Origin of the sequence: Cohnella sp. WQ 127256, assembly GCF_024519285.1 — a bacterium.
Lineage (GTDB): Bacteria > Bacillota > Bacilli > Paenibacillales > Paenibacillaceae > Cohnella.
Genome location: NZ_JAMZCY010000004.1, coordinates 576,715 through 634,385 on the forward strand (window position 1 = coordinate 576,715; position 57,671 = coordinate 634,385).

Consider the following 57,671-nt stretch of genomic DNA (forward strand, 5'->3'; position numbering starts at 1 on the left):
CTTATACCGATTTGACGTCACCTTTGCGAGCGGGTCATACACGTTTAGCAATATGATCAAATGGGACGGCAATAGCACCGCTCCTTCGGTAGGCAGACTTAGTTACCCTCAGGGAGTCGCCTTGTACGTCAACGATCTGTACGTCACAGATACGAATGCCAACCGCGTGCTTAAATTCGATGCGTCCACCTTCAGTCCCGCGAGCATTCCGGTAGTATGGTCGGGCGATCTGGACCCAGATCCGGCCGTAGACGCGACAATCAACCGGCCTTTCGGTATAGCCGCAGATAGCTCTGGCGTCTACATCGGCAACAATGCGAACACACCATCTGGAAAAATTATTAAGCTGAAGACGGATGGGAGTGCGTTGGTCAAGGTGATCAATGCTCCTAGAGGGTTCCGCTTACATTCCGACGGCTATTTGTATGTGGCGATCAACGGCAGCAACGGTAGCCTTGTGACCCGGTTCGATTCGAGCTTGAACGAAGGTTCGGTATATTTTACAGGCAACGCTCTCGCAATTGCCCCTACAAATATCGGGTTTGATCATACGGGTGCGCTGTATTTAAGCACTTTTGCCCAAATAGCGCCATACAATCCCGTATACGATACCATTTGGAAGTATTCGCTAGGGTCGCCCGACAACCGGCTGTCCGGACTGACGGCAGACGGAATTACACTCAGCCCGTCTGCATTCTCACCGAATTCGCAAGACTACACGGCAAACGTGGCGAGTAGCATCATCTCAACGACGGTTACGCCGGTGCTGAGCGACAGTACGGCCAGTGTTACCGTCAAAGGTGTGAGTGTAACCAGCGGCAATGCCTCTTCTCCCATCGCATTAAGTAAAGGCGATAATACAATTCCAGTCGTCGTGACGGCCATCAATGGTGCATCGCGGACCTACACGATCAAGGTAACCCGAGCACCCTATACAGATGCGACGTTGAGTGGGCTTACGGTTAGCCCCGGGTCACTCAACGAGACGTTCGCTTCCGGCACGCTTGCGTATACGACTAATGTAGCGAATGGCGTCACATCGATTGACGTCACGCCGACTGTCAATAACAGTCGGGCAAGTCTGAAAGTGAACAACGCGACGGCAACGAGCGGCAGCTCGTCCACCGTTTCTGCGCTTGCCGTCGGACCGAACACGATTACAGTCACCGTCACGGCCGAGGACGGCACCACATCGAACGATTACACCATTATCGTCACGCGGGCTCCTTCGACAGTCGCTACACTTGGCTCGCTCATGGTTAGCCCGGGTACACTCAACGAAACGTTCGCTTCCGGTACACTATCCTATACGGCTAATGTCGCGAACAGCGTCGGTTCGATTAGCATAACGCCAACCGTCTCGGACAGTACCGCTACTTTGACGGTTAACGGCCATTCATCGGTCAGCGGCGCAGTGTACGGTCCGATCCCGCTTACTATAGGTGCGAATACGATTACTATTGACGTTACCGCACAAGACGGCACCACGACTACCCCGTACAGCATTGTCGTCACGCGGACTCCATCTTCCGCCGCGATGCTAAGCGCACTGACGATTAGTCCGGGAGCGTTCAACGAACCGTTCGCTTCCGGCACGACCTCCTATACGGCTAGTGTGGCGAACAATGTCACTACGATCAGCTTGACACCAACTGTCTCGGACAGCACCGCTAATTTGACGGTTAACGGCCATTCATCGGTCAGCGGCGCAGTGTACGGTCCGATCCCGCTTACTATAGGTGCGAATACGATTACTATTGACGTTACCGCACAAGACGGCACCACGACTACCCCGTACAGCATTGTCGTCACGCGGACTCCATCTTCCGCCGCGATGCTAAGCGCACTGACGATTAGCCCCGGAGCGCTGAATGAACCGTTCGCTCCCGAAACGCTTACCTATACGGCTAGAGTGGCGAATAATGTCTCTTCAATCAACGTGACGCCGGTCAACGCCGAGAGCCATGCGACTCTCACAATCAATGGCATCCCTACGGCAAACGGAAGCGCCTTTGGTCCAATAACGCTCAACACGGGTTCAAACACCATTACGGTCACCGTCACCGCACAGGATGGCGTCACGCAAAGTTCTTACCGTCTTGACATTTTTCGAACGGGAACGGCTAGCACCAGCTCGTCCGGACCTCCGGTTAATGCGACAGATCTAAGCGTACTGAGCTTGCTGGTCGATGAGAAGACACTCGCCTTAAGCCCGGCATTCAAAAGCGATATACTCTTTTATACAGCAGAAACAACTGCTAAAAAGATACATCTTACCGCAAAGACACTCTACAAGGATGCCCGTATTAGCCTGCTAGGAGACAAGCTTCAAGACGGGGTTACTCTTGAATTGCTTCCTGGAGACAATATCATTGAGCTGCAGGTGACATATCCAAGCGGACCGTCTCGGACTTATACCTTTACGATTCACCGGACGACTGCGGGGCCGCAGCCTGAACAGCCTACAGATGATAACGGGACTGCAACGCCGACGGTCGCCCTGAACGATATTTCCGGAAATTGGGCGGAAGCAGAAATACGCAATGCCGTAGCAAAAGGATGGGTTGCCGGCTATCCGGACGGCTCGTTCCATCCTGAACGTGAAGTGACAAGAGCCGAGTTCGTGCAGCTGTTGGCCAAGTCCCTCGGCTGGAAGGAACCAGAAGCAACGCGTATGCCTGATTATGCCGACATCGACGACATCGGGTTGTGGGCACGGACGGCAATTTCTATGGCTGTTCAGCAGGGCATTATTAACGGCTACGAGGATGGCACCTTCCGTCCGGCCCGACCACTAACGCGTGTGGAAATGACAGTGCTGATCATCAGAACGCTTGGCTTGCCCGTTGAAGCGGATCCGTCCACCTCATTCGCCGACAATTCCAGCATTCCCCCATGGTCGCTGCCCTATATTGCTGAAGCTGCCAAAAGCGGCCTCGTCAACGGGCGGAACAATAACCGGTTCGAGCCGAACGGTACAGCAACGCGAGCCGAAGCCGTCGTCATCCTAACAAGATTGCTGAATCGAAAGTAGGAGTACTCTTTTGAAGGTTCTCCCTGCATTAGAACACAGAAAAGCCCGCATCCAATTGGATGCGGGCTTTTAGTTTCCAATTTGTTCCGAAGTAAAGGTAGAGAAATATCACTTTATTAATATTAACTAGTATATACACCCGTTATTTACACGAATAAATTTACTAAAAAGTTAAAATCAACCTCATATAATGGAAGTAAATAGTTTTTTGGGAGATGTTTGTAACCGTTCATAATTTCACAAGCTTCCTTATGTATCAAGCTGTGCAGGTTTTACTAAGTTCCTTTTTTCACAATATTGACACAAAGTAATCACCGGGTTATTATTGTGACATCAAACACTTACAAAAATAAAGTTACTACAATTATTCAAGTGTTTGTGGCTATGAGGGTACTAATGATTAAGAGTACTAAAACAATATGAACTACAACAAGGAGACGACAACTATGAACAGACTAGAAGGAAAATCGCAATCATTACAGGTGCAGCAGGTGGGATTGGTAAAGGTATAGCAACAGCTTACGTCTCTCTTTTGACACTGGATTCTACCCAACGTTCTACTTCATGCAAGCAGCACTACCTTATCTAAAAGAAACTATTAGGGTTGATGGCGGGTCTATCAAATTACGTTAATTCTAAATGATTTTCATAAAACGAGAAAATGAGGCGAACATCATGAATCACAACAAGAAAAAAATTCATTTTGCATGGTGGGTATTAGCAGGACTTGCTCTGATGGTTGGGGTTGCAAAAGGTGGCGTTATGACAGCAGGCGGACTATTCCTCACTCCTGTAACAGAAGATTTAGGTATAGGTATGGGAAGCCTATCCTTATACTTTAGTATTTCATCTATCGTAACCATGATATTCCTTCCAATTGCAGGTAAGGTGATGGGTAAGTTCGATATTAGGTTGCTTTTAATCGGAGGCGTTATTCTACAAGCCGGATCATTCGCAATGTTTGGATTAATGAACTCGGTATGGGGTTGGTATTTATTCTCGATTCCTATGGCGATTGGATCCATTTTCGTTACTCAAATGGCAGCTCCCGTTCTCATCAACAACTGGTTTAAGAAGCATAATGGCTTAGCAGTGGGGATTACGGTGGCTTCTGGTGGTATCTTTGGAGCTATCCTTCAACCTATGGCAGGTAACTTAATCGCTAGCGAAGGCTGGAGATATACGTACATCTTCTTAGGCGTATTAGTAATGGCCGTTGTTATTCCAACTGTAATCTTAGCCATCAGAATGGCTCCACAACAAAAAGGCTTACAAGCACTAGGCGCAGATGAAGTAAAAGATGAGAATCCAACACAAACAACTATAGCTAAAGGTGTTACAGCAGCTGTAGCGAGAAAATCAACGGCATTCTATGCACTGCTTCTCTTCTTCTTCTTTATTACTTCAATCGGAAGCTTTGGTCAGTACGTGGCCCCATTTGCAATGGGACTCGGCTATGATGTTACATTTGCTGGTAGTGCGATGGGCGGCTGGTCAATTGGTATAATGATTGGAGCACTAGCCTTCGGTGCCTTAACAGACAAAATAGGTGCTAGAAATACTGCGATCTTTGCAATGACACTAGGTTTAGTTCCAATTGTCTTACTGACAACTGTTCCTGAAAATCCAGTTATCTTTAATATAGCTATTGCAATTTATGGATTCGTAGTCGCTTCAATCGGAACTTTAGGGCCGCTACTCACAACAGCATTGTTTGGTAATAAAGAATACGCTCAAATCTATTCTTCAGCAGTTATCGGACTAGCTGTCGCAGGTATTGTCGCACTACCAGCATATGGTTTCATTGCTGAATTAACAGGCAGTTATTCTTCCATATTGTACGCAGTTGGAATTATGCTACTCGTAAATATTGTATTGCTAGTCATTGCTTTCAACGGTAAAAAGAAGCTTGAAAAAGCAGGACAATGGAATTGATTATGTCAGATGTCTTAATATTAAGTATCTTAATAATAAACTTTAAGCATTCATAACTTAGGAGGCTGCAAATCATGATGAGAATGGAAAACAAGGTAGCGCTTATTACTGGAGGCGCGTCAGGCATAGGCTTATCCACTGCTAACTTAATGGCAAGAGAAGGAGCTAAAGTCGTCATTGCCGACTTTAATGCTGATGGGGCAAGAGAAGCCGCTGAAAATATTTCAAACCAAGGTGGCGAAGCAGTTAGCATATTTCTCGATGCTGGAAATGAAACTTCGATTAAGGAAGCAGTTGAATTTACTGTACAACAGCATGGTAAATTAACGACCCTGTTCAATAATGTTGGCTCGACAAATCTGAAAAAGGATCTGGATGTTGTTAACCGTTGATCTTGATGAGTGGGACCGGCTCATGAATATCAATCTAAAGAGTGTATTATTGGGATCCAGATTTGCTATTCCCCATATGATTAAAGCGGGTGGAGGCTCGATCATCAATACAGCTTCCATGGCAGGCTTTACTGGAGATGCTGTGCGAGTTGCATACGGGGCCTCGAAGGCTGCTGTCGTAAATCTGACTAAGTATATTGCTGCCCAATATGGTAAGCATAACATTCGTAGTAATGCAGTCGCGCCTGGATTGATTTTGACGCCAGCCGCCAAGAATAATATGCCCTCGGAGGTATTGGATATCTTCGCGAAATATAACGCGCTACCTTATCACGGTGAACCGGACGATATCGGACATACCGTTGTGTTCTTAGCTTCAGATGAATCCAAGTTTATTACCGGACAGACCCTACAAGTAGAGGGCGGACATTATATTGCTAACCCAACCGTCCCTGATTTCGAACAATTTATGAAAATGGCACAGCGTTAATAACGGTTGAAGCTAGATTGAAATTTATAACGAAAATAGGATGGGCCAGCGGCTCAATTAATATAAAATTACGTGAGGAGCATATAAAATGGGAAGATTAGATAATAAAGTCGCTATCATTACAGGTGGGGCTTCGGGTATCGGTGAAAGCATGGCTGATCTATTTGCACAAGAGGGCGCTATCGTTATTGCCGCAGACATTAATGAGGCAGCGCTTGAAAAAGTAAGTCAGAAACAGAATATTAACGGAATGAAATTAAATGTTGCCTCTGATGAGGATTGGGCGGCACTGGCCAAGGAAGTAAATGAACGTTTTGGTAAAATAGATATTCTAGTCAATAACGCAGGCATCTCTTCTGAAAAACCCTATGATCAAATCAATATTGAGGATTGGCAGAAAATGCTCTCGATTAATGGCTTCGGCCCATTCGCCGGAATGAAGCATGTCGCTCCCTATATGGCCGCCCAAAAGAAAGGCTCTATCATCAATATTTCTTCGTACACCGCTTTGATCGGTCAAGGCTTAAATCACTACTCGGCATCTAAAGGCGCGGTACGCGCTTTATCTAAAGCGGCTGCTACAACCTTTGGCCGTCAAGGCGTACGGGTAAATGCTCTATTCCCTGGAATTATTGAAACGCCAATGACTCAAGCATTAAGCACATCAAAGGACCTGCTGGACAGGTTAGTCCAGGCAACACCACTGCAGCGTTTAGGCCTACCCATCGATATTGCCCAAGCGGCGCTGTTCCTGGCTTCAGATGAATCTTCGTACATTACAGGCTCAGAAATAGTCATTGACGGTGGATACTCGGCCCAATAAAGTGTGAGATTATGACAGCCCTTATTAATTAAGGGCTGTTTTTCCGTGACTTCATTTCATACATTTTACAATCTGCAGTATGAAGTAAAGCATCCAAGGTTCTGGCATCATTCGGGTAAAGGTATGCCCGCTCTAAAGTGCGAAACATTCTATCTCGACTGTTTAACCTATACTTCGACCGCATATTATAAAAATTTTCGCATTCAAGCGAAACTAAACAGCCAGTCTCCGATTAAATTTCAGCAACTGGCTGCATAGAAGGTGTTTGGTCTTGTCTCAAAAACAGAGGTCAGTTCTTAAATACAATCAGAATTGCTTCGTCACCGCTAATATAATGTTGATAAGTACACCTACATGTATAATATCAAAAATGATCACAATACGACGGATGAGCACACGGGTTGCGTCTTCAACACCTGTACCTTTGTCCTGAGCAGCCTTGACCTGCATGCCAATACGTCCCATTCGCGGTCCGATGATTAGGAAGAAGGTAAGCAGGATAAGTAAGAAGATGTATTGCTTAACCCCCACCCATGACCAATCAAGGATGCCGTAATCGTTCATAATCGTCATGATGAGTCCGGTTACAAATATAATCGCTACTGACGTTAGGAAGAACGCTGCCGTACTTAACATAAGCTTGATCATTGGTATCTCTAATTCCGTACCCTTCGTCCTCTTAACACCACCAACAATGAAGAACCGCTCATACATTGCTCCGCCCAACCAACAACAAACCGCAAGGATATGCAGGATTAATAAGATATCGAACACTAAACAACTCTCCCTTCATATGGATATGATTATTCATAATGTATTCCGTGTGCACACCCTGTCATCCATATATAAAGTTCTCACTGCTTTTAAACATTACCCTCTTGTCTTCGCGCATACTATTATCCGAACGTAGCAAAATAGTCGAATTCAGGTATACTTTCATTCACCTCACAGACAAAAAAGAAGGGGCTGTCTCATAAGTATCGAAATTAACTTTAAAGAGAGCTCATTCTTTTTTCATTAAACTGCTAAAACGGGCAACCAGATAATGATAAAAGGGCGGCGAGGATTGGTGGCATATAACCACCGGTCCTCGCCCACTGTCTTTTCCCAAAACCATTACCGGCAAGCGGTTTTTCAAGCATGTTGCGGGAGATCCGAAAAATTTCGCCCTACTTATGATAAGGTTCAGCGTAACGGGACTATCGGCGAAAAATGCGAAAGGCGCTGTCGCGGTGCGACAGCGCCTTCGTAAGAGGATCAAATTAATTCAGTCCGAGAAATTCTACTTCTCCTGCTCCTTTATCACCTGCTCAATTCCCAGCAGGATCAGCTTCAAGCCGAACTCAAACGCCCGGTCGGTCCCCATCAGCTCGAACAGCCCGTTCGTGAACATCCTCCGGAACAATCCCGCTTCCGACTCGCTCATGGAGTCCAGAAGGCGAATCATCTCCTCACCCGGAAGCTCTTCCTGATCCTTAAGAATAGCGGAGACATTGCGCTCATGTTGATAATCGTCTAGAACGAAGTAGAAGACATAGTTCACAAGCGTAGTAACCACTTGCATTTTTTGCTCTTGCTCAAGCGGCGTCGATTCCACACAGAGTAGCATACGGTTGGTGAACCGGATAATGTCCGGTTCGTGGGGCAGCGTCATCATCATGAGCTGCGTGGAGCAGGGATACCGGCTGAGCACACTCCGTACCGTTACCGCTAGCCCCGTCAGTTGCTCCTTCCAGTCCCCATTGGAGTGGAACTCCTCCAGAATTACTTTCGATACTTGGTTGGCCAGACGCTGGTAGAGATCTTGCTTGCTCTTGAAGTACCAGTACAGAGAGGGAGCCTGAATTCCCAACCGGTCAGCCAATCGTCTCATGCTGAATTTCTCGATCCCTTCCTCCCCCAAAAGCTCCCACGAGGTTTCCAAAATCTTATCCTCCGAAATTTGAGGCTGCTGCTTCTTCATCGTTATCCGCCCTTTTATCTAACAGTGTAAGTTTATTCTTTACAGGTTCATAGGTTCATGATATCATCTAACACTGTAAGGTTCAATCTAACACCGTTAGACAAACATAACGAAGAAAGAAGTGATCCGCATGGAAGCAGAAAACCTTCATTACTTTGAAAAGGCACCGATCGCAAAAGCCGTAGCTCACTTCGCTGTACCGATGATGCTAGGCATGTCAATGAGCGTCATCTATTCCATCTTGAATGCCTATTTTCTTGGTACGCTCAACAATACTGCCATGTTAACCGCACTCTCACTAACCTTGCCGTTATTTGCGATCATTATGGCGCTAGGTAACTTGATTGGTATGGGTAGCGGGACATTTATCTCCCGTTTGCTTGGAGAGAAAAAATACGATGTTGTAAAGCATGTGTCTTCATTCGCCGTATACAGCAGTTTAGCTCTCGGTCTTATCGTAATGGCCGTCGGCCTCCCGTTGATTGATCCAATCGTTCATGGCCTGGGGGCAACGCCCGACTCCTTCGGATTCACGAAGGATTATGTCACGGTTATGCTTATAGGCTCGCCATTCGTCGTATTATTCTTCACACTGGAGAATATCGTGCGCTCTGAGGGTGCGGCAATGACGTCGATGGTCGGTATGATTCTCAGCGTTGTCGTGAATATTATTCTCGATGCGCTTGTCATCTTCGTCTTCCATTGGGGCGTGATCGGCGTTGCGTCCGCTACGGTCATTGCTAACTTGGTTGCGAGTGTATTCTATGCCTTCCATATGGGATATAAAAGCCAATTCTTAACCATCTCTATAAAATGGTTCAAGGCGACCAAGGACATTCTGAGCAATGTATTCAAAATCGGAGTTCCCGTCTTTGTAATGAGTATCTTCTTGGGTGCAATGTCGCTCGTTATGAACCATTTTCTTGTCGAATACGGGGATCAGGCCGTAGCGGCTTACGGAGTTTCATCTCGATTATTACAATTTCCCGAGTTTATTCTGATGGGCTTATGCGAGGGAGTCGTACCGTTGATTGCCTTCTCTTATACAGCGAATAAAATACGCATGAAGCAAACGATTGGATTCACGATCAAAGCGATAGTGGCGTTAGCAGTCTTGTTCGGCGTCATCGTCTTTCTGATCTCCGATCACTTAATTGGTTTATTTACGAATGACCCGCAATTAATTGAAATGGGTAGCTACATTCTGCATGTGACGTTCTTATCCCTGTTCATTTCAGGAACGACCACGTTGTTTACGGGGATCTTCCAAGCAACAGCGCAAGGAACCGCTGCGTTTATTATGTCAGTTATTCAAGGGATTACTCTGATTCCCGTGTTGTATATCGCCAATCGAATGAACGGCTTTCACGGAGTGATCTGGTCCCTCGTCATTGCGGATGCCGTCGCGTTCCTTGTGGGTGCCCTCATGCTGTATGTTCTGCGGACCAAATTGCAGCCGGATTTGGAGCATTTAGTACAGTAAAAAACATATAAGGATTCTTATTCACATATTTTTGTTATGGCGGGATATGAGCACTTTGGTAAGGAGGGCAAAATCATGGTGCTATATAAAAAAACGAATATAGAAGGATTGAATATTTTTTTTCGTGAAGCCGGGTCTCCGAATCATCCAACCATTATCCTTCTTCATGGATTTCCAAGCTCTTCACACATGTTCCGGGACTTGATTCCTCTTCTTGCAGACCGATTTCATGTCATCGCTCCTGATTACCCCGGATTCGGAAATAGCAGCATGCCTACAACGGAAGAATATCAGTACACCTTCGAGAATTTATCTATTGTGATTGAGAAGCTAATCGCTAGACTCTGTATTTCTCACTATATATTGTATGTCCATGATTATGGGGGACCTGTCGGATTTAGGTTGGCTATTCGCAATCCGCAACGTATTGTTGGCTTTGTTATTCAGAATGCAGTGGCAGATGAGAAAGGTCTGGGGAAACCGTTCGATCTCTTTAAAGCGCTTTGGGCGGACCGAAATCAAGCAACTGAAGCGGCATTTGCCAAGCTTATAACGTTTGATTTTACGAAAAGTCAATATTTAGTTGGGGTATGTCATCCTTACCTGATTAGCCCAGATGGATATTCGATGGATCAATTTTTTCTGGACCGCCCTGGAAATAGCCAAATCCAGCTGGAGCTAGGCTACGATTATAGAAAAAATGTAGAGGAATACGTCGTCTGGCAGCAATACTTACGAACCTATCAGCCACCTACACTAGTAGCGTGGGGTAAAAACGATTTTATCTTTACATTGGAAGGGGCCTATGCGTTTAGTAGAGATTTAATCCATATCCAAACTTGTTTTCTATGTGGGGGGCATTTTGTGTTGGAGGAACAAAGTCGACATGTTTCGGAGCTTATCAAGAGCTTCTTTGGTCGCATAGTAGGTTAGAGGTAGCTCTAGTATCAAATATTTAATGACATATAGTTCTTTCCTTCAACAAAACCAAATCCTTCATACATCGGTTTAGCCATATCAGACGAATGGAGCAGGATTTTTCTAATTCCTTGTGTCTTCAAATCGTCCATTGCTTCACTAACAAGTTGGGATACGATACCTTGACGACGGTAGTTTGGGATTGTGAAAACATTAGCCATGTATGCAACCAATCCAGAAGGATTGTCAAATCGTGGTGCAAATCGACATAAGCAAAAACATACTGAGGATACAACTACTCCTTCATCATCAGCGACCCATACAACGAGTGACTTGTCTGATAATGAGGAATCAAAGTAGTTTCTAAATGTTTCATCCATACTATTGTTGTCCTCATGACATAATAAGATCTTACGAAATTTAATTAACTGCGGTATATCGGTTGTAATCGCTTTTCGAAACAGCATGATTGACTTCCCTCCTGTTCAAAATATCATTTTTCAAGTCTGCTTAACGAATGCCTGTCCCTTTATTAATGAAATTTTTGTAGGCTGCAATTTTGTCATTTAACACCTTCTCAGTGGCTGTTAAGTTTCTGATTTGATCCTGAACAGAGTTTCTATGATCTTCGAGAAGGTTCAAGCGGGCTTGGGTCGTATGCACTCCTTCTAAATATAACTGCGCATATTCTCTGATTTGTGAGATAGGCATTTGGGTTTGTTTCAACCTCATCACAAATCGCAGCCAAGCAAGGTTGGAGTCATCATATACTCTTTCTCCATTCGCATTACGTATCGGAGCAATAATCTCTTCCTTCTCATAATATCTCAGTGTATGTGCGGTTATCCCCAATAATTTGGCTACATCGCTGATCGTATACATACAAGCCCCCGAATCTATCTTCATTTTATGAGTCTCCCATCATTATAAAAAACAATTGACTTAGAGTAAACTCTAACCTATATAATCTAATCGTTGCTGGTTCACCATACATTCTCTTAGAAAACGGGAGGAAATCACATGAAATATACTGTAATTACAGGCGCCAGTTCAGGTATAGGTTATGAAACCGCTATAGCTTTTGCAGCTCGCGGCAAAAACTTAATTGTTGCAGCCCGCAGAAAGGAACAGCTGGAGGAATTAAAGTCTGAAATTACTCGTATTTACCCCGATGTAGATGTCGTCATTCGAGCGACTGACTTATCCGTTTCCGAGAATGCTTATAAGCTCTATGAAGGTCTACAAGGGTACCAAATCGAAACTTGGATCAACAATGCGGGATTCGGCAACTTTGCTTCAGTCGGCCAGCAAGATTTAGATAAAATATCGGCAATGTTGCATCTGAACATTGAATCGTTGACGATACTTTCCTCTCTATTCGTTCGTGACTACTCCAATGTTGAAGGAACACAATTAATCAACGTTTCATCCGGTGGGGGCTATACGATTGTGGGAAATGCCATTACGTACTGCGCAACTAAGTTTTATGTGAGTGCCTTTACTGAAGGACTCACCCATGAGTTGAACAGTCAGGGTGCACTTATGCAGGTTAAAGTGTTGGCACCTGCCGCAACGGAAACAGAATTCGCGAAGCGTTCTTTCGATATCTCGGAATTCGAATATCTTGGTACTGTGCCGAAGTTCCATACCGCGAAGGAAATGGCTGGATTCATGCTTGACCTGTATGACAGCGACCGCGTTGTAGGAATTGTGAATGGTTTAACGTACGAGTTTCAATTGAGAGATACCATTTTTAATTATGTGGCGAGCACTCGATAAACTAGTCTCTTATTGCCAAGTATTTAAACATCGAAAAGGCTCGTAACGGTCACTTAAATGCACCGTTCGAGCCTTTTCGATTTAGAGTTTTTTCGATTTATTCGTCCGAGTTAGTTCGATAATGCTAGGGTACGCAACATTCTCATTGCAACAACAGTCGCTTGTGCTTTGGTCGTATTGGACTTCGGATCAAGCTTGGTTGCAGAAACCCCTGTAAGGATTTTAGCATCGAGTATCAGAGCTACGGCAGACTGAGCATAAGTTGCAACACTGCTCCGATCTACGAACGGATTCAATACTACGTTACTCGCTTGTTTCGTATTGCCTTCATATTGCATAGCATTAGCAATAACAACCGCCATATCTTGACGAGTAATGAATGCATTCGGATCAAAAATAGTTGCTGTCTTCCCTTTAATAATCCCAATCTCTTCTGCGGCAATAATGTCTCGTGCAAACTTCGTTTGGCTATTCACATCATTGAACGGTGAGTTCGTCAATGAAGGTGCTACACCTAGAGCTTTGACTATAATCGATACGAATTCACCACGAGTAATTTTGTCCTCTGCTCCGAACAAGTTAGCGTTCACGCCAGATACGATTAGTTTGCTAGCTGCTGCCTCCACATCCGCTTTTGCCCAGGCAGCCGTCACATCATTAAAGGATGCACCGGACTCCATAACCGTGTAGATGCTATTACCTGCTCTTTTCAACGTTACGGCTACGGTACCATCTGTATGATTCGTAAATACCGTTGGCACAGGATGATATTCGCCTGTTGCTGGGTCGAACACTACACCTGTTGCCTTGCTTTGATTAAAATCTACTTTGCCTAGCTTGAAGATACGGCTAATATAGATTCCATTGAATTCTGTTAGCTCTTTCCAGATATTATCTGAGCCTTTGACCTCAATCTTAAACTCTGTAGGATCAACCAACGTTTTGATCCCTTTAGCCTTAATCTGATCTAGTACAGACTGTGCAGGTGTCTGGATCGTGAATCTAAAATCTACAACATCCGATCCCAGATTAAGTGCTCCAATTGGAACAAGGTATTCTATATTATTGAGTACAATAGATAAGGTAGCTGAAGTTCCTTTCTCAGCAATCGCCTTGATGACCGAAGCTGCTATGACTACTTCAACATTGTTATCCGTCTCTTCCACGACAAGCTGTATATGGTTGGTGGTCGATTGTCTAATCGCTGCAATCGCTTGCTCTGCGTCCAACTTAGCAGTCGTTTTGTTGCCTGATTTCGTTATTTGCAACTTGATCGTATCCACTGGTGCTGGAGTAATAGATCCTGTTCCAGAGCCAGTACTTGGTTCCGGGCTTGGGCTTGGTTCTGGGCTTGGGCTTGGTTCTGGTTCTGTACCTGTATCCCCCTCCAGATTCGTCATTTCTTTCAGCGGCTTACTCATTGCAGATACTCTCTCAATACGAGCGCCATCTTTCTCAACAGCAATAATTTCAATCATGTTCTCGCTGTTAGGGGTAAGCTTCGTTACATCAAATCTTGTTGATTCGCTATAGCCGTGCCATACCTTATTGGCAAACACATCATAACCAGTAGCCCCTGCAACTGTATCCCATCCTACATTTATCGTAGTGTCAGTTTTGCTAATAGAAACGACATTCTGTGGAGCGGCAAGTGCATTCGTATTCACAACTCCATGAATAGGAAGATCATTCACAAGCTGTGTGGATAATGTTCCGTTTCGATCCCCAGTAATATCCCAGCTCATCACGCCTGCAAGATCAAGCGTCTTCACTAAGGATGCTTTATACATCATGGACTCGGTATCGTCATAGGAAATAAAAGTACCGTCTGCCTCGTTATACAAATAAGGCACTTTGGCTGATTCGTTCCAATATCGAACAAAATCCTTGTCTTTAAGATAAACATCTTCTATATCATAAATATCAAATTTCCCATTCTCCCAAGTACCGAATTGAGCAAACTCTGCACACGGGACGTATTCGCCTTTCGCCTCACAGCCTGTCCATCCGTTTCCGAAGAAAGGTACTCCTAGGACTAATTTATAATTGGGTACTCCACCATTCAAATGTCCTGTAGCTCCGCTATAGACGTTGTTACGCTTCGCGCCCGCTGAAGGGCTAGCCGGATCATAAAACAACGGTGCATTATGATAACCAGATGTATTCCAGTTACCGCTATAATCATAAGTCATAATATTTATGAAATCGAGGTACTTCGAAGAATTAGCCAAGTCTGCATTGTCTACAAAAGATTGACCTTGATAAGAAGCAATCGTCAGCAGATAATACTTGCCATCTATTGAACCTGCTGCATCAAGCGCCTCACGCACAGTCTTCATTAACAATGTAAAATTCTGTTTGTCTTCTGGCCTTCTCGAATTATCGATATCCCCACCCTCTACGGGATACTCCCAGTCAATATCAAGACCATCGAATCCATACTCACGCAGAAATTTAACTGCTGAATTAGCAAATAAACGTCTATTTACTTCCGTATTCGCCATATTGGAGAAGTTCTTCGACCAGCTCCATCCCCCAACAGAAACCATTTGATTCAGATGTGGATTAGCTTTTTTAAGCGCCTGAAGATCAGGAATATTGATTGCATCTGCTGCTGGGTCACCGAGTATCATTTCCCCATCAAATACGTATCTATCTTGCAGAGGAATAGTACTGTCCTGGCAGTCTCTACCTCTAGATCCCTCTTCCTTCCAGCACAGGTCTGCGAAAGCATAATTGATGTGTGTAAGCTTGTCTGCTCCAATATCTCTGTCAACATCCTTTAACGAATAATTTCTTTCATTCGGATGTCTAGCCCATGAGGTATAGTAAGTAACGCTATTGTAATTACTTCCTGGTACAGCTGTGACCACATCACTTGCGGGAGATTGCCATAGCTTGTTCTTAGCGACTACCTTGAAGTCATAGGACTCGCCTTCCGTAAGTGCTGTCGCAACATACCGATTAGAATACGTTGAAGCGATTACACTTGGACCCTTATAAATATCATATTCGATTGCACCAGGTGTAGGCGCCCATCCTAATGCCACGGATGATTTTGTTGCACTCACGATCTTCAGATCAGCGGGCTTGGATAACTCTCCCCATTTAATCGTGACTCTATTACTTCTAGCCGATACATTCGAAGGCGTAATCTGTCCTGCAACCTCAAAATAGACAGTACCTGAGACCGACTTTGGAACTGGATACGTAAATTTATTCGATCCATCCCAAATGCCTCCAGTCCATCTATTGTTCACATACATATCATAACCAGCAGCTCCAGGACTGCCTGTCCAGCTTAATTTCACTTCTGATGCTGTTATGTCACTAATTACAAGATTATGCGGAGGAGATAATGGGGGTTCCGGATACGCATTGGGATCCACCGGAGCCGTTGTTGCCGTTACTACAGTACTTCTATCGTTCGATGCAACAATAGCCGTAACATAGAAAGAGTAGGACGTGTTCGGATTCAGACCTCCAACGGTTACTGTAGGAGTACCCGTCCAAGCAGCCCAACCTCCGTTGGAATACCATACCTGGTAACCAGAATTTCCATCGACACCGTCTACAGGATCCCATGCCAAGGTTACTGATTTATGTGTAACACTAGTAACCTTTACATTCTGCGGAGCAGGCAACGTAGCTGCCGATGCTGTTGGAGCTAATGGAAAGCTAAATGAGCTGAATACAATAGCAATGCTAAGAATTACAGCTAACTTATTGGCGATCCTTTGTTTAATCTGGTTGTACAATTCATTCACCTCTACCTCATATTTTCATTACAATAGCTCGTCTATCAGTGGAATAGGTAATTTCTTAGCGGGACTATACTTGAGTTCTAATCCCAATTATATAACATAAGTACTGGTTCAAATTGTAATCCCTATTACATTTTTAATCCTACATAAAAATAAAATTTTTGTTGCTATGGGTAAGTCACCTGTGCAAATAACCAAAAGCAGAATAAGAGCGCTACCTAATAGGTGCGCGCTCTTGACTTTCAATATACGACATCAATCCCGACAAGTACCCTGTCTACTTGTTACAGCAAAGGTCAAGTTCATAACTTTATTTGGGGAAGCTTATAAGAACTTTGAACTGATGCGCCGTCGCCGGAATCAGGTTCACCGCCAACACCAGCATTAGTAATAGAGATAACAGTCGTTGTTTCATTTTCTCTCCTCCAAACTAGCATAATAAAGATGAGATTCGAGCGCCGGGAACATCCATTTTGAAGATTTTCAAGCAGGTGGCGCATTTAACCTGGATAGGCTGGAAGCGAACAATCACGGATCTGTTGTTCCCCACTGGGAAAAGGAAGGAAAGCCCGCACTAAGGACGGGCTGCCTGCAGCCATCGTTCGAGAGTTCTCAGTGGAAGAGGACTTTAGTGCGCTAATCAGCATGATACGAGCGGAAGTCTGACGGCTGTTAGAAATTTTGTCCTACTTATGATACGGTTCAGCATATCAGGCTAACGGCGAAACTGGCAGTACTGCCACTCTATGATTATCTTTGGAAACTGCTGCGGAGATTATCAGCTTGGGTCGCAAATCCATTACATTCCAGATTGATACTCGTGATTCATAACCATTTAGCATGATATGAGCTGGGGAATGGTCCATTCTCCAACTAAGCACATACTGTAACTTTAAGAGTTGTTACCTACAAGCACTTCAATCGAGCTCCCCATGAATTTCAAAAATGTTCCATAAGCACTTAGCTTGTTTATTTCCGACCCGCTCTGTTCTAAAAATAGCTCTATTTTCTTGTGCCCACACAACCTATTTTGCATAATACGCAGTATTACTTACATCAAGAAAAGTATCAGCGTATACAGTGATACATACGAGCAGCACGAGTGTTGCGTTTGGCATAAATTAAGAGAAAGCACCAGCCCTAATATTGGGTCTGGTGCTCCATGCTTGTAACCGTAAACCGTGTATGAAACTATAGTCCGAGCCCGCCGCCCGGAAATCCAAACCTTGCGCTATAGCTCGCGTCGTGTGCCGGCATGGTTGCGCCATCTGGCAACTCTAACGATGGAGTATCACTCTCCACCGGATCCCAAGTGATAAGTACGAAGCCTGGAGGATAAAAGTCCGAAGGCGCTGCATCTGCAGGCGGCACGATCGGTGCCCCATACTTAACCTGCATGGTCGAATAATTAATGCCTTCCATGGAATCCACGAAGGATAACGTGTAGCTGTTGCGCGTGTAATATAGCTTAAGGGTGAGCGTTCCATCCGCTGTTACCGTACCCGATGTAACGTTATCGGGATTGCTACTGTCATAGGTAAAGCCCGTATAGTCTTTAGGAGCTGCAGTAGCTATGGATCCAATGCCACCGCTTCCGGTAACGGACTCCACTTGTGTGAATCCGTCATCGTTCAAATTCTGCTGATAATACAGCACCTTATAAGAAGTAGCCTGCCACACAGCTTGGAACGTCTGATCTTGACCCGGCATTGTACTTGGAACCAGCTGTGACCACCCTTGGAATGTAAAGCCTGGTCTTGTCACAGTAGGTGCAATAATGGGGTCACCATAAGAAAGCTGCGATTCGGTACCGCCTGTACCTCCATTTGCATCAAAGGTTAAGTTAAATAAATAAGGGACAAAGATCAACTTTAACCGATTATCCTTGGTTGGATCAATCATTAATGATGAAGGAGTTGTGAGTCGCAAGTAAGGGGACGACCACTGCGCATCCAATGTCCCTAAGCTGAAAGGAGAAAATGCTGTACCATACTCGGTTTTTGTATCCACCAATTGGAAATTCGAACCTGATCTATCGCCCTTATAATACTCTACTGTAACAGGCCAATGTGGATCTAATGTATATTTTGCTTTATAAGCCATTTCTTTTGCCGGCATAGTAGTCGCAAGAGTTACGGTCGGTTCATAAGTAGAGGGTTCTACCCAATGATCCCATATAAATCCCGGAACGTAGTAGGTAGGTGCAGTAATGGGTGCACCATACTTAAGTGAATATTGCATTTCTTTACCGTAGGCGAAAATAAACCTCAATAGATACACTTTGCGAGTGTAATAATACTTAATTACTGTACTACCGTCCTCTTTATACACAGGGTATTGTGTAGCAGGTGTATTAAAACCTACATAATTAGGGGGATTCCGATTGTCCGTATACGTAAAGACGTCTCCACGTGTATAGCCGTTATCGGTGCTATTCTCCAGATAAATTTCTACCTTATAAGGTATGTCCAACCTTTGTTTCCAGGCTGCAACATACCAGGAGTCGTAGGCTGGCATTTTATCCGGCAGTGTTCCTATACTGTTATAGTCTCCCCCTCGTGCCCAACCCAGAAATTGATATCCATCTCTCTTCATCACAGGTGCCTGAATCGGATCGTTGTACTTGCCGGTAATTGTCTTGTATAGCGTTTTACCCCAGCCGTCATTATCATACAAATACATATTTTTATTGCCTGGGAACACATCCCAGCGCAATGAAATCGTACGTGAAATCGGAGCAGAACCGATCGTTAAATCTGCGTTCTTCCATGAGATAGTCAGGATAGCAGCCGCGCCATAAGAATCTGTACCCTTTACGACTGCTTTGTTAGTTGTAAGATCGTACATAAATTCATTGTTAGATAAGCTCACTATATAATCCTTGGTTCTGTTAAGGACTTCTTCAGTAACCTCGCCTGTTTTCAGATCCATAACTCTCACTTTAAACATACTCCACGGTACATAGTCCTCTTTTAGACTACCTCTCATATTTAGTTGAGGTGCATCAGCTTGTGAGTAAGCAAAATCAAGGACATTTTTCTGTGAGCCCGCAGTAAAGAGTGGCCATTCCTTCTCAAACAAAGTTGGCTCGTACGAGAAGGTACCCTTTAACAGCTGTGCTTTGAATTTCACTTCCACGAATACACCTATTTCAACTAGCATGGCTCCGGCGTATTTAGAGGTTTTACCTTGGGAAGCTGTATACTTCAGCTGGTAATAGAAATATCCCCATAACTTTACGTAAGCACCAACATCCGCTACGAACCCAATACTATTCAGATCCGTAGATAGAATGCCTACCGCTATCTCTAACCGCAGACCGGCCCTTAACCCCAGTGTACCCATGATATAGAACGTAAACTCATACTTTTCTTCTACCAGATTTACGGTCTGGGTCGTAACTTCTTTAGCGAATACTTTCACATTGAAAATATACCTTTTTGCATTTTCATAACTGAAAATACTACCGACAGAGAGATTCACATTTGCACTTACCACAAATTTTGCTTCGAATGTGACTTGAACGATACCCATCAAAAAGCGCTGATCGACCTTATAAAGTTCTTTATCAAAGATATCAACCCAGTCCGACTCGGTTTCCAGCATATTCTGATAAAGTGCTGGCAAGGAGCTGTCTATGGAATCTATGCCATCGAGATTGTCTTCTAAGTCTTCTGCGGCATCCATTAGAGCTTTTAATTCCGTAGCAATGTTCTGAACCTTACTCTTATCTGCCCAATCCGGTTCCTCTTCCTTTTCAAATGTGCCAATTTTGGCATCGAATTGAATCGCAGTATAAGTATAGGTATCAATGGTAGGAGAAACCTCATACTCGCTGAGATAAGGGAATATCCCCCACCAATCCCATACATCGTTGGCATCGGCAGAAAAGTCAATTCGCACTTCTTGCTCGAATGTGCCCGTCAATTTGATTACAATGTTGCTCTCTTCGCCTGCGTCAATAACAATTTCGCATCCCACTTGGAGAGCAGCGCGTAGACCACTCATACCTTCAAAATGTTTCAGTTCTGTATCAATTTCGGCTACAACACTCAAGTTTTCTACTTCTACTCTATTGCCGCTCATAAGCTTAACATCATCATCGGATACAGGTGAGCCGTCGGCATACGTTAAATGATAGCTTTGAAGATCAAAGTCGCTGTCTAGCTCTTTGAAGCTGTCCGTATCCAAAGCCAAAGCTGCCAAATATTCAGTCGCTTTGTTTACAAATCCACTTGCCAAAGCTTGTTCCTCAATTTGAGTTTCCAAAGCATCTACATTCGTGTTTGCGAGCAGCTGATCCCCGCCAATATTTTGCTTATTATAGTAATCCATCGAAGTCGTGATTTCCGCAAGCGTTGTATCTATATAGGTGATAACATAGTTACCTCCCGAAGAGGTAATTCCAGTAATTTGGGCATAGCCTGCAAGAGTCGACGATGCATCACCCAATACCCCTGTATAGAAAGTGATGAAGTCATTCGCTTGTACAACCGTGTTGGCACTAAGACCCAATCGTGCATACTTACTGTCGCTATAGTCCATCACATTCACGCTTACCGTGATGGAGTGATTACTTGGATCCCCATCCGTATCGGCCGTAGAGCTAACAGGAAGAATGTCCGGGGTAAAGAGAACATTGCGGGCGTCTGCGGGTCCGTAAGTGTATGTGTTTCCATCAATCGCCCGAATCGTTACATAAGATACTTCGCCGTCATCGTCGGCGTTCGTACCCAGATTACGCAGATTCGGCGCAATCCCATCATATATAGCAACGGTACTACCGATGCGTAAAGTTCCATCATACTGGAATGTTCCTTCTGTGGTGCTAGCTGCCGGTTGAACAGCTCCGCCAGCGCCGGCATCCAGGTTCACAACAGGAACCGAACCCATTTTCATATTCGGTGAAACCGGAATATATATCAAATCGGGATTCAGTTGGACATTTTGAACGGCTTGTTTGGCAATCGTAAATACGTAGGTTGTAGTGGATTTATCTTGGCCTGTAAAAGTAAGATTGGTGTTATTCAACTTGAGTTGGTAGGTGTCACCTTCATCAAATGCACCACCATTAGCCCCTACTGTAAATTGGCCATTGGAGCCCGTTACCTGAATACCGACGCGAGTTGCAAATTCAGTATTCGTTAACGATTCAAAGATTAATCCAGCTTTAACTTGGTCTGCTGTCATGCTGCCCGTAGCATCGGTTACTCTGATCGTGAAATTTTTGTTCTGATCCAACATGCTTACACTAGGAATGATTTGAGTTTCATTAGAGATAGGTTCATATTTGGCATACAATGTCAGATTACTATTAACTGTTGCCTCGCGATCTACTGGTGTGGACAAAGCACTATCTTTATACCAATCGACGAAAATAAAACCTTTCTTGAATGGAGTTGGAAGTATATTCAGCTTTTCTCCTTGATTTATAGAAAGGCTATCAAGAACAGAGCCGCCATTCGATTCAAACGTAATCTTATAGGTAACAGGTGTGGTTGTGCCGGGTCCACTACCACCGCTACCAGGGTTCTGGCCTGTTGCCGCTGGCGTCGATGGTTGGGTTGTTGGCCCTACTTGATCTGAGTTTACTCCCGCCTTCACAACCTCGTTGCTGCGCATGGCAAAAGTAGCAGCCTCAGCACGAGTTGCAATGGTTCGTGGATTGAAATTACCGTTGGCATCTCCAGCAAGCAAACCTGCCTGCCAAAGCTTGACGATCGCATCAACCGCCCAGGGAGAAATGTTGGATAGGTCGTTTGGTTTAGAGGTTAGGCTGGCGTTCGTCTGATAGGGGATGTTATATACTTCAAAAAACCTCAAAGTCAGCGTTGCCATCTGTTCTCTTGTTATCGCAGTGTCCGGTGCAAATTTATGGTTACCCATACCGCTTGTAATGCCTTTTTCAACGGCCCATTGCACATAAGGCGCATACCAAGCGTCTGCCTGTACATCTGCAAATTTGGACATTGTATATTTGCTTACATCAACTCCTGCCATACGCCCAAGTACAGTTACATACATGGCACGAGTCATTGTGCCATCTGGCGAGAAGCTATCATTACCTGTACCGCCGAATATTCCATTCTGTTGTACATACGTGACAGCATTATAGAACCAGTCCGTTAGTTTAACATCTTTAAACGTATTTTGAAGTGGCTGTTGCTCAGCAGAACCGTTCGCGGCACTCGCTGAGTTCGGAGATACTTGCCCGGATGCTGCTTCAGCAGCCCAGAGCTCAGACGGTACTATGGACACGAGCATACAAAACAGAAGCGATAAACTTATCATACGTTTTAACATGAGATTTTCCCCTCCTATGATTCTCTTAAACTTTCTGCAAAATAATGTCGAATTTTCGCTTCAACATATCACAGCCAGTCTAAACAAATCCTAAACATTCATGGAGGGAAACTTATCATTTCATATCCAGCAATCTCCTGACCGTTTCCTTCGGCTCAATCCCGAACTCAGTCAGAAGCAGCATCCTCAAAGCCTCATATTGCTTGAATGCCGAAATGCGGTCATCCGCCAAAACCAGCACGCGGATGAGCCGTTCATGTATGTGCTCATTCAGCGGATCATGTACAAGCGCCTTCCGCAGTAGTTCCGCAGCGGCATCGTATTGCCCCTTCTTCACCTCACGTTCATGGAGGCGAAGCAACATCGCGACGTACTCGCTTTCTAGGCGTATTCGCGTCGGCTCTGCCCATTCATACGAAGTGCCTGCCATATAGCCCTCTCCGAATAATTGAACAAGCTCAGCAGCATATTCCCGCAACATGATGTCATCGAGTTGATCGCCGATGGCCAGCAAGCGATCCCACTCATTGAGATCACAGTCCAGTTGGTTCATATCGATGCGGTAACTACCTTCCACATGTTGAACGATACCATTAAGTCCGATTTTGCTTAACGTTTTCCTCAAATAGTAAGTTGTTGTATTAAACTGCGCTCCTGCCCGGTCAACATCCACCTCTCCCCACAGATGATCGAGTATTCGATCTCTACTCAATGCCTCGCCGCGATGGTGAACGAGAAATGCCATTAACTCCTCGGTTTTGGATGTCCGCCACTTGATAACAGCACCGTTCTCTGTCTCTACACGCAACCTCCCAAAACATCGAATTTTAATTCGTGGAGGTAATTGATGAACTTGGAACGCTTGCAGCACGAGACGCGCATAACTTGATATATCCATCGATCCCACGCCTTTGTCTCCATACGACTGCGCATAAATAGACAACAGCTCCGCCATCACCGAGCCTTCGTCCACAAAGCTGCGAATGAACCCTTGAGGTTCAGCGAGACGCAAAGCGTTATCCAGCTTCGCAAACGCTAGTTCAATCTTTTTGTGGCGATAAAGCATCGTGCTTTGCAGAATCAGAATGCGAATGCGATCCCGCAGACGGTTTTCCTTTGTCAACAGATCATACAGCCGTTCTGCAAGAGATAGCGCCGAATTGAATTGTTCGCATGCAGCAAGCACGCGAATGAACGACAATTGTTCAGAAACTTGGTCTAGCGTTACTTCGTCCAAATGCGACTGTCCGCACTGCGACAACCACCGACGAGCCGACTCCATGTCGCCTTGAAGCACCGCCAAGCTCGCTTGTTCCGCTTCGATTCTACGTATGAAGATTTCATAGTCGGGCGAATCGATCTTCAGTTTAATTTGTTCTAGAAGCGCCATGGCCTCTCGCGAATTCCCCTTGGCTTGCTGAATTCTCGAAGCAGCCACAAAGAGCTGATACCGATTGCGAGGAACCGGCTCGAATCCGTCTGCGTGCACAATCCGGTTTAGCCAGTCCTCCGCTTCCTCCAGCCGATTCCACTCGTACAATACCTTTGCATAGGAAGCATACATTGGCGTCGCATACGGATGGTTCACGCGATCCTGCCAATACGCTAACATCTTAATAAAAAATAGTACTGCATCATGATAATCGTTAATGAAGCATAGATGATCGTCAAACTCATCGATCGCATTATGCTTGTTGTTGCCGCCTTGAATAAAAAAGCTTCGCTCGGATGCAAACCTATCTCCAAGGATAAAGTAGTCAGCCGTGCCTGAGAGATCTCTTCTAACAAAGGCAGCAACACCGCAGAAATAATAGATATCTCCCATTATCGCGCGCCATACGTCAGCCTCGATTTGACCCTTCATCGCTTCGACACGGATACGAAGCCGTTCCGCTCGATCCGAGATTTTATCAAACTGCCGCACGCCGACCATCACGAGCAAACAAAAAAGCTCAACAAGTGGTCGGCTTGCTACATATTGCTCAGGCACTTGCATCACCCAACGAGCAACGACGATGTTCTTGCCTCCAAGAAGTTCGTACAGATGCGTTTCAATCAGGCGAACGACATCTTCATACTGCCGTCCCACCAAATAATGCTCCACCGCTTCTACGATAAACCCGTTTTCCTCGAGCCATTGCGCGGCACGCACATTCGCCTGTACACGCAGCTCAGGCGCTGTTCGAGCGAGCATGGACTGGAGGAAGTCAGACAGCAGATGGTGATAGCGATACCAGTTACGCTGATCGTCCAGGGGAATGATGAATAGCTGAAGCTGTTCCAGTTGTTCCAACTGTTGCTGACCTCTCGGTTGGCCGGTCACCGCCTCGCACAATGCATAATTCATCTGGCTTAACACAGAGGTTTGCAGCAAAAAATCGTACATCGCCTCCGGAAGATCGCGGATGACTTCCTCCAACAAGTAATCGGAAATGTGCTGCTGATGGCCGCTGAATTGACGGATCGATTCAGCCACATTGCGGCTTTGTTTCAGTGAGAGGGCCGCAAGCCGTAAGCCGCTAATCCAGCCTTCGGTTTGGTTGTATAGAATATTGAACTGCTCCACTGACAGACTCAAATCAGTTGTCTCTCGAAAGAAATCGTAGACTTCCTCTGGCTGGAACCGCAACTGCTCAATCGTAATCCGCCGCATCTGGCCTTTTGCAAATAATCTTGCTAACGGAAAGGGGAGGTCGTTGCGGGTTGCGATATAGAAGTGAATATGATCTGGAAGGTATTCCAGCAAGTAGCTCATCGACTTCTGGATTGTCGGCATTGCCACCAGATGATAATCGTCCAACATGATGATTAGCTCGCCCGGCAGACGATTTAACTCGTTCACCAGCGCAGTCATTGCCGGCTCCATTGATTCAAATGATGCAGAGGGCCCCTCCGCCAGCAGCGGCCAAACGGTCAGGCCAAAGCCGTCGACACGATTCTGAATTGAAGCAATGATTATGTTCCAGAAGGTAATCCAATCGTCGTCCTGCTTGCTGAGTGATACCCATGCAACAAGCTTGCCGCTTTGTTTGGCCCATTCGCTTAACGCCGTAGTTTTCCCATAGCCGGATGGAGCGAATAAGTGTGTCAGCTTCGCGTCCATGCCCTCATCAAGCAGGCGAAGCAGATTCGAGCGAGCAACCAAGGCATGACGTGCATAAGGGATGTGCATCTTTGTTGCGGCAATCATCGATAGCCCTCCAAAATTTAGACAGAAAATGAGCAATTAGGAGTAACTTCGACGCCAAGTCGTAAATTCCTGTGCTAGTTTGGAAACAACTGTCTGAGTAGCGAATACGTTATCATTTCGCCGTACTTGTGGTACGGTTCAGCTTAACGGGTCTATCGGCGAAAAATGGGAACGCAACTGACACGGCGCATATTTGCCAAACTTTTATATCTGATCCAAGAGCTATGATTAAACCTTCATACATACGCACTGAAAGAGGCTGTCCCAGAGCTTGATCGGACATCAGATCCGTTATTTGAAATTTCAATAGGGTTTGAGGAGTGAAGTGGACATGAGAGCCGCTATATAGGGTGGATTGGCCCATAATTCTATGATTTATTGCAAATAACGGGACGTATGTCCGTATCTATCGAAAATAGAGGAGATTTAAACAAATAAGGGATTGTATGTCCATAAGAAGATCTATTCTCATGGCGGTAATCAGGCCGGAAGGATTCAGTCTAATCTGTCACCATCTTTAAACCATATTAATTCGGGAACTCTAGCTTCTTGTGCGCCTGTATTAAATTCTATAAATAAGCCCAATGAATACTGAAGTTTATTATGTGAGGACATATCTGTATAACACTGTAATTTTTTATAATCAAACTTCCGATCTGTCATATTAGTTGATTTCTTAATCTCTATTATTAATAAATTGCTTTCATTCTCTCCTCTTCGATGTACAACAATATCTGGATAAATTGAATACACTGAGTACTCGACTTCATTTATTAATACTTCATTTTTTATTTGTTTCCGTAACTCTTCGCATTCAACTTTTAGAATATAAATATTTTTTGAACCATTATCCTCATCAACATTTTTGTTATATTCACAATCGACATTATATTCATTAAATTCTTCTTGAAGATAAACTGCCAACTTATGGGCAACTGTTCTTTCATTTAAATCATGACTTAGCAAATATTGATCAAGTTCAAGTAGCTTTGAAATTGCTTTATCAACCTTGAGTTTTATGTTATTTTCCATTTTTGCATCTCCGATTACTCATGTTTAGGGCATTACAGATTACGAAGTTCGCAAATAGTCCATATCCATAGTGTTTTCGAACTTATACGTACCTTAACTATATCACCAATCTGGAAAACATTGTAGATTGGGGTCATGCAAAACCCTCCTAAAGCCTGTCTTCAGGGGGATAAACACAATCTCTATGTACCTTACTCACTTCTATGGGTCTCTGCCCCTCCCTCTCACCAAAATTTCGTCGTCACTTATGGTAAGGTTCAGCTTAACGGGTCTATCAGCGAAAAAAAGGCGACCACGTGGCCGCCGATGCAATTCGCGCGAGCGCTTCTTTGCATTAGAACTTGATTTAACATCAACATATTTATCCATAAAAATTTGCCGAAGACTTCGCGGGATTTTTGAAAGAATTAGAAGCGTTTGATGCAAGCCACGGCATACCATCAGGCATACAAAACTTTCATCGCGGGGGAAACTTGGCAGTTTATGATCAAGATACTAGTAATTTATAGCAACTTAATCAGCACTTCTAGCTCATCAACTAATCCTTTTGCAAGTTCAAAATCAGTATCTTTTAAAGCCAATTCTATTTTCATTTCAACTGATTTTTTACTTTGTTCCGTTTCTAAATAGTCTTTATCAAAATGACTTGCATAAATCATCTGTCTAAATTTTCGGATACTCATTTTTCTAATCGTCTTGTCGTCAATGATTAATACATAGTCCATACCATTTACAACGGAATAGAAATCATGAGATATCATGAGAATCGCACCTTTATAGTCTACAATGGCTTTTTCCAGCGCGATTTGTGTATAGGTGTCTAAATGACTTGTCGGTTCATCAAGAAGCAATACGTTTGCTTTACTGGCAGAAACTTTAGCCAATTGAAGCATATTTTTTTCTCCACCAGATAAAGATTCTATCTTTTGATTAACGATTTCTCCTTCAAAGCCATAGTTTGAAATATACGATCTAACCTCATCATAAGTGTTAAACCCAGCATCGATGAATTCTTCTAATATTGTATTAGAATCATTTAGCATTTCACCTTGAAGCTGAGATAAATAAGCCACTTTAGCATCCGCATTTATTTCAATGGAATCATGATTATTGTTAAAGATTTCTCGGAGTAACGTCGTTTTCCCGGTACCGTTTGGACCGATAATGGCCACTTTATCCGTAGATTTTATCTCAAAGCTAACATTGTCTAAAAGCAGCTCATCAAAGGCAACACTATAATTACTGACATGTATAACAGTGGTATCTTCAATTTCATTATCCATACCGAAACTGATAGTCGGCTGCTTAATATCAACAAACGGCGCTTTTATTCTACGTGCTTCCAATCTCGCTTGAAAACTAACTCTAGCTTTTAGCGCTCTACCTCTAGCGGCATCTGCATTAAAAGTTGCAATCGCTCTTAGATGATCTATGACTTTCTCGTTTCTCTCGATTTCTTCTTTCTCGGCGACTGCGAGTTCTTGCAACTCGACTTTAGTCTGAAGTAATGAGAAGTTATACTCCATATATCGCCCATCGAACTCTTGGATTTCCGTATTTTCAAGGTGAATAATCTTGTTGAAACAATGATTCAATAGATATCGGTTGTGCGTAACAACGAGCAGTATTCCTTTGTGAGCATTAATAAGATTTTTAAGCGCATTTAGGTTTTCAAAATCTAAAAACACATCGGGTTCGTCCATAATCATGAAGTCCGGGCTATTAAGCATTTCCTTCATCACTTGAATAAGTTTGAATTCCCCACCACTCAGGTCGGATACCCTTTGATCTTTTAGCCTCATGAGGTTTGCTAGATTTAGTTTCTTATTTATGTTGCTTTCATAATCTTCCCCACCGATTAAATCAAATGCGTCTAAAGCTAATTGATACTTTTCCAGGAGCGAATCAATATCCGATGATGTTTCCATTTCAGTACAAATAGATTGAATTTCATTTTGAATCTTTATAAATTGTTCTCCTATATATTCAAAAACTGTTGTTTCTTTAGTTTTGTCTGGTTGTGAGAACTGACTCACATACCCAATTGTGCAAGTTGGGTCCATCTCTAACTTGCCATCGAACAAATGTCTTTCTGGATCCATCAGTATATCTATCAATGTACTTTTCCCACTGCCACTTGTTCCTATAAAAGCGCAATGTTGTGCTTCTTCTAACGTAAATGAAATGTTTGTATATAGTTCTTTTTGAGGAAATGAGAAGGATAAATTTTCAACTTTTATCATAGTGTTACCTTTCTTATAACTAAAATGGTGACTATTTTGGGATGCATTGAAGAGCATAGATTATAAGTTTACCGTTGTTAGCGTAACACACTTTCAATCCATTTGTATCCCCTCCATTGGAGGTCAATCAAATACCCGAAGCCAAGCCTCGCCTTGCCGATCGCTGTGTTCCGCCAACCATGACTCCCATTCCTCGGGATTGGTAAAATCGATAAAATCCATCGCATCTGATGTAGCCATCTGTCGCATGCCCCTTTCCCATTCGCCGTACTACAAAAATCCGCAGCGCGTAGTGCAAAAAAAAAGCCCCGGAATCAACCTTAGGGCCTGCTTTTCACTATTCTCACGTCAGCGCTCGCCGTTATACTATTCGAACCTTTGCAGCGATTTGAATAAGCGCCTTAAATGATCCAATAAGTCGCTTTTTTCCTCCGGAGTCCAATCAGCCAAACCTTCGCGCATAGTGCGCTCGCGGGTGAGGCTAATCATGGTTCTCACTTCCTCCCCGTGCGCCGTCAATTCAGACACACGAATCCGGGAATCTGAACTTGATGGATACGTGCGAACCAACCCGGCGGTCTCTAGCTTATCGATTTGCCGGCTAACGCTCGAATAGTTTTTTCCCATCATGTCGGCCAAATCACCGACGCTAGTCGGTTGGAGATGCCCGATGCCTACGAAGACGCGAAAGGTTGCTGCCTCCATATTTATGCCGGCATTCGCAATCATTTTCTTATCCCGGTCCGGCCGATTGATAATAGAGACCAAATCAATCAGCGCTTTAAAAATTTCATTTTCCATGTCCTTTATGCACCCTTACCACTGGCCGAGGCGTCAGCGGGGCATTCCAAGCCTCCTCGATCTCTTCTAGAGCATACTCTTTTATGGCGATTTTTAACTTCCCCTCGGCGGCCATTTCAAAAACACCTTTAACGGCGGATAGCAAATCAGCTTTGGAAACACTTTTATCTCCGCTGCCTACCAGTTCAATTGTTGATGAGCGTAAAATAGATGAAGGTAAGTTCATGCTCTCTTGTCCAGACGAAGTTCCAATGCTTACAAAGCGGGTAGCACGATTCGCATTTGTCTTCGCAAGAGCTGACATGATGGCAAGCGCGCTATCGCCCCAAAGGTAATCCAATACGACATCGACACCTTCGGCAATAACCGGCATTAGGGCGTTTTCAAACTTATTTTGTCCGTTGTCGACGAGCATGTCAAATGCAATGGCCTTATCGGCTTCAAGCGTTTGCAGTTTCGATTCATTGCGTCCCGTGACAATGATCTTCTTGGCCCCCAGCCCCTTAGCAATCTGAACGGCTATACTGCCGGATGCACCGGTAGCCCCATTGATCAATACCGTTTGGCCGGGTTTGAAGCCCGCTCGAAATACCAATGCAGCCCATGACGACATCGCCGGATTGGCAATAGCGGCAGCAGTGAGATCATCAATACCATCCGGTAAGCGGACAGTCAGCTTCTCGCTCACAATCGTTTGCTCAGCCAAACTGCCATGCGGTGCAGTCGGCATTGCAAAGTAAACACGAGTTCCATCCTTCAAAGTTCCAACGCCGTCAAGACCGGCTACAATTGGAAAATGAGCTGTCGATGAGTAGTGCAGCCCCATTGAACGGAATTTGCTCACTCGACTCAAGGCTGTTGCCGTAACGTTAACAATAACTTCACCCTCTATCGCAACGGGGGAATCAAACTGACCCATTACGGGAATGACTCCCTTTTCCTTTACGATTGCTGCCCTCATAAATAGTATACCTTCTTCCGCTTGAATTATGTGCATATTGCACATAATTAATCATATCACGGTTTATGTGCAAAATGCACGCATTATTTCGAGCCCGTTGAGGTTCCGTATTTAATGTATAATTAAGGAAAACCATTCGTTGTGCGTGAGTAAGGAAGGATCCCTATGAAAAAAGTTTTTTATCTCATGGATTGGGGGATATTCGGGCTCCGATCCTATTATTATATTTTGCTGTTATCTCATCTTTTAATGGAGAATGAATATTCTCCTCGATTGCTCGTGAACATCGTTTGGCTCTTAGCGGCCTTTATGATTCCCATGTTATTCTGGTTTCCGCAGCTAAGGACGAAGAAGGAATGGTTCATCTTACTTGAACTATTGCTAGGAGGATCTTATTATTTTCAATCGTTCATGCAGGCGGATCAGTTGGGGAGTGTCGATTATCTCATTCCGAGTCTTACAATCGGTTACTTATTAACTAGAAAGTCGGCCTGGACGATGCCGGCACTAGTATTACTACCCTTCGCCAGCATGTTATTCGGAGAAGTGACATGGGACCTGGCGCTCGGTTCAAGCTCCGATAACCTTCTTTTCTCTTTTATAGGGATTTGGGTCAACTTCATTGCCAAAGCCTATCATGAGAAAAATAAATTAGCTAAAGAAATTGATGAACAAAATAAATTGTTAACCCAATATGCCGCCGAGATCGAAAGGATGACTCTGCTGGAGGAACGAAGTCGTATGTCCAAGGAGATGCATGACACGTTAGGGCACTCTTTTATTGCCCTTATTATGAGTCTCGACGCCGCTATTGCGCTTCTAGACAAAAGTCCAAATCTAGCCAAGGAGAAATTGATTCGTATAAGAGGACTGACGGAACAGAACTTGGATGAAATGAGGGACATCGTGCACAAGATGGGGGAGGAAGTGAATATAAGCTTAGTGAGCCACGCCGAGAGACTCATCAACGACTTTCGGGAATATACTGGAACGGCCATTCAACTCACGCTGAAGGGAACAGAACGGACCATTCCTTTCGATGTGCGGCAATCGATCATTCGGGTGATACAAGAGTCTTTTACGAATGCACTAAAGCATGGAAAAGCAACGGAAATTGAGCTCAGTCTCCACTTTTCACCATCAACTTTACGAGTTTCCATTCAGAATAACGGAATACCCTTGGATAAGATAGAGTATGGGTTCGGCCTGACAACAATGAAGAATCGGATTGAGATGCTTGGAGGTACCTTTTCAATCTCCGCCTTAGCGGTCACTGGCGCTGAAGTCAGATGCGAAATACCACTGAAGGGAGAGAAGCTGTATGCCGAAAATTAAAGTGCTCATAGTAGATGATCAGGAATTGATCCTTGAAAGTCTAAATATCGTGCTAGAGATGGAAGACGATATCGAGGTTGTAGGATTGGCTAAGAATGGTGAAGAAGCTATCAACTATTGTGAGAGATCCCAACCGGATATCATCCTCATGGATATCAATATGCCTATTATGGATGGCGTTGTTGCTACAGAGAAGATCAAACTTCGATTCCCGTTAACGAAAATAATTATTCTAACTTCGTACAAAGAAGTTGAGTATGTTCTGGCAGCGTTAAGCCATGGAGCTGAAGGCTACCTGCTCAAAGCCATCCATCCCAAAAACCTTATAGCCGGCATACGGGTGGTTCACACAGGAGGCACACTCATTTCGCCTGAAATGGCAGACAAAATGATTAAAAGCATGATGAAAAGTGGTATTTCATCAACTATGGATACAAGGGCCATTGAACCCGAATTGCTTGAGAAAAACAATGAATTCGGACTTAGCACCCGCGAAGTCGAAGTTCTTCACAAGCTGGCGTTAGGTCTGCGCAATCAGGATATCGCTAAGGTATTATATCTTAGTGAGGGTACGGTTAAAAATTACATCTCGAATATTTATTCGAAATTGAATGTAAAAGGGAGAAGAGAAGCTGCTTATAAGGCTAGGGAAACAGGGATTTTAGATCCTTAAAGAACACATCTTAAAGAAGAATGAGATCACACAATAGATCTGCTCAAAGCCGACACCGTAACGGATGTCGGCTTTTATTTTGCTAAAGTCATATGACCGCGATATGACTAAACGGCACTACTGACGCATGACTTTTTTAAAGTATAGTATGCTTTGCAACCTATAATATTGGAACATAAAAAGAAGATATCCTGTCAGAGGAAGAGAAGTGATCATTTATAATGAGAAAGAAGAAGACACCGGACAATGAGGCATTTAACGGCAAGAGAATGTCTACGTTAGTTGCGTTCTTTCAATCCCCACTCATCTGGATGCTCGTGGGAGTGCTTGGGATCATCCTCGTCAATATGACATTCAGCTTGTTATCCAAAGATTTAAATGCACGAGGGTCCGTCATACTGACACTTGTCGGAAGCGCCGTTGCAATCGTTATCTATTGGCTTGCGATGAAGTTTCTGGCGCGGCGTCCGGTTCCCGAACTTCTGCTCCAACGGCGTGCGGTATCGGAAGTTATTTTCGGCGCTGTCGTCGGTCTTATCTTTATCATCGTTTCAACAGCCCTCATCGTCTTATTTGATGGGTATTCATTCAAGTGGGCCAACGAAAACACCAGCTCTGTCGTTTGGCCTATCATCACCACGTCACTCGGCGCTGCCTTCATCGAAGAATTAATCTTTCGGGGGCTTGCCTTTCAAGCCATTGAAAAAATGGGTGGAAGTTGGATTGCATTGACCCTAACATCCCTCTTCTTTGGAGTCGCTCACCTAGGCAACCCCGAAGCTACAATTTGGGGAGGCCTCTCTATTGCCATTGAAGCTGGTGTATTGCTAGGTGCAGCTTTCCTTTGGCGGCGCAATGTTTGGTTTATCATTGGCCTCCATTTCTTTTGGAATACAACAGAGGGACTCTTAGGTATTCCCGTCTCAGGCCATCCCTCCCCAGGTCTTTTCACGGTCGAAGTTACGGGCCCGGCCCTTCTCACTGGAGGCAAATTTGGCCTTGAAGCTTCGATAATTCCCGTAATCATCAGTCTGTTGATCGCCATCCCTATGCTGATTTTTGCTCGCCGCAAAGGGCATCTCATCTCTTTCCGTCAAGATCCAAAATAATATTCGAATCCAGTGGCTAAGGGCGCTCTTATGAGCACCCTTAGCCTGTTGAAACATTACTTTACTTTTGGGGGTATCCCATTTCAAGCGAGGTAAGCGGACCTTCCGAATAAACGGAACCGCTAGCTTGAATGTGCAAGGCTTACTTGCCGGACAACAGACCTACAGGACCATTTTGGGTATATTTGATCGTCTTGCCCGGAATTGAAGTCGCATCCGTGTATGCTTTCAAAACCGCCATCACACTCAATTCATCGGTTAAGCTCGAAAATTTCGCCCTCACTTATGATAAGGCTCTCCGTATTATCTATACTGCGAAATTAGAATTCGGCCTCATATGTCCGAAATCATGAAGGTTTCATTTCTGTTTATCGCCATCGCGATACAACCCCAGACCGTTCATGACATAAGGACGAACAATGTCTACAAGCCCATCGGTTCGATCTTTTTCCTCGACATTTAGCCAATAATGCGCAGCGTCATAGATCGCCGAACCTGTCATGGCCGCCATGACTTTGATAGGATGCCTACCCACACCAAGATGCGTAGCTCCTTTTAGAAAAATGCTTTCTATGGTTTGCAGCAGCATTTTCTTTATCTTCTCATCGACAAGCGTAGCCATCGACTTGGAATCCATTCTGCAGTTCTGATAAAAATCCACGATGTATCGGTGCGTCTGCAAGATCAGCTGGTCACATATTTCTTCCGTAAACTCCCGTGCATTCGCCACTTGCTCCGGAATCATCTCATGGAAAGCCTGTTCGGTGATTTCGTCAAGCAAAGCAAATTTATCTTCAAAATGAGCATAAAAAGTGGCTCGGTTAATGGTTGCCTTCTGCGCGATATCCTTGATGGTGATGGCATCGAATCCTTTTCTCCGTAACAAATCTCTGAACGCTGCTTTAATTAACTGTCGTGTGCGCAACACCCTCGGATCTTCCTGATTTACCATTTCAATATCTCCTTGATAAACATCAATTATGACAATGTGTTGCTTAAGCAATTTTTAACTAACTCTGCCAGTTGAGATCACAAGCAAGCAGCATTATTATCTTATCTAACAGGTGTTGCTTAAGCAATTTGTGACTATTTATTTGAAAGGAAGGATTCTATTGAACACCAAGCCCTATCGACTTCTGATATTTGGCGCCGGCGTGGTTGGCAGTGTATACGCACTCCGATTTGCACAATACGGACTGGACGTAACCTTACTGGCACGAGGAAAGAGGCTGGAGGCACTTCAAAGGAACGGACTGTCATACAACGACAATGGAACGATCAAGCAAATATCGATCAAGACGATTGACAAGCTTGAGAACGACGACATTTATGATTTTATCTTTGTTCCCGTACGATATGATCAGGCCGAATCTTCCCTGACTGCGATCAAGAACAATAAGAGTAAAACCATTGTCACCTTGACCAACACCATAGGATATGACAGTTGGCTTGAAATCGTAGGAGACCGGCTACTCCCAGGATTCCCGGGTGCGGGTGGAGACATCAAAGTGGATGTTCTATACGCCCAATTTGGTTCCGAAAAACATCAAGGGACCATTTTCGGTGAAATAAATGGACGGACGACTGAAAGAGTGAAAGAGCTTGCCCAACTATTCGAATCGGTCAATTTGCATTATGAAATCCAAAAAGACATTCTGGCATTCCATATATCGCATATTGCGTTGGCTATCGTCAACAAGCATTTCTACACGAATGACGGAATGGTGGATATTGAGACAGCAAGAAGTATAAAGATTCTAAGCAAGATTGCCGCAGATATTAAACAGAACATTCACCTGATAGAGCAAGCCGGAATTCCGGTAATCCCACCAGAAACGAAGGCAATGGGAGAATTGCCTGAGAACGATATTATTTCCCATTATCGTCAGTTGCTGAGCAATGACTTTATCATTGATGTAAAGCTTGGGAACCATGCTATCAGCCAAAAAGCGGAAATATTGTTATTAGATAAGATGTTTCATGAATTGATATCTATTCAGCCTGATAAACTGTAAGTATCGGTTCCCGCAGATATTCTATATCGCAATGGCTCGATTCTTTAGAGTCCGATGGCCAATACATTACCGGCTACTTACCTAACCGTACCAATTTTGATTCCATAGTTCGCCATATGAAAGAGAATAAATTGAATACCCATATCGATGAGGCCTATCCCTTTACCGCTCAAGGCCTGCTCCAGGCGTACCGCAAATGCAAAGAGCTGCCGAAACGGGGAAAAATCGTTATATCGAAAAACATGGGTTTATGATAAGGTTCACCTTATCAGGTCTATCAGCGAAAAAAATGGCGGCCCTATGGCCGCCAAGCGTTATTATTAAATTCTGCTTGCTACAAGGTAATTCTTTGTCTCGATGGCTTGATTGCTTCAATATTCTCCTTTAATCACGAAGAACGAACCTCGGATGGTCCCTGCCAGTTTGGACTTTTGTCTTGCAAACTTAAATTTCTTCTCTTCTAGCTCCTTAGGTACCTCCATGCCCTCAGTTAGCTTAAACCCTACGGCCCGCTTCTTAGGATCATCCACCGTATACAGGACGTTGACCGCTAGACCGTCCTCATAAAAGACGAAGGCCCATTTGATATTTTCTACTTGAAAACGTGATGTTTCCAGCGGTTGAGCCGCAAACTCAATACCACGTTCTTCTTTCAAAACTCGTTTCACATAATCAAGCGTCTCCTGGCTTTCGCCGGCTGGTACGGTCGTAAATTCGTGCTTGTATTTGTTCATGAAGTAACGGGCTTCATTCGCGCGCAGACCAGCTAGCACTTCTGCTACCGGCGAAGATTCCAGACCAACCACAGACACATTTTTAAAGTCAACAATAGTGGACATTTCCTCATTCCTCCTGCTAATTTCGTTTACTTCTCCACAACTGGAATCCACATTTCCCCATATACGAGGCTATCTCGCTGCCCCATCTCAACCGTTGCATTGGGCCCGCCAACATAGGCGTAATTATCGGCTGCTGGCAAGACTTGACCGAAGGCAATGCCAGTAAGCATGCTACTCAACTCATCAGCCGACTTCCCCTCGCCTTTAACAACGAGGTATTGTCCCTTAGGAAATTGGATCACTCTGTGTTCTTCCGGTACCGATGAATCTGTCATCACGCCAGCATAATACATCATCTTGTGATTTACCGCTTCGTTTACGGCAAAAATATAATCGTTCGCAGCAATCGCCTTTAACACGTCAAGCCTTCCATCCTGCTCTACTGACCGCCAAAAGCTCTCTTTCTCCTTATTCATGCCGGCATAATCCGTGTAATCGCTCTTCAGCTCCGTTCCAATACCCAGAACAATAAAGCTGTCTTTTTCCTCAAAGGTATACGTTGCCATGATTCCATCTCCTTTTTTGAATGAATCCATTGATTTGTTTATTCACTTGATAGGTTTATCATAAGCCTCAATCATGTCAAAATATGATACTGTTTAGAGTTCAGCCAATGGCTCTCTCCCACAGCTCCCTGCCTAAATATTAGTGTCTTTGGTAGGAAAAGTCTATCAGATTCAGGAATGGGCTGGCGTTGATTTCACTTCTATTAGAGTCTGCGGCTTTTCGGGCGCAGCGCCCAGGAGGCGATGCCAAGCGCAGCATAGAAAAGCGGAAGAATAACATGGAATCCACCATCCCCATAATCATGAGCGAACCCATGAGATAAGGCCGCACCTGTCATTAGAAAAAAGATACCGCTATAAGCCCATTCCTTAAGCCGAGGGAAACCTGGTATTACTAACGTAATGACTCCAAGCAATTTCCAAGTCCCGAGAATGTTCGTGATATATAAAGGGAATCCAATATCGGTCACTAAATCGACATTGCCCCCATATCGCATCAATTGCCCGATCCCGCTTAATGCAATAGAGAATGCGAGAATGACGGTGACTATCCAATAAGCTGCCGTCCTTCCGATAGGACGGGAATCAACCTTCGCGATCTTTTCAATACCGGTAATCGTACTCATTCCAATTCCTCCTTTGATCTCGTTTATTTCCGCACAACTGGAATCCACATTTCCCCATTACGCGCTCTTCAGTTCCGTTCCAACACCTACAACGATAAAACTGTCTTTCTCCTCAAGGGTATGTGCTGACATCATCCCAGCTCCTTTTTTCATTTGATCAAATCATTTGTTTTTTCACTTGATAGGTTTATAATAACGATAAATCATGTCAAAATATGATACTGTTTAGAGGGCCCGATGAAAAAAATAGAACGGATTAACATCATCATGCGGTACATCAACAACCGTGCCCATTTTACCATTTCGGAAATCATGCATGAGTTTAACATCTCCCGTTCGACGGCGATTCGAGACATCAGGGAAATTGAAGCGATGGGAATGCCTTTGGTCGCCGAAGTCGGGAGGGACGGGGGCTACTTTGTGATGAACAACTCCATCCTGCCCACGATCCGCTTTACCGATAATGAGATTAAAGCTCTTTTTATTGCCTTCATGGCCACACGCAATCTGCAACTCCCTTACCTCAAGAGCCGCCACTCTTTAGCGGAAAAGTTGCTCGGCCTCATCTCTCAAAACCAGCAAGATGATCTTGTTCTCTTAAATCAAATCTTGCTCTTTGAAGGTACCAATCCCCACAATCCTGACCTGCTTGATCTATCGGATCTGCCCCATCCGATGTTAGAACAACTCATCCAAATCCTTCTTGAAGACTGCTACTTAGTGGTTTCCGTCAAAGAAGGAAGAGAAATAAAGTCTTATCCCATCTATCTCATGCGCCTATATCGTGAAAAAAGCTCTTGGCAAATTGAAGGCTTCGGCCTACAGGAGGGGAAAAGGCGGATTATCCCTGTCGACAATCTCACCGATGTCAAACTATACTCGGAGAAAAAAAGAATAAGCAAGAAGAAGATTGTAGAACAACTAAGCAAACAGGAAGAAGCAATCAACTTTGTCCTTGAAGTTGGTCCCAAGGCGATTGCCCAGTTCAAAAAGTACCATCCATTAAAAATTACAATTTCTTATACGAATCCTTATCAAACTACGGCTATTTTAAAGACGTTTATCAATGTTCATCATCCGGATGAATTGACCGAAATTACAAATTGGCTGCTTTTCTTAGGTGGAGATATCAAGGTCAGGGAAATTCCGAAGGAAGTTGTGGAGGGATTTCAGGGGAGACTAGATGTGTTGAGAACAAGTAATTGACCCTAGCTACCGACTGTAAAGCACATTGAAGATATAGCGATCACATAGACACGCTCGATGAGATGTGGACATTCTTGCAGCGTGAAGGATTCGGAGTATCGGTAGCCTGAACTGGTAAGGAAGCGCTTTTAGTTGCGTGATCGGAGCAACCTGATCTTGTCGTGCTGGATTGGATGCTCCCCGAGAAAAGCGGTATCGATGTATGCCGCGAATTAAGACAAACATCGCATTGCGGCATCATTGTGGTCACGGCCAGATCGGATGAATCGGATAAAACCGTCGGTTTGGAAATTGGCGCAGACGATTATTTGATCAAGCCTTTCAGCGTGTATATTTATTTCGTTAATGTTACTCTTTCTCCTATTGCTCTTGAAAAACAAAGCTGTCCCTCCCTTTCGAATCAGAGTGGCGGGGATCGCTCACTTGGAGGCCGTCAATCTCTAAGGATAAGATCCACGAGAGCCTGGACACACTGTTTGATAGGCTCGCTATCCGTGTCCACCGTCAGCTCCGCTTCCAAGGGAGGCTCATACAGCGAATCAATTCCGGTAAACTGTTTAATAAGACCGGATCTCGCTTTGCGATACAATCCCTTGGGATCGCGCCGCTCGCATTCCTCAATCGAGCATTTTATATAAATCTCCATATATGTTTCAGGTTCGAATCGTTGCCGAATAGCGCTTCTGGCTTCAGACGAAGGGGAAATCATAGGCACCAAAACGATGAATCCGACGCTTAAAAAAAGTGAAGCGATCTCCGCCGCACGTCTAAGGTTCTCTCGGCGATCCTCATCCGTAAATCCAAGATCTCGGTTGATGCCTGATCGCAGCTGGTCTCCATCCAGCACCACGCATCGAATGCCTCGCTGAAACAACTCTTTCTCCGTGGCGGTTGCCAAAGTCGATTTACCTGATCCCGACAAGCCGGTAAACCACAATACTTTTCCTTTGTGACCATTCATACTCTCCCACTCACTCTTGCCTACCATATTGATCCTCCTTTGTCTCTGGCCTCAATATCTCGCTGAATGCTTAACAATTCCAGTCGTAAGTCTGACCAATCAATTCAAACAACTGCCGATTCGGTTCCGCATAATAATTTCGCAGCCATTCCATCGTATCTTGCGGGATCGGTTGATCGTATCCTCTTTTATTTAACGAAGCATGTTCGCCTGGATCCCATATCGGCATATCGAGGGGTCCCTGCTCATACGATCATACTCTTCTTCGATCCTTGAACGCTCAGCTTTCAGCGCTTCCGGGAATGACAACGATTCCAGACCCCGTCTTAGGATCATATACCACATTGGTAATCGAATCATCCCGAATTCGGCTCACCGCTTCGTCTATCACATGCAAAGGCACAAGATACCATTCCGTGATCGAACTGGATGGCCGAAACGGTCATGGATAGTGAGGTCAAGCTGAGCCGTTGCAAAGATACGGTGGAATATTCCCTCCAGCTTCGTACAATTTATACCCACCAGTTTGTTACTGGCAACAACTTTAACATCCGCCAGCAGGTAGGTCGCTTAAGGCTCAGGGTCTAATTTGGATACTTATTGTACGCGGCTAAACCCTATATTCCTTTTAATCCCAATCAAACCCTCTCTCCAGCATGCGGTACAGTCGTTCATTATGAGGAGCGAAATAAGCCTGCAAATGTTTCCTTGTAACGGTAGAGATCTCTTCGTAACGGCCGACATTGAGTGGCTTATATTGAAACTCGTAGGGCTGCACTCCAAGAAAATCGGTCACTTTCCTCATGGAGTCCGGCAGTCCACCGAAGAAATCCTCAAAGCTCAAGATCAAGATCTTTTCCGAAGGACAATAGCGGTGCCACTCCTCCAACTGATCGACATAAATTCCGCGACTTAGGTAGGAGTGATGCTGATGGCTCTCGTTGAAGTAGTAGGGATCCTCCCGGAATTTCTCCAGCATCCCCATTAACCGAACTTCCTCACAAGCAATTGCCTGTTCGAACGTCAACGTCTCGCCTAGATTGCGCACCGAGTGATGGTAATGCGAGTAGGCGCGATCGATCGGATTCCGCAGAATTACTATAATCTTGGCATCGGGCAGCGTCTCCCGCAATCTCCGAGCGGCAAGAGGATGAAACAGGTAATACGGAGACGCCTCACCCGTCAACCGGCGCTTCTTCTCCAGTAAGGAAGGAAAGAATTGAAGGTACCACTCTCTAGGCTTGTCGTAATTTAGATCGAAATAGTGCACTTCTTTAACGACGGCCCCGGCAATTACGGGATGCTGGTTCAGATAGTGGTACAGCGATGTCGTGCCAGCTTTCTGCGCGCCGATGATAACGAAATCCGGCATTCGTTGTTCCGACAACTGCTTAAATAAATACAAAAATGTCCCTCCTGATGCTCTTCATTCCTCGGCAGTTGCCGCAGCGTGTTGCATGCTGTCCTCCACTTCCCGGATTGCCTTGTAAAGTTCGTTATCGGGAAGAGCCCCGCTCCATTCGTGAGGCCAATTGACGTCGCTCCCTGCGAGTCTCTGCTCATAATGCTCTGCTCCTGCGGACTGCTTCAGCAAAGCATGGGCCAGACTTTCAATATCGGACGGCACCGCGCTGATGTTGGACGAGATTTGGCGGAAATACTCGGCTGTCTTAATCCCATAGGTGTTGGTGACCACCAGCAAGCCTGCGGAAGCCATCTCGATCGGCAGCAGACTCGGATGCGGAGAATCCATCAAGGCAAGCCCCAGATCGTGCTGCGGCAGCAGCTCCTCATAATCGTCCATATTGAACTTGCCGATATGCTTGATCCGAATGCCGCTTGGCAGCACTTGAGTGGACTTGTCCCCTCCGATTCCGATAACTTCCCACTCCTCCTCGGAGAATCCGCCGAGCTCTCTAACTCGATCGATGGCCAAACAGCCTAGCGCATACAGATTTCGCGAGTTATGCGGTTGAGGTCTGGCGTAGAAGAGCAGCTTCTTCTTGCGTCTCTTCGACAATCGAACCCATTGCTGTTCGGACAGCTCGAATCTAAGGATTGGATTGTTGAAATAAGAGCCGGCATTCAGAGAAGATACGATTCCCGACTGAACGAAATACTGTTGCAGGATATCTGTCGAGAATATCGGGTAATAATCCAGTCGATAGCTGTTCTCGGCCAACACCTTATAAGTCCCATTCTCATAAAAGATGGGCTCGTAATCTTGGGCAAGATAGATAAATTTGGAGTAGATGGTCTCCTTGGTCGCCTCGCTCGCCAGATGGGCGGTCCACCAGGAGGTCGCAATGAAGAGGTCGCTCTCCGAGATCTTCACTTCCTGCTCGAAAGAATAACAAGTCTGAAACTCTGCGTCGGTCAGAAAAGCCTTTAGCCTGCCGTCATGATTCTTGATTCGATCCAGATTCTCCTTCGTGAATTCCGATTGATCGGTCATCAGAATTCGAATCGAATAGCCTGATTCATAAAACTTCTTCGCTATATTAAACATCCCTATGTATCCGCCAAAGAAGTTCTGCGGGTCGATCTGCGAGATGAGCAGATTGACTCTCCGTGGTGCCTCAGTCGAAACGACGAATTGTCTTCCCTTGAACTTGCGCTTGTATTCCAAGACATAATGATCAACCCCATATGTTGGGTTCTCCGCCGCAGTCAATGACATCCGATAGGCAGCTCCTCGCGATGCTGCGCTTGTCGCATAGGTGTTTTGTGTCAGCCTGCGAACCCATCTCCTCATCGGAATGACAAGCGCATCGGTCAGCCTGTTAACGAGCAGGGAGACCAACATCCACAACTCAAGATTGTTTAACGTCTCTTTACCTCGGCGAACCTTGCGATGGACTTTCCATAGCCCCCTTACACTTCGGGAGCGACGAATGAGCTCCAGCAGCTCAGGAGCCGCTCCTCGCTGCTCGGCATTTTCCGCCAACGTGACGATATGCTCGGCGTTAAGATGATTAAAGTTATAGAGAGACACCGTATTCGCGAACAGCTCTCGCAAGATTAGCTTCGACTTCACTTTCAATGGACGGTTCTTGTCCTTGACTAGCTTTCGTACTTCTTGCATGGGTCCCAGTTCCATAATCGCTTCGATAAACGGTTTGCTCCCGAAGTTGATATGTCCGATAACATTGTTGTCGCTCTGAACATAATCATACAGCGGTTCATCGATGTACTCGATGCCTCCGCGCATATTAGCGATTATGGCAATCCATTGGTCGTGGTAAATGTCTCCGTTGCGAGGTGGAAGAGGTAAGATGTCCCAAAGCAGATCCGCCCGGAATACCGATGCGGCACCTGTAACCGTGTTGGCGATAGCCAACAGATCCAAGTCTTCAGTTCGGTAATAATTTTTTCTTTTCACCCAATAGCTGTCATAGATAAGGCCTCCATCCCGCTTTACGATTCTCATATCGCAATAAACAAGTTTACTGCGTTCATGCTTCAGCAGCGTCTTTACGCTTAAGCTCAGCTTATTCGGATACCAGTAATCATCTTGGTCGGCGAGCGCAATGAACTGCGCCTCCTTGGGAACCTGCTCCAAGCAGCGTTCGAAGTTATGATAGAACCCGACATTGTCTTCATTATCGATAAAGATGAACCTCTTGTCGCTTCCCAGCATCTCTAACATTTGCTTTCTACAACTGATCTTCGAGCAATCGTCGCTAACGATGCAGATCCAGTTCCGGTATTCCTGACTTCGGATGCTCTCTACTTGTCTTCTGAACTGTTCCAGATCCGGGTTATAGGTTGTCATGCAAATCGTGACCAGCCCCGTGTCGTCAGACGTCTGAATATCAAGCTCTCTCGGTGTGTAAGGGGACAAAGTCATCGTTCCGAGCTCGATTCGGCAAGTCGTCCCGTTTCGGAATGTCACTTCCAGATAGACTTCGCGCTCCTCAATGGTCGATACGGGTTCAATGACAACGGGCACGCGAAAGCCGGAGAACAAAGAATTCAGCTTACGGTCGATATGAAGGTAGTCAGCCAGCACATCCGGTCGGTAGATCGTCTTATCGGTGGCATCGAAGACGCTATCGCCCACCACGACCTGAATACGGGCTGCTCTCGAATCACTGAATACCCAACCTTTGACTGCATAGACCATAGGGTTGCCGGGGCTTGCTTTTTTCGGCAGCATTTTGTCTATATTGTAGTACAACATGATTCCCCCCCCCGCCCTTCTCTATGTTTATGAATGTGCTCTCGCCCCAGGCAGCCTCTGGTTCACATACTCGACCAGTATGGACTTTAACGGTTCGGACACGTTACTGGAAGCTGCACGTATATCTTCTACCGCCTCATCCGATAGGACAATTACACGAGGAAGGGATGAAATCTCCATTTTAGAGTAATTAATAGCAAACCTTTCACTTAACCACCGAATGTCGCACGACGCTTGGGCGCATATTCTTTCTTTATATTCGGTTGGAACATCGAATGCCGGGCCTCGCACCTTATGCAGAAGCTCGAAGTCCTGTTCCCTATGCTCTGGGTTGAGTCGACCATCTACCGTCAGCGGAACCTGATCATTGAGATAAGAGATCAGGTCGGCCGCGATTAACGACAAGCTCTCGTTGGACCTTATGAGTCTCAATCTCTCAAGCGTATCGCCCTTGATGCCAAGGTTCGATAGAAAGTGACCAACAATTCCTTGCGGATGATCGAGAGCCTGTTCGAACGAATAGACAGAAGTACACTCTGGCCCAAACACGTCGACGAATTTCTGAATTCGCTTCTGGAACAACCCGTTCAGTTCTTTATCGATCACGCCCCAAGCGGTTTTCCCTGTCTCGCCATTCTTAATTCTCTCCTGGTAGGCGCTAATAGCCCATTTCACCGGATGGCGTACGTAGACAACGACCCTTATGTTCAACTTGCGGGACGAAACGGAATGGATAAACTCGCGCAGCTTTATTAAACCGTTGGTGCTAAGCTTCGATATATCCTCACCGGAGATTACAAGCTTGTCCCCTTTTCGCTTCCGAAGCTCATCCAACAGGTCCCGAACATACTCCCGATTAGCGGAGCCGATCTCCGCCTCGCTTAAGCCCCTCTTGATATTCATGTGATAGCGCTCAGGATACTCACTGAATAAGCTATAAAATGTGACGGAATGATTAGCTGCAATAGATCTTGGGTAGAGAATTCCTTTAGATTCCAGCAGTTGATTATTCTTCTCTAAGTACAACGACTCTTGGATGCTGGATGTCCCCGTTTTATGCAACCCAACGTGAAAAATAACCTCTTTGATCGTTTTGTTTTTCGCGGTCAGAAGCGGATTCAGCAAGTGGTTCGGATTATCCCTTAGCAGGCTCTCCATATGAATTCGCGGATTGGGGGATCTGCCCTCTTTCCATCCAGCAACGGTAAAGTGCTCCAGAAGATCGAAGGGGCCTCTTCTAAGCTCCTTGTTATGGTATAAATAATAATACTCGTCGAAAATCGGCTTTAATCTACGTTTGTCCGATGCGATTCGCCAACTCCGACGAGGGTGTCCGACGATTCTAGCGATCCTCCTGAAGGAACGGGACAGCGCTTGCTTTGCTCCCGCATGGGTCGTCTTTCTTTCATCTAATGCTTTTGTGAAGGTCTCCGTTTCAAGCTTCTGTTCCTCCGCGAGCTGCTTGTTCTCCCATGCAAGTCGCTGCCATTTCTCTAGTGCAAGCCGATTCTCCTCTAATGCGAGCTGTTTCTCTTCCGATGCAAGGCGCCACTCTTCTATCGTCGCCTCATGAAGTCGGATTCGTTCCTTCAACTCCACATTCTCGCGACCAAGCCCGCTCAAGGCATTATTCAGCTCTTCGATCTGCTTCATCTTCAGGCTGTTCAATAAGGAATGCGCGAACTCATCCAATGGGAAAACCGATATTTGGAAGACGGCCCTCGAAATCGGTTGGCCATTCAGTCGATAAACGATCTGCGGATCGTCGTTCTCGAACAGAAACACCCGATCGGCTAGGCGCACTTGATAATTGCCTCCTATTATTTCATTAGGGAGCGGTGAGCCTTCGTGCTCGAACTCCGCTTGATGTACGATAGCCAAACAGCAAGACAGACCCGGGTCCAGTCGAAAATGGTCCACCGGTCCTTGCTTCACAAGAGATATCTCCAAGCGGTATCTTCCTTGAAAATTCGATCTCTGGGATTGGCGCTCCGAGAACCCCTCCCCGGTATCGATGAACACCTGAGCGTAATTTTCCGCATTTTCAGATCCCCGATAGCCCAAGTCATAGGCTAACGGTCTGGCAAACCGGAGAGAGAGCTTCCTTACCTCGTCGCCGGGCATCCACGTATCGGTATTTGCGGCATCGAGCAGAGTCTGGTACATTCGTACGACGATATGCTCCTTGCCCAGAAGTCCCTCCAGCCTTTGCCCATCTTGGTGATGGTGCCTTAACGTAGCATCAAGATAGGTAAGCTCATCCGGATTCCACTCCGATACCGAGGCATTACTTCCGACAAATAAAGCCAAGCGGTGTAGTTCCTCGGTTGTATGCCCCAGCAACGAGTCATACGATGAGATCAGCAGTGGAGCATTCAGTTGGGCAATCGCCATCAATGTATAATAAGCCCACAGCTTAACTCCGTGCTCAAGCTCAATCAAATCCCGCTTTAAAAGGGATTGGGCCGAATTTAACGGATTTCTTAGAGCCAAAACATACTTAACCTCCACACCTAGGCGTTCGAAGGCCAGCTTCCAGAAAGGCAACAATACGCAAATTCTCGGGTCCTTTATCAGCACCGTATCGGCAGCCTGCAAATGTTCGTTCAGAAGCTGTATCGCCCGCGCCAGAAATTCTTCTTCAAGAAGGGGGAGAAAATGCTCGCATCGATTCAGCAGAGGATTATCGATCGATTGCCATCTCTGATTGAGCCGCTTAAGGATTGTTTCATTTAGAGCGACGAGATTTAAGTCCTCCCAATAGCCTCTCGGGTTTGCCGAATCTCCCGGCATCAGATTCCCACCTGGATATGCGCCAAGTCGAACGAGACTATTCGCCAGAGCGCTGGTTCCCGAACGATGCATGCCCAGAACGACGACAATCTTCTTTTTCATAGCTTCTTATCCTCATTTCCTCTCATTTCCTCTCATTTCATCCGGATTCGGAAACAGCAGTTGATCCAAGAAGCGTTCAACCAATTCATGAATAACCACGTCTGGATGCTCTTCCTTGATGATATTGGTATCGAAGTTGTGATTCCAGACATGCACGCTTCTCTTGAAGTTACGGGATAAGTACGGGATCATATTAACCGTAAAGGAATCACGGAACATAAGGAGCGTATACGAGTCGGCCGGCAAACCGGGTGCCGTCGTAATGATCGTATCGGGTGAATCCGGATAAGGCTCCGCCTGCATGGTATAATTCTCGACTTTGCTGCCGGATACAGGCTCAAGCGTCAAATAATCATCCGAAATCTCCCCATCGATCATCAGCATCTTAGAGAGATCACCGGAACTGCTAGTCGAATTCACCTTAAAGTCATGAATAGACAGCGGTTCAATACCGGGCAAATCTTGTCTAACCTCCGCTATTATTTTCTCATAACCATAGAAGGCGCCTAATTCATTCCAATGCGTATCGTTCTTGTGATATAGCTGACCGTCAGACTTATGCTCTAGAAGAGTCGTCCGGAGATCGATAACCTCGATATCCGAGTTACTCCGCAGATAGGCAAGTAGTTGATCCAGCCTGGTACCGTTCTGTCCCTTTCGAATGTATCCGGGCAAGTACTCCGGGTAGATTGTATTCTTGTCGGGGGCAACCGTTACGTAGAACTCGATTCCCTGCGCGGCCAACCATCGTTTTCTCTCCTCGAGATTGTCTCGGATCGTCTGCAATTGTTTGTCGCTAAAGGTCTCCAACCCTTGATAATCTTCGATCGATCCATCCCCGTTATAGAATAGCCATCCATCCTTACCTATAATGACTTGATCGACGGATGACATTCCTAACCACTTCACCTTGATCTCGTTGTTCCAACGGATCAACCGATCCCTGAAGGCGAAATGATCGTTAATGAAGCTCTCAAACTGGCCTGTGAACTCGCGGAAGGACAGGTCGCTTAAATGAAGGAACGGGTTGGTCGCCAAGGTTCGGTTCTCGACATCCGCTTGCTTCTGATTAAGGATGAGACCGCCGAATACCGGTACCACCAGCAAGAATACGAAAGCCGAACTAAGCACTGCGCGATTCACCGCAATTGACTTAAAGCGAAGGGTTGCATTGGTTAATTGCAATATGAAGAATAGAGCAACGCTCGACAAGACGAAGGCGGCATAGAATAATGTATCCATGAGCGAATGGTCCTTCAGCTTGCCGAACTCCGGTCCTAGTTGATTTAACACCAGTTGAGGGTCATTGCCGGTCATCGTGATCTGGAGCCCGTCATTCACGAGCGTCATTGGCTCAATCTGATTAAGGGCAGGATTGGATGCGTTAATTCGGGAAGCGTCCCAGGTAATCCTGTGGAGATTGGCCTTGAAGGCAATGCCCTTCAATTCCAAAGTTCCAGGAGCCATACCCAGATCGATCCGCACCTTCTGGGCATTACCCGGAATGGCAAACTTCAGGTTCTGGTACCCTTCGCTCTTCTTGACCTCCAATCGAGCTGAATCGGCTTCATTAAAGCCGATGCCGATGTCGTAAAACACTTGATAAATATCATCCGCCGGTACTGTCACCTTAAGATATAAATCGATTGTCGGTCTTCCCTTGTCAATGAAGGAATAGATGAGAATCGAGCCCAGAAGGAAGACGATGGCTGCTATTAGATTCACTATCCGGTTACTGCGAGCTCGCATCGCTTGGACTCCTTAAAATCTAAAATATATGAACGGATTGTAGGTGGACGACGCCAGGGACATAATCGAAAAGAGAAGAATGGTGAGAATATACAAAAGTGTGACCCACTCATATCCCATTTGAAGAGGCTTTGCTTCCAAGTAACCAGCCATCCGCTCCGCTATTCTCTTCGGCAACGGCGTGGCACCTATAACAGCGATTCCCAGTAGAATTACAATCTGAGGATTCGCAAAGTAAGCGACGCCGTACAAGCCGGGGCCTTGTCGCCAAGGAATCCACATCGAACCTAAATAGTGAAGGGCTTGAGAAAGCGTGTCCGAACGAAAAAATACCCAACCGACAAGCACGACCAGCGCGGCATATAGGAATCGAACAGGTGTCCAAACCTTGCGTAGAATATCCCCAATAACCGTTCTTTCTGCAATAAGGAAACAGCCATGCCAAGCTCCCCAGATGACGAAGTTCCAGCTAGCACCATGCCAGATGCCGGTAATCAGGAAGACAATCCCCAGATTGCGATAGGTCTTTAACCGCGTCGTTCGGCTTCCGCCAAGCGGAATATAGACATAATCGCGGAACCACGCCGATAAGGAGATATGCCATCGACGCCAGAACTCCTGGATAGAATGGGATATGTAAGGGTAATTGAAGTTCTCGGGGAAATGGATTCCGAACATTCGGGCGAGCCCGATCGCCATGTCGGAATAGCCGGAGAAGTCATAGTATAGCTGAAACGAATAGCATACGATGCCCAGCCAAGCCAGCCCGCTGGACAAGTCTCCGCCGCTTAATGAGAAGATATTGTCCGCCGTCTGTCCCAGAGGGTTGGCAATCAGAACCTTCTTGCTTAATCCGATTACGAACCGCTTGATGCCCTGGTGGAAGTCCTCCATTCGGACGGTTCTGGCTTGAATCTGCTCAGCAATGCTTTTATAACGAATAATTGGTCCAGCAATCAGTTGTGGAAAGAAGGAAATATATAAAGCTAAATTTAAAGGATTCTTCTGAGGGGCGCTGTCATTCCGGTAAATATCGACGATGTAAGAAATGACATGGAAGCTAAAAAAGGAAATGCCGATCGGCAAGTCGATAGGTGTGACGTCGAATGGATTCATCCCCAAGGATTCCAATAATCTATTGAGGTTATCGACGATAAAACTCAAATACTTGTAGAAGACTAGGATTCCTACGTTAACTAGAACGGCAGTAATGACAACTCCCTTGGCAACGGCTCTCTTGTTCGAATACGCTCCGATAATCAGACCAAAAACGTAATTCATAAGGGTCGAACCGATCATTAGCCATACGAACCGCGGCTCTCCCCAAGCATAAAAGAACAAGCTTGCTGCAAGAAGAAGAAAATTCCTCATATCTCGACGAATGAAGAAATAACCGGTTAACACGAGAGGCAAGAATACGAATAAAAAGAGGGGAGAGCTGAATACCAAGGAGCCACCAACTTCCGACAAATCGTTCAGAAATCATACACGTTTCTGCATCTATCACCCAATAATATTAGCCTATTTCTAAGCAGATTTACACTACAACTTAACCTGTATAGGATATACTGTTCACTTTATGGATACGTTGGACGCTATCTTTGACTCTATTATTCGCTATAGCTTTGTTTTTGCCGGCTCATGGAGCATCGGCGAAAAATGCGAAAGGAGCTGTCGCGGCGCGACAAGCTCCTAATCCAAGTGATCATCAAAACACTACTTCTTTTCTCTCCGTACTCATTTTATCAATAATTATTATTCGAGGAATCGTTAAATTTAAAAAAAGATCACATCGGCATCTCAGCTTAGTCGAAAACATAGGTCGATTCAAACTGCTAGGACGAGTGTTTATGGATCTTGTGCTCCAGATATGTCGGAACTCGGCCCCCTCTTCGCTTCGAAAAGACTTTCGGATCATTTATTCTACGACCATCAGACTTTGCCTTCAGAAATACTAGTGGGCTGAGTTGCAACGCTAGTGGTTTGCTTGGGTAAATAGTTACCAATTCAAGCTGCTCGTTATCTACTGTATCAAATCACTTCAATTCATAAACGAAATCACAATACTTTAGAGTTGATTCTCGATGGGATGCAATGATAACAGTCTGATTATTTAATCTAGACACTGCTCTCATAACTTCCTCTTCAAGGCATTCGTCTAATGCAGATGTTCCCTCGTCCAACACCAAGATATCCGGAGAATCATACACTGCCCTCGCTAGACCCACGCGTTGGCACTGTCCCCCAGAAAGAAAAATTCCGTTTTCACCAAGATTGGTGTCTTCGCCATGACTTAACCCTGCAATCATATCTGCTATTTGAGCTACCGATATAGCATGCTTCATTTTCTCTTGATTATAGTCTCGAAAGAAAGCAATATTTTCCTTCAGGGTTGCATTCAACAAAAATACTTTTTGCGGAAGATATCCGAAACGAAGCTTTACCTCGCTAAGTTGTTCCGTCGTTCCATCTCCATGCTCCACATCGAGTCTTCCGTCGCTGGGCACAAGAAGACCCGTCAACAGATTTAACAGTGTACTTTTGCCTATTCCGGAAGGGCCCTTTAAACCGACGATAGCTCCGCAAGGAATCTCAACGTTTATTTTCTTCAAAATTTCTTTTCCATTCTCATAGGAAAAAGACAGATCACGACATACAATTTTGCTGCCCTGATTAAATCTGCCTGTAGTACGTGTATCTTTGTCTTGATCATTTACGGCATGCGACTTGCTTTGTTTGTCTTCCTTTAGTATCCCTTGAATCTTCTCATAGAAACCTCCATCCATTCGATCCAAAACCGAGGAATTGGCATACAAAGAAGATAAATAACCATTTATTCTGGTCACTCCTGGCATAACTCTAATTAAAATCAAGGCTAGAATGGCCATTTTCGACATGACGCCCTCGGATGAGCCATTCGTTACATAAACAGCAAGAAACGCCATCAACATACAAGCCACTGTAATCAATTCAATCAGATGTCTAGGCAACGTGGAATAGACAGTCTGCTTTACTTCTAAGGTTACATTCTCCTCAATATACCCTTCATAGAGATGCTCCACTGCGTCTTTTGCGTTATACAATTTTACTTCCTTGATCCCATTTATGGCCTCTCTTGTAACTGCACTCATTCGGTCAAAGCTGTGATTGGAACGTTTTCCGGTATCTCGCACTTTAGTATAAATAAACCGATGAAACAGGATCATGATAAGAACATACACCAGAATCAAAGCCGCCGATATATTGACATTTAGGACGCACATGTAAGCCAAAAGCATGAGAATGACTACAGCTTCTGCAATAAATTCCAGCATATTCTGTATACTCAGAAAGATAGAACCCGTATATTTGTTAATATTATTAATAAGAACCGACGAATCTTCATCAGTGAAGGATTGATAATCTTGATCCAGGTACATGCGCAACAATGACTTGCTTGTATTCTTATAATTGTTAACGATATATTTGCGCTTTACAATTCCTAACCCATATACAAACACGTTTTTTACTAGAAAACATATAAAAACAATTCCCGCAAAAAAAGCAACTTTGCTTATACTCTCATAATCCCCATCTAGAATTGCAGCAACAAAGGGAAAAATAAGTGAAATGCTTGCGGTCTCTAACACTGCACCTATCACATAGAAAAAGACAAGCACGCAAAATTGAACCTGTCGCTTTCGACCAAACAGGTTCCATAATGTATGTAAATTCACTCCGAGTGATTTATTCAAGGCAAGTCGCCGCTTTCTTTCTTGCCATCATGACCGTAGTTTGCATTAAGGTCTTCTTAAATGTAGCAGTAATATTGTCCACTTCTTTGCGATAGTACTCTTGATCACATTCACAATAGGGCAAAATACTTAAATACATTTGCTTGATATCTTCTATCCGTTTCATAGTCTCCGTGAAACTACGCTTCGTACTGGAATGGCCGCTACTTCTCCTGCAATATACATGCAGCTCCTCGTTGAGATAAGCACACTTGCTTCTGCTCGCGATTGGAAGTAGCAACTGCGGATTCTGATCCACAGTGGATGCCGGAATCTGACGATTCGGATAACAGGCAAACAAGGCTTCCGTTCGCACCATAAATCGACCCGCAAGCTCCAAGATACGCTCATGGAACAAGTCATCAAATATATCGGCCAAGAACGGCTGATTTTCTTTTTCTCTAAACATAATCGGATTCTCTGTCTCATCTTTGATCAAGCCATTGCTTCGCACCATATTGACATCAAGATGAGCAAGAAGACACTCCACCATCTTATCAATACTATCCTCTGTCCAGTAGTCATCCGCATCGCACCAGGTTAACAGTTCGCCATGGACCCTCGGAAGTGCCAGGTTTACAGCAGCCACCTGTCCTGCATGGTTCTGGGATAGAACTTGCACCGATATACCTTTTGCTTCCATTATAACTGCTCTCTCTATAAGGACCGAGAATGAATCATCGTTAGACCCATCATCTACCAAGATAAGTTCCAAGGGCGCATAGGTCTGGTTTTCTACGGAATCTAAGAAGGTGTTTAAATAAGGCATAGCATTATAGACTGGCACTATTATGGATACTAACGGTTCCATCCCTTTGACATCCTTTTTCTTAAAATAGCTGCATAATTTTTCATTTCTTCTTCACGGTTTAAACGTCCTGTATTGGTCATATGAAGGCGTCGTCTTAACGTTACTTGATTGATTTCCCGAACCACGGCTCCTGTTTCCTTCAAATTCATCATCCACTCTACAGTTTCTCCGCTTGAAAGATTTTCATCGAAGTATCCGCTCCGATCAAAGACCGATTTTTTGATAAGCGCACAGCCCGGCAATACACCGCCATAACCGTGTTCTCTTACCTTCAGTCTGATCCTTTGTTCATTCGATAACTCTGGCGAAACAAAATCTTTTGCCTTTCCATATATAACATCACAGTTCGAAACCTCTTCCATGGCAGTAAAAAGATTGTCCAATGCATCCTGCGACAAAACATCATCTGCATCCAGAAACAATACATAATCCCCACAGGCCATCTTGAGTCCGACATTCCTTGCCTTTGCTGCACCACCATGTTCCACCGAGATCACACGATCACCCAAACTCTGGGCTTTGGCGAAGGAATTATCTTCTGAATGATCATCCACAATAATAATTTCCTTCTCTCCATTCCAGGTCTGGTTCGATATCGATTCCACTGCTTCTTCTAAATAATGTCCCGCATTGTATACAGGCATAATAATGGATAGCTTCACTGTATTAATCCTCTTCTTTTAGCTTAGGCCATCCCATATCTGCTTCCACATCATGTACGGGGTCTGCCAACAGAAGATCTTGAACCTCTGCGAATTCATTCAATTCAAGGCTGTAATCTCCATCAACTACGACAAAATCGCCCAGTGATTCCTGGCTGTAAGGTTGATCATCTGAAATTAAAATTTCCTTTTCCGTAAGCGCAGCAATAAACTGCTCTACACGCTGATCAATGTCCACTACACAGTCTTCATTATTTTTGATTGTATCGACAATCTGCTTCGGTGCCTTTCCCTGCATCAACGTATCTAAAACCATCGATCCAAGAGCACTTGCTCCATAATACATTCCAGTAACAAAATTGATTACAATGGCCTGCCCGTCAGCAATATCATAAAACATCTTCTCTTCGTTTAATTTATACATGTTAAAGTCCCTCCATAAAATTTTGCAATACGGTTACATTCTTCTTAAGGTCTTTACTTAAACTGAACTCATAAACTGGCAAATCCTTCAGTCTGTCTATCATTCTCTTAACCATTTCTGTATCTCTCCGTCCGCCAATCTGGCTTACGCTGGAATGAACCAATTTTACCAATACCGAACCTCGGTCTGTCGGCACAATCATTGGCTCGCTTCCCTCTGTAACATTTGGACACAAAATAGCTTTAATCGGTAATTCTTCTTGAAAAGGATAGGCGGATGCATCAAAGAACTTCTTCCCGTTTCGCTTTTCCTCTGTCTTGATAACAGGCATGTCCGGTTTTAAAATCTGAACCATATCCGAATTCAATCCAACCATTGTATAGAGTGGCAGTGCATTTCGTTCTCCCACTTCACGCATCATAACATAATCATCTGCCACAAAATCTAACCCCTCAAGCAAGCAACTCACCGATAAAGTTGACTTCCCAGCACCGCCCCGAGCACTTATCAATACCCCTTTATGATTAAATCCTACTGCAGCAGAATGCAGAATCAATAAGTTCTCCTGCTCCGCCCAAAAATAAAAACATCTTATAAGTGGATGTCCCAGCATGCAATCATCATAATCAGTGCCTGCTTGTCTGCAGAAATAATAGGTCTTGCTGATGTAGTCGGCACCCTCCATCTCCGTACTTCTAGTTACCTTGATGCATCCCGTTGTATCCTTTCCCTGATATACATCGGTTATTGCTCCTTCTGGCAGCGGCTTATCGCGAAACGAATCGGGAATATAGTTATTAACATCATCCGTATAGCACCAGATCACTGCATCCGGCACTACGCACTGCTCTTTTGAAAGTACTCTTCCCAGAAGAGATGATCGAATTAATGAAACCTCTATGTCATCCCAATATCGAATTTCAAGAATCTTACCTGCTAATCCGATTTGCAAGCTCTTATAGAGAATCCCGTTTTTCTTCAAAATTCGTTTGTTAACGTTTTCAAAGAAAGTGGAAATTGTAGCTTTTTCATTACCCATCCATTATTCTCTCTTTTCTCGCATAGTATCTGTTCCAATTAACGAAGTCGTAACCGTGAAAGATATTTCTGATACAACAGCACTGGTCGATTAAAATGATAATGTACTGCAACATATCTTGCAAAACACATTCCAGATCTTAATTTCTTTAATTCGTGAGAATAATACCTGTACTCCTTCCATAAGGGTTGGTATTTTATTCTTAACTTTAATACCCACAGCGTGATTGATGTGTCTTTGTTCGCACTGCGTTCTTTCGCATATGACACTAGCATCTCATGATAATCCATTGCGTTTTTTAGCCATATGGCATACCCACTATCCACTGCAAATAAAATCTTTACATCCTCTAACGAAATGGTCTCTGGAAAACAAGCTGCAAATAATTTCATCATCAAGTGGACCCGATAGCTACAATGCAGTTCGTTCGCCCGCTTTGCAATTGCTACCCAATCCGTATCAGGCATCATTTTAAGCACCATTCTCGCATCATATAACCATTTCATTCGACGTTCTGGCATTTCATCCGTAAATATGCATCGGGACTGCGAATCTAATACATGTACAAACATGTCTATCGGTGACAATACTTTGAAATGACAGCCATTAACCTCTATCTGCTCAACTCTCTTCCAAATATCACTGCCCTTTTCAAGATTGTTCTTAAAGATAACATGATGAATATCAAACTCCGTCTTTCCCAACTTATAGGTAATTGAATGCTTAGCTTCTACTACATACTCCGCACCCATATCTTGAAAAATCGACACCACTTTTTCATATTGTTCACCCTCAAGCGCAAAGTCTAAATCATCCATCATTCTAGATACTCCCGGGGCAAAATGCAGACGCGTCGCGGCTCCCTTTAAAAGCAACGGGTATATATTCTTTTCATTCAACTTTTGTATACTCATAAAAAGCTTCTGCAGCATTAGTGCGTTCTGCACCTGATAATAGCGATAGATGCCTTTTAATTGCGGGATGACATGCTCCGGAAATCCCATCCAATCGACATGATACCCAAAATGAGCTAACATCAGCAGATAATTATGATTAGCCGAATCTATATTCAGACCTTGAAGCTGAACCTCTATTTCTTCTATAGTCACATGTTCCTTAAACAGGAGTGACAGCAACCTTTGCTCGAACGGAACAAGTAGCCGTTTCTGCAACTCTTTCTCTATCTCATTATTCATATCTATTCTTTTCATCCATTCCTCTTTGGTGGCTTTAATGTACCTCTGTCAATAGAGTAGACACAGTTAATCGAGAGAATCAGCTCGCTTTTCGATACATACGTTTGCATTCATTCGGAGTCTTGCTTACCGCTTTCATATATTCATATGGGGACAAGTCGTAGACCGTAAAGTCCGAATTGAATTTGGCCGAAGGACTCTGAAGTTACTCATACATATTAAGTTCACTACCGACTATAACTTTATAAATCTTTACTGTTTCCGCCAAAAGATAATGCCCAATCGCTGACGGGATTCTATTTGCGCTATATTTTTAATCGCTCCGGCATTCCATTTTTATTACTTTTGGAATTATAACAGAGTGTTATGAAAGAATAATGAAAGAAATGAACTTGTGGTTTGGTTCCTATGTACAGCCGCCTGAAACTGGAATGTTCTTTGGTCATCAGACCTTTCGCCCTATTTATGGTAAGGTTCTCCGTAACATCTTTAGAGCGAAATTTATAGACCTTTTTTTAGTGCTTTGTGAGATGTTCGATGTCACTAATTGTCCGGATA

40 protein-coding genes and 4 pseudogenes (1 of these 44 running past the window's edge) are annotated in these 57,671 nt (G+C 44.7%); 15 read left to right on the forward strand and 29 right to left on the reverse strand.

Features of this window, described 5'->3' with window-relative positions:
* The 5 genes and pseudogenes from M1K58_RS14100 to M1K58_RS14115 form a co-directional block, all read left to right on the forward strand.
* On the forward strand, positions 1 to 3,034 hold the 3' portion of the coding sequence (locus M1K58_RS14100) for a cadherin-like beta sandwich domain-containing protein (RefSeq protein WP_256759494.1). Its footprint begins 374 nt before the window's first position; 3,034 of the gene's 3,408 nt are visible here — the last part of the coding sequence; its start codon lies beyond the left edge, outside the window; its stop codon occupies positions 3,032 to 3,034.
* Positions 3,035 to 3,553: 519 nt separating this feature from the next.
* Positions 3,554 to 3,631 (forward strand): annotated as a pseudogene (locus tag M1K58_RS29480) (oxidoreductase); the annotation flags it as partial.
* A 78-nt stretch (positions 3,632 to 3,709) separates the two neighbouring features.
* On the forward strand, positions 3,710 to 4,969 hold the full coding sequence (locus M1K58_RS14105) for an MFS transporter (RefSeq protein ID WP_256759495.1): 1,260 nt from the start codon (positions 3,710 to 3,712) through the stop codon (positions 4,967 to 4,969).
* Positions 4,970 to 5,043: 74 nt separating this feature from the next.
* Positions 5,044 to 5,851, forward strand: a pseudogene (locus M1K58_RS14110) (SDR family NAD(P)-dependent oxidoreductase).
* A gap of 88 nt (positions 5,852 to 5,939) precedes the next feature.
* A complete protein-coding gene (locus M1K58_RS14115) occupies positions 5,940 to 6,674 on the forward strand; it encodes an SDR family NAD(P)-dependent oxidoreductase (RefSeq protein WP_256759496.1) in 735 nt (244 codons plus the stop codon).
* A 306-nt stretch (positions 6,675 to 6,980) separates the two neighbouring features.
* On the opposite strand, the gene M1K58_RS14125 is transcribed toward M1K58_RS14115, so the two are convergent.
* Positions 6,981 to 7,448 (reverse strand): DUF2269 family protein, encoded by a 468-nt coding sequence (locus tag M1K58_RS14125; protein WP_256759497.1) that lies wholly within the window; start codon positions 7,446 to 7,448, stop codon positions 6,981 to 6,983.
* Positions 7,449 to 7,956: 508 nt separating this feature from the next.
* Positions 7,957 to 8,637: a TetR/AcrR family transcriptional regulator gene (locus tag M1K58_RS14130; RefSeq protein ID WP_256759498.1), complete on the reverse strand. Its 681-nt coding sequence runs from the start codon at positions 8,635 to 8,637 to the stop codon at positions 7,957 to 7,959.
* A 130-nt stretch (positions 8,638 to 8,767) separates the two neighbouring features.
* Between M1K58_RS14130 and M1K58_RS14135 the strand changes: the two genes are divergently transcribed.
* Positions 8,768 to 10,120 (forward strand): MATE family efflux transporter, encoded by a 1,353-nt coding sequence (locus M1K58_RS14135; protein WP_256759499.1) that lies wholly within the window; start codon positions 8,768 to 8,770, stop codon positions 10,118 to 10,120.
* A gap of 75 nt (positions 10,121 to 10,195) precedes the next feature.
* On the forward strand, positions 10,196 to 11,053 hold the full coding sequence (locus M1K58_RS14140; RefSeq protein ID WP_256759500.1) for an alpha/beta fold hydrolase: 858 nt from the start codon (positions 10,196 to 10,198) through the stop codon (positions 11,051 to 11,053).
* Between the two features lie 14 nt (positions 11,054 to 11,067).
* On the opposite strand, the gene M1K58_RS14145 is transcribed toward M1K58_RS14140, so the two are convergent.
* The gene (locus M1K58_RS14145; protein ID WP_256759501.1) at positions 11,068 to 11,505 is read right to left on the reverse strand and encodes a GNAT family N-acetyltransferase; all 438 of its coding nucleotides are present in this window, start codon (positions 11,503 to 11,505) and stop codon (positions 11,068 to 11,070) included.
* 43 nt (positions 11,506 to 11,548) lie between these two features.
* A complete protein-coding gene (locus M1K58_RS14150; protein ID WP_256759672.1) occupies positions 11,549 to 11,920 on the reverse strand; it encodes a MerR family transcriptional regulator in 372 nt (123 codons plus the stop codon).
* Positions 11,921 to 12,058: 138 nt separating this feature from the next.
* Here M1K58_RS14150 and M1K58_RS14155 point away from each other — a divergent pair, with 138 nt between their 5' ends.
* Complete coding sequence (locus M1K58_RS14155; protein WP_256759502.1) at positions 12,059 to 12,817, forward strand: SDR family NAD(P)-dependent oxidoreductase; 759 nt, start codon at positions 12,059 to 12,061, stop codon at positions 12,815 to 12,817.
* A gap of 110 nt (positions 12,818 to 12,927) precedes the next feature.
* Here the strand turns inward: M1K58_RS14155 and M1K58_RS14160 are convergent, their stop codons facing one another.
* From M1K58_RS14160 to M1K58_RS14190, 7 genes are all read right to left on the reverse strand, one after another.
* Positions 12,928 to 16,584 (reverse strand): glycosyl hydrolase family 18 protein, encoded by a 3,657-nt coding sequence (locus tag M1K58_RS14160; RefSeq protein ID WP_256759503.1) that lies wholly within the window; start codon positions 16,582 to 16,584, stop codon positions 12,928 to 12,930.
* 1,188 nt (positions 16,585 to 17,772) lie between these two features.
* Positions 17,773 to 22,884, reverse strand: coding sequence for an S-layer homology domain-containing protein (locus tag M1K58_RS14165; protein ID WP_256759504.1), 5,112 nt, complete (start codon positions 22,882 to 22,884; stop codon positions 17,773 to 17,775).
* A 115-nt stretch (positions 22,885 to 22,999) separates the two neighbouring features.
* On the reverse strand, positions 23,000 to 26,074 hold the full coding sequence (locus tag M1K58_RS14170; protein WP_256759505.1) for an AfsR/SARP family transcriptional regulator: 3,075 nt from the start codon (positions 26,072 to 26,074) through the stop codon (positions 23,000 to 23,002).
* Between the two features lie 495 nt (positions 26,075 to 26,569).
* Positions 26,570 to 27,106: a hypothetical protein gene (locus tag M1K58_RS14175; RefSeq protein ID WP_256759506.1), complete on the reverse strand. Its 537-nt coding sequence runs from the start codon at positions 27,104 to 27,106 to the stop codon at positions 26,570 to 26,572.
* Positions 27,107 to 27,609: 503 nt separating this feature from the next.
* Positions 27,610 to 29,349, reverse strand: coding sequence for an ABC-F family ATP-binding cassette domain-containing protein (locus M1K58_RS14180; protein WP_256759507.1), 1,740 nt, complete (start codon positions 29,347 to 29,349; stop codon positions 27,610 to 27,612).
* Between the two features lie 366 nt (positions 29,350 to 29,715).
* A complete protein-coding gene (locus tag M1K58_RS14185) occupies positions 29,716 to 30,150 on the reverse strand; it encodes a MarR family winged helix-turn-helix transcriptional regulator (protein WP_256759508.1) in 435 nt (144 codons plus the stop codon).
* Entirely contained in the window at positions 30,140 to 31,111 is a 972-nt protein-coding gene (locus M1K58_RS14190; RefSeq protein ID WP_256759509.1) for a quinone oxidoreductase family protein, read from the reverse strand. Before M1K58_RS14190 ends, M1K58_RS14185 begins: the two co-directional genes overlap by 11 nt.
* Positions 31,112 to 31,276: 165 nt before the next feature.
* Between M1K58_RS14190 and M1K58_RS14195 the strand changes: the two genes are divergently transcribed.
* The 3 genes from M1K58_RS14195 (at position 31,277) to M1K58_RS14205 (ending at position 34,228) form a co-directional block, all read left to right on the forward strand.
* Positions 31,277 to 32,446: a sensor histidine kinase gene (locus tag M1K58_RS14195; RefSeq protein ID WP_256759510.1), complete on the forward strand. Its 1,170-nt coding sequence runs from the start codon at positions 31,277 to 31,279 to the stop codon at positions 32,444 to 32,446.
* A complete protein-coding gene (locus M1K58_RS14200) occupies positions 32,433 to 33,119 on the forward strand; it encodes a response regulator transcription factor (protein ID WP_256759511.1) in 687 nt (228 codons plus the stop codon). The genes M1K58_RS14195 and M1K58_RS14200 overlap by 14 nt, the downstream gene beginning before the upstream one ends.
* A 221-nt stretch (positions 33,120 to 33,340) precedes the next feature.
* Positions 33,341 to 34,228, forward strand: a complete 888-nt coding sequence (locus M1K58_RS14205) for a CPBP family intramembrane glutamic endopeptidase (protein WP_256759512.1) — start codon at positions 33,341 to 33,343, stop codon at positions 34,226 to 34,228.
* Positions 34,229 to 34,304: 76 nt separating this feature from the next.
* Here M1K58_RS14205 and M1K58_RS14210 read toward each other — a convergent pair.
* Together M1K58_RS14210 and M1K58_RS14215 are read right to left on the reverse strand one after the other, a co-directional pair.
* Positions 34,305 to 34,475, reverse strand: a pseudogene (locus M1K58_RS14210) (NAD(P)H-dependent oxidoreductase); the annotation flags it as partial.
* Between the two features lie 111 nt (positions 34,476 to 34,586).
* The gene (locus tag M1K58_RS14215) at positions 34,587 to 35,180 is read right to left on the reverse strand and encodes a TetR/AcrR family transcriptional regulator (protein WP_256759513.1); all 594 of its coding nucleotides are present in this window, start codon (positions 35,178 to 35,180) and stop codon (positions 34,587 to 34,589) included.
* A 160-nt stretch (positions 35,181 to 35,340) separates the two neighbouring features.
* On the opposite strand from M1K58_RS14215, the gene M1K58_RS14220 reads away from it, so the two are divergent.
* Together M1K58_RS14220 and M1K58_RS14225 are read left to right on the forward strand one after the other, a co-directional pair.
* Positions 35,341 to 36,243, forward strand: coding sequence for a ketopantoate reductase family protein (locus M1K58_RS14220; RefSeq protein ID WP_256759514.1), 903 nt, complete (start codon positions 35,341 to 35,343; stop codon positions 36,241 to 36,243).
* Between the two features lie 104 nt (positions 36,244 to 36,347).
* On the forward strand, positions 36,348 to 36,497 hold the full coding sequence (locus tag M1K58_RS14225; RefSeq protein ID WP_372339162.1) for a hypothetical protein: 150 nt from the start codon (positions 36,348 to 36,350) through the stop codon (positions 36,495 to 36,497).
* 117 nt (positions 36,498 to 36,614) lie between these two features.
* Here M1K58_RS14225 and M1K58_RS14230 read toward each other — a convergent pair whose 3' ends face one another.
* The 3 genes from M1K58_RS14230 to M1K58_RS14240 all read right to left on the reverse strand — a co-directional run bounded on the left by M1K58_RS14230 (position 36,615) and on the right by M1K58_RS14240 (position 38,214).
* The gene (locus tag M1K58_RS14230; RefSeq protein ID WP_256759515.1) at positions 36,615 to 37,082 is read right to left on the reverse strand and encodes a phage tail protein; all 468 of its coding nucleotides are present in this window, start codon (positions 37,080 to 37,082) and stop codon (positions 36,615 to 36,617) included.
* A gap of 26 nt (positions 37,083 to 37,108) precedes the next feature.
* The gene (locus tag M1K58_RS14235; protein WP_256759516.1) at positions 37,109 to 37,588 is read right to left on the reverse strand and encodes a GyrI-like domain-containing protein; all 480 of its coding nucleotides are present in this window, start codon (positions 37,586 to 37,588) and stop codon (positions 37,109 to 37,111) included.
* 203 nt (positions 37,589 to 37,791) lie between these two features.
* A complete protein-coding gene (locus M1K58_RS14240) occupies positions 37,792 to 38,214 on the reverse strand; it encodes a DoxX family protein (protein ID WP_256759517.1) in 423 nt (140 codons plus the stop codon).
* Between the two features lie 237 nt (positions 38,215 to 38,451).
* On the opposite strand from M1K58_RS14240, the gene M1K58_RS14245 reads away from it, so the two are divergent.
* Positions 38,452 to 39,420 carry a helix-turn-helix transcriptional regulator gene (locus M1K58_RS14245; protein WP_256759518.1) on the forward strand — a complete coding sequence of 323 codons (969 nt, stop codon included), beginning with the start codon at positions 38,452 to 38,454 and terminating at the stop codon, positions 39,418 to 39,420.
* A gap of 62 nt (positions 39,421 to 39,482) precedes the next feature.
* A pseudogene (locus M1K58_RS14250) lies at positions 39,483 to 39,749 on the forward strand (response regulator); the annotation flags it as partial.
* A 104-nt stretch (positions 39,750 to 39,853) separates the two neighbouring features.
* Here M1K58_RS14250 and cysC read toward each other — a convergent pair.
* From cysC to M1K58_RS14315, 13 genes are all read right to left on the reverse strand, one after another.
* Positions 39,854 to 40,408, reverse strand: a complete 555-nt coding sequence (gene cysC, locus M1K58_RS14255; protein WP_256759519.1) for an adenylyl-sulfate kinase — start codon at positions 40,406 to 40,408, stop codon at positions 39,854 to 39,856.
* A 43-nt stretch (positions 40,409 to 40,451) separates the two neighbouring features.
* Positions 40,452 to 40,610 carry a hypothetical protein gene (locus M1K58_RS14260; RefSeq protein WP_256759520.1) on the reverse strand — a complete coding sequence of 53 codons (159 nt, stop codon included), beginning with the start codon at positions 40,608 to 40,610 and terminating at the stop codon, positions 40,452 to 40,454.
* 399 nt (positions 40,611 to 41,009) lie between these two features.
* Positions 41,010 to 41,786 (reverse strand): sulfotransferase domain-containing protein, encoded by a 777-nt coding sequence (locus tag M1K58_RS14265; protein WP_256759521.1) that lies wholly within the window; start codon positions 41,784 to 41,786, stop codon positions 41,010 to 41,012.
* Positions 41,787 to 41,807: 21 nt separating this feature from the next.
* Complete coding sequence (locus tag M1K58_RS14270; protein ID WP_256759522.1) at positions 41,808 to 44,564, reverse strand: rhamnosyltransferase WsaF family glycosyltransferase; 2,757 nt, start codon at positions 44,562 to 44,564, stop codon at positions 41,808 to 41,810.
* 27 nt (positions 44,565 to 44,591) lie between these two features.
* Complete coding sequence (locus M1K58_RS14275; RefSeq protein ID WP_256759523.1) at positions 44,592 to 47,459, reverse strand: hypothetical protein; 2,868 nt, start codon at positions 47,457 to 47,459, stop codon at positions 44,592 to 44,594.
* Between the two features lie 12 nt (positions 47,460 to 47,471).
* Positions 47,472 to 49,208 carry an alginate O-acetyltransferase AlgX-related protein gene (locus M1K58_RS14280; RefSeq protein ID WP_256759524.1) on the reverse strand — a complete coding sequence of 579 codons (1,737 nt, stop codon included), beginning with the start codon at positions 49,206 to 49,208 and terminating at the stop codon, positions 47,472 to 47,474.
* A 12-nt stretch (positions 49,209 to 49,220) separates the two neighbouring features.
* A complete protein-coding gene (locus M1K58_RS14285) occupies positions 49,221 to 50,657 on the reverse strand; it encodes an MBOAT family O-acyltransferase (protein WP_256759525.1) in 1,437 nt (478 codons plus the stop codon).
* A gap of 587 nt (positions 50,658 to 51,244) precedes the next feature.
* Complete coding sequence (locus tag M1K58_RS14290) at positions 51,245 to 52,942, reverse strand: ATP-binding cassette domain-containing protein (RefSeq protein WP_256759526.1); 1,698 nt, start codon at positions 52,940 to 52,942, stop codon at positions 51,245 to 51,247.
* Positions 52,935 to 53,792 carry a glycosyltransferase family 2 protein gene (locus M1K58_RS14295; protein WP_256759527.1) on the reverse strand — a complete coding sequence of 286 codons (858 nt, stop codon included), beginning with the start codon at positions 53,790 to 53,792 and terminating at the stop codon, positions 52,935 to 52,937. Before M1K58_RS14295 ends, M1K58_RS14290 begins: the two co-directional genes overlap by 8 nt.
* Entirely contained in the window at positions 53,780 to 54,454 is a 675-nt protein-coding gene (locus M1K58_RS14300) for a glycosyltransferase family 2 protein (protein WP_256759528.1), read from the reverse strand. The genes M1K58_RS14295 and M1K58_RS14300 overlap by 13 nt, the downstream gene beginning before the upstream one ends.
* Positions 54,455 to 54,458: 4 nt before the next feature.
* Positions 54,459 to 54,878 (reverse strand): hypothetical protein, encoded by a 420-nt coding sequence (locus M1K58_RS14305; RefSeq protein WP_256759529.1) that lies wholly within the window; start codon positions 54,876 to 54,878, stop codon positions 54,459 to 54,461.
* A gap of 1 nt (position 54,879) precedes the next feature.
* Positions 54,880 to 55,917 carry a phosphoenolpyruvate carboxykinase (ATP) gene (locus M1K58_RS14310; RefSeq protein WP_256759530.1) on the reverse strand — a complete coding sequence of 346 codons (1,038 nt, stop codon included), beginning with the start codon at positions 55,915 to 55,917 and terminating at the stop codon, positions 54,880 to 54,882.
* Positions 55,918 to 55,955: 38 nt separating this feature from the next.
* On the reverse strand, positions 55,956 to 57,128 hold the full coding sequence (locus M1K58_RS14315; RefSeq protein ID WP_256759531.1) for a nucleotidyltransferase family protein: 1,173 nt from the start codon (positions 57,126 to 57,128) through the stop codon (positions 55,956 to 55,958).
* Positions 57,129 to 57,671 lie beyond the last annotated feature (543 nt).

Excerpts from the sequence above, each read along its gene's own strand:
- M1K58_RS14105 (WP_256759495.1), top strand. The coding sequence starts at position 3,710 with ATGAATCACAACAAGAAAAAAATTCATTTTGCATGGTGGGTATTAGCA.
- M1K58_RS14115 (WP_256759496.1), top strand. The coding sequence starts at position 5,940 with ATGGGAAGATTAGATAATAAAGTCGCTATCATTACAGGTGGGGCTTCG.
- M1K58_RS14130 (WP_256759498.1), bottom strand. The coding sequence starts at position 8,637 with ATGAAGAAGCAGCAGCCTCAAATTTCGGAGGATAAGATTTTGGAAACC.
- M1K58_RS14135 (WP_256759499.1), top strand. The coding sequence starts at position 8,768 with ATGGAAGCAGAAAACCTTCATTACTTTGAAAAGGCACCGATCGCAAAA.
- M1K58_RS14140 (WP_256759500.1), top strand. The coding sequence starts at position 10,196 with ATGGTGCTATATAAAAAAACGAATATAGAAGGATTGAATATTTTTTTT.
- M1K58_RS14145 (WP_256759501.1), bottom strand. The coding sequence starts at position 11,505 with ATGCTGTTTCGAAAAGCGATTACAACCGATATACCGCAGTTAATTAAA.
- M1K58_RS14150 (WP_256759672.1), bottom strand. The coding sequence starts at position 11,920 with ATGTATACGATCAGCGATGTAGCCAAATTATTGGGGATAACCGCACAT.
- M1K58_RS14155 (WP_256759502.1), top strand. The coding sequence starts at position 12,059 with ATGAAATATACTGTAATTACAGGCGCCAGTTCAGGTATAGGTTATGAA.
- M1K58_RS14165 (WP_256759504.1), bottom strand. The coding sequence starts at position 22,884 with ATGTTAAAACGTATGATAAGTTTATCGCTTCTGTTTTGTATGCTCGTG.
- M1K58_RS14170 (WP_256759505.1), bottom strand. The coding sequence starts at position 26,074 with ATGATTGCCGCAACAAAGATGCACATCCCTTATGCACGTCATGCCTTG.
- M1K58_RS14175 (WP_256759506.1), bottom strand. The coding sequence starts at position 27,106 with ATGGAAAATAACATAAAACTCAAGGTTGATAAAGCAATTTCAAAGCTA.
- M1K58_RS14180 (WP_256759507.1), bottom strand. The coding sequence starts at position 29,349 with ATGATAAAAGTTGAAAATTTATCCTTCTCATTTCCTCAAAAAGAACTA.
- M1K58_RS14185 (WP_256759508.1), bottom strand. The coding sequence starts at position 30,150 with ATGGAAAATGAAATTTTTAAAGCGCTGATTGATTTGGTCTCTATTATC.
- M1K58_RS14190 (WP_256759509.1), bottom strand. The coding sequence starts at position 31,111 with ATGAGGGCAGCAATCGTAAAGGAAAAGGGAGTCATTCCCGTAATGGGT.
- M1K58_RS14195 (WP_256759510.1), top strand. The coding sequence starts at position 31,277 with ATGAAAAAAGTTTTTTATCTCATGGATTGGGGGATATTCGGGCTCCGA.
- M1K58_RS14200 (WP_256759511.1), top strand. The coding sequence starts at position 32,433 with ATGCCGAAAATTAAAGTGCTCATAGTAGATGATCAGGAATTGATCCTT.
- M1K58_RS14205 (WP_256759512.1), top strand. The coding sequence starts at position 33,341 with ATGAGAAAGAAGAAGACACCGGACAATGAGGCATTTAACGGCAAGAGA.
- M1K58_RS14215 (WP_256759513.1), bottom strand. The coding sequence starts at position 35,180 with ATGGTAAATCAGGAAGATCCGAGGGTGTTGCGCACACGACAGTTAATT.
- M1K58_RS14230 (WP_256759515.1), bottom strand. The coding sequence starts at position 37,082 with ATGTCCACTATTGTTGACTTTAAAAATGTGTCTGTGGTTGGTCTGGAA.
- M1K58_RS14235 (WP_256759516.1), bottom strand. The coding sequence starts at position 37,588 with ATGGCAACGTATACCTTTGAGGAAAAAGACAGCTTTATTGTTCTGGGT.
- M1K58_RS14240 (WP_256759517.1), bottom strand. The coding sequence starts at position 38,214 with ATGAGTACGATTACCGGTATTGAAAAGATCGCGAAGGTTGATTCCCGT.
- M1K58_RS14245 (WP_256759518.1), top strand. The coding sequence starts at position 38,452 with ATGAAAAAAATAGAACGGATTAACATCATCATGCGGTACATCAACAAC.
- cysC (WP_256759519.1), bottom strand. The coding sequence starts at position 40,408 with ATGGTAGGCAAGAGTGAGTGGGAGAGTATGAATGGTCACAAAGGAAAA.
- M1K58_RS14260 (WP_256759520.1), bottom strand. The coding sequence starts at position 40,610 with ATGCCGATATGGGATCCAGGCGAACATGCTTCGTTAAATAAAAGAGGA.
- M1K58_RS14270 (WP_256759522.1), bottom strand. The coding sequence starts at position 44,564 with ATGTTGTACTACAATATAGACAAAATGCTGCCGAAAAAAGCAAGCCCC.
- M1K58_RS14275 (WP_256759523.1), bottom strand. The coding sequence starts at position 47,459 with ATGAAAAAGAAGATTGTCGTCGTTCTGGGCATGCATCGTTCGGGAACC.
- M1K58_RS14280 (WP_256759524.1), bottom strand. The coding sequence starts at position 49,208 with ATGCGAGCTCGCAGTAACCGGATAGTGAATCTAATAGCAGCCATCGTC.
- M1K58_RS14295 (WP_256759527.1), bottom strand. The coding sequence starts at position 53,792 with ATGGAACCGTTAGTATCCATAATAGTGCCAGTCTATAATGCTATGCCT.
- M1K58_RS14305 (WP_256759529.1), bottom strand. The coding sequence starts at position 54,878 with ATGTATAAATTAAACGAAGAGAAGATGTTTTATGATATTGCTGACGGG.
- M1K58_RS14310 (WP_256759530.1), bottom strand. The coding sequence starts at position 55,917 with ATGGGTAATGAAAAAGCTACAATTTCCACTTTCTTTGAAAACGTTAAC.
- M1K58_RS14315 (WP_256759531.1), bottom strand. The coding sequence starts at position 57,128 with ATGAAAAGAATAGATATGAATAATGAGATAGAGAAAGAGTTGCAGAAA.